At 64.9% G+C, this 55,712-nt stretch carries 57 protein-coding genes and 1 tRNA gene (2 of these 58 running past the window's edge); 24 read left to right on the top strand and 34 right to left on the bottom strand.

Features of this window, described 5'->3' with window-relative positions:
• The 6 genes from I6F36_RS18005 to I6F36_RS17980 form a co-directional block, all read right to left on the bottom strand.
• On the bottom strand, positions 1-566 hold the beginning of the coding sequence (locus I6F36_RS18005) for an MFS transporter (protein ID WP_225171887.1). The gene continues 1,105 nt to the left of window position 1, outside the view; the window shows 566 of its 1,671 coding nt (coding positions 1-566); the start codon lies at positions 564-566; its stop codon lies beyond the left edge, outside the window.
• A gap of 200 nt (positions 567-766) precedes the next feature.
• On the bottom strand, positions 767-1,135 hold the full coding sequence (locus I6F36_RS18000) for an integrator complex subunit 1 (RefSeq protein WP_157785154.1): 369 nt from the start codon (positions 1,133-1,135) through the stop codon (positions 767-769).
• Between the two features lie 91 nt (positions 1,136-1,226).
• Complete coding sequence (locus I6F36_RS17995) at positions 1,227-1,550, bottom strand: hypothetical protein (protein WP_225171886.1); 324 nt, start codon at positions 1,548-1,550, stop codon at positions 1,227-1,229.
• Entirely contained in the window at positions 1,547-1,867 is a 321-nt protein-coding gene (locus I6F36_RS17990) for a YggT family protein (protein WP_035996633.1), read from the bottom strand. The genes I6F36_RS17995 and I6F36_RS17990 overlap by 4 nt, the downstream gene beginning before the upstream one ends.
• Positions 1,868-2,068: 201 nt before the next feature.
• The gene (locus I6F36_RS17985; RefSeq protein ID WP_036040224.1) at positions 2,069-4,048 is read right to left on the bottom strand and encodes a sodium:solute symporter family protein; all 1,980 of its coding nucleotides are present in this window, start codon (positions 4,046-4,048) and stop codon (positions 2,069-2,071) included.
• Between the two features lie 11 nt (positions 4,049-4,059).
• Positions 4,060-4,338: a DUF4212 domain-containing protein gene (locus I6F36_RS17980; protein WP_035996678.1), complete on the bottom strand. Its 279-nt coding sequence runs from the start codon at positions 4,336-4,338 to the stop codon at positions 4,060-4,062.
• 269 nt (positions 4,339-4,607) lie between these two features.
• Between I6F36_RS17980 and I6F36_RS17975 the strand changes: the two genes are divergently transcribed.
• From I6F36_RS17975 to I6F36_RS17965, 3 genes are all read left to right on the top strand, one after another.
• The gene (locus tag I6F36_RS17975; RefSeq protein WP_057028414.1) at positions 4,608-5,216 is read left to right on the top strand and encodes a hypothetical protein; all 609 of its coding nucleotides are present in this window, start codon (positions 4,608-4,610) and stop codon (positions 5,214-5,216) included.
• A gap of 72 nt (positions 5,217-5,288) precedes the next feature.
• Positions 5,289-7,424, top strand: a complete 2,136-nt coding sequence (locus tag I6F36_RS17970) for a DUF294 nucleotidyltransferase-like domain-containing protein (RefSeq protein WP_225171885.1) — start codon at positions 5,289-5,291, stop codon at positions 7,422-7,424.
• 184 nt (positions 7,425-7,608) lie between these two features.
• Positions 7,609-8,289, top strand: coding sequence for a response regulator transcription factor (locus tag I6F36_RS17965; protein WP_035996645.1), 681 nt, complete (start codon positions 7,609-7,611; stop codon positions 8,287-8,289).
• Between the two features lie 5 nt (positions 8,290-8,294).
• Here I6F36_RS17965 and I6F36_RS17960 read toward each other — a convergent pair whose 3' ends face one another.
• On the bottom strand, positions 8,295-11,126 hold the full coding sequence (locus I6F36_RS17960; protein ID WP_225147424.1) for a winged helix-turn-helix domain-containing protein: 2,832 nt from the start codon (positions 11,124-11,126) through the stop codon (positions 8,295-8,297).
• Between the two features lie 195 nt (positions 11,127-11,321).
• Between I6F36_RS17960 and I6F36_RS17955 the strand changes: the two genes are divergently transcribed.
• The 4 genes from I6F36_RS17955 to I6F36_RS17940 are packed head-to-tail and all read left to right on the top strand — an operon-like array spanning position 11,322 to position 14,260.
• Positions 11,322-11,741: an organic hydroperoxide resistance protein gene (locus tag I6F36_RS17955; protein ID WP_035996651.1), complete on the top strand. Its 420-nt coding sequence runs from the start codon at positions 11,322-11,324 to the stop codon at positions 11,739-11,741.
• A gap of 35 nt (positions 11,742-11,776) precedes the next feature.
• Positions 11,777-12,805 carry an alpha/beta fold hydrolase gene (locus tag I6F36_RS17950; protein WP_225171884.1) on the top strand — a complete coding sequence of 343 codons (1,029 nt, stop codon included), beginning with the start codon at positions 11,777-11,779 and terminating at the stop codon, positions 12,803-12,805.
• A gap of 52 nt (positions 12,806-12,857) precedes the next feature.
• The gene (locus I6F36_RS17945; RefSeq protein ID WP_225147422.1) at positions 12,858-13,421 is read left to right on the top strand and encodes a cytochrome P460 family protein; all 564 of its coding nucleotides are present in this window, start codon (positions 12,858-12,860) and stop codon (positions 13,419-13,421) included.
• Between the two features lie 17 nt (positions 13,422-13,438).
• Positions 13,439-14,260 (top strand): SDR family NAD(P)-dependent oxidoreductase, encoded by an 822-nt coding sequence (locus I6F36_RS17940; RefSeq protein WP_035996659.1) that lies wholly within the window; start codon positions 13,439-13,441, stop codon positions 14,258-14,260.
• Between the two features lie 11 nt (positions 14,261-14,271).
• Here the strand turns inward: I6F36_RS17940 and I6F36_RS17935 are convergent, their stop codons facing one another.
• Both I6F36_RS17935 and hemA read right to left on the bottom strand, forming a co-directional pair.
• Complete coding sequence (locus I6F36_RS17935) at positions 14,272-17,781, bottom strand: PAS domain-containing hybrid sensor histidine kinase/response regulator (RefSeq protein ID WP_225147421.1); 3,510 nt, start codon at positions 17,779-17,781, stop codon at positions 14,272-14,274.
• Between the two features lie 182 nt (positions 17,782-17,963).
• Positions 17,964-19,193 carry a 5-aminolevulinate synthase gene (gene hemA, locus I6F36_RS17930; RefSeq protein ID WP_035996665.1) on the bottom strand — a complete coding sequence of 410 codons (1,230 nt, stop codon included), beginning with the start codon at positions 19,191-19,193 and terminating at the stop codon, positions 17,964-17,966.
• A gap of 267 nt (positions 19,194-19,460) precedes the next feature.
• Between hemA and aroQ the strand changes: the two genes are divergently transcribed.
• Positions 19,461-19,892, top strand: a complete 432-nt coding sequence (aroQ, locus tag I6F36_RS17925; RefSeq protein WP_035996668.1) for a type II 3-dehydroquinate dehydratase — start codon at positions 19,461-19,463, stop codon at positions 19,890-19,892.
• 169 nt (positions 19,893-20,061) lie between these two features.
• On the opposite strand, the gene I6F36_RS17920 is transcribed toward aroQ, so the two are convergent.
• The 4 genes from I6F36_RS17920 to I6F36_RS17905 all read right to left on the bottom strand — a co-directional run bounded on the left by I6F36_RS17920 (position 20,062) and on the right by I6F36_RS17905 (position 24,850).
• Entirely contained in the window at positions 20,062-21,123 is a 1,062-nt protein-coding gene (locus I6F36_RS17920; RefSeq protein WP_035996672.1) for an MBL fold metallo-hydrolase, read from the bottom strand.
• A 137-nt stretch (positions 21,124-21,260) separates the two neighbouring features.
• Positions 21,261-23,417, bottom strand: coding sequence for a methyl-accepting chemotaxis protein (locus tag I6F36_RS17915; RefSeq protein WP_225128532.1), 2,157 nt, complete (start codon positions 23,415-23,417; stop codon positions 21,261-21,263).
• 161 nt (positions 23,418-23,578) lie between these two features.
• Positions 23,579-24,304: an outer membrane protein gene (locus tag I6F36_RS17910; protein WP_035996788.1), complete on the bottom strand. Its 726-nt coding sequence runs from the start codon at positions 24,302-24,304 to the stop codon at positions 23,579-23,581.
• A gap of 225 nt (positions 24,305-24,529) precedes the next feature.
• Positions 24,530-24,850, bottom strand: a complete 321-nt coding sequence (locus I6F36_RS17905) for a hypothetical protein (protein ID WP_035996689.1) — start codon at positions 24,848-24,850, stop codon at positions 24,530-24,532.
• Between the two features lie 189 nt (positions 24,851-25,039).
• Here I6F36_RS17905 and I6F36_RS17900 point away from each other — a divergent pair, with 189 nt between their 5' ends.
• Positions 25,040-25,324 (top strand): hypothetical protein, encoded by a 285-nt coding sequence (locus tag I6F36_RS17900; protein WP_035996692.1) that lies wholly within the window; start codon positions 25,040-25,042, stop codon positions 25,322-25,324.
• A gap of 32 nt (positions 25,325-25,356) precedes the next feature.
• Here the strand turns inward: I6F36_RS17900 and I6F36_RS17895 are convergent, their stop codons facing one another.
• The 8 genes from I6F36_RS17895 to I6F36_RS17860 all read right to left on the bottom strand — a co-directional run bounded on the left by I6F36_RS17895 (position 25,357) and on the right by I6F36_RS17860 (position 32,978).
• The gene (locus I6F36_RS17895; RefSeq protein ID WP_035996694.1) at positions 25,357-26,298 is read right to left on the bottom strand and encodes an AEC family transporter; all 942 of its coding nucleotides are present in this window, start codon (positions 26,296-26,298) and stop codon (positions 25,357-25,359) included.
• Positions 26,299-26,403: 105 nt separating this feature from the next.
• Positions 26,404-26,613 (bottom strand): hypothetical protein, encoded by a 210-nt coding sequence (locus I6F36_RS17890; RefSeq protein ID WP_225134300.1) that lies wholly within the window; start codon positions 26,611-26,613, stop codon positions 26,404-26,406.
• Positions 26,610-26,786 (bottom strand): hypothetical protein, encoded by a 177-nt coding sequence (locus tag I6F36_RS17885; RefSeq protein WP_197424428.1) that lies wholly within the window; start codon positions 26,784-26,786, stop codon positions 26,610-26,612. Before I6F36_RS17885 ends, I6F36_RS17890 begins: the two co-directional genes overlap by 4 nt.
• A 369-nt stretch (positions 26,787-27,155) precedes the next feature.
• Positions 27,156-28,775 carry an ABC transporter ATP-binding protein gene (locus I6F36_RS17880; protein ID WP_225171883.1) on the bottom strand — a complete coding sequence of 540 codons (1,620 nt, stop codon included), beginning with the start codon at positions 28,773-28,775 and terminating at the stop codon, positions 27,156-27,158.
• Between the two features lie 2 nt (positions 28,776-28,777).
• On the bottom strand, positions 28,778-29,617 hold the full coding sequence (locus tag I6F36_RS17875) for an ABC transporter permease (protein ID WP_035996700.1): 840 nt from the start codon (positions 29,615-29,617) through the stop codon (positions 28,778-28,780).
• Entirely contained in the window at positions 29,614-30,585 is a 972-nt protein-coding gene (locus I6F36_RS17870; protein ID WP_225171882.1) for an ABC transporter permease, read from the bottom strand. Before I6F36_RS17870 ends, I6F36_RS17875 begins: the two co-directional genes overlap by 4 nt.
• Before the next feature lie 229 nt (positions 30,586-30,814).
• Positions 30,815-32,365 carry an ABC transporter substrate-binding protein gene (locus tag I6F36_RS17865; protein ID WP_035996790.1) on the bottom strand — a complete coding sequence of 517 codons (1,551 nt, stop codon included), beginning with the start codon at positions 32,363-32,365 and terminating at the stop codon, positions 30,815-30,817.
• A 301-nt stretch (positions 32,366-32,666) separates the two neighbouring features.
• A complete protein-coding gene (locus I6F36_RS17860) occupies positions 32,667-32,978 on the bottom strand; it encodes a hypothetical protein (RefSeq protein WP_035996705.1) in 312 nt (103 codons plus the stop codon).
• Between the two features lie 180 nt (positions 32,979-33,158).
• Between I6F36_RS17860 and irr the strand changes: the two genes are divergently transcribed.
• On the top strand, positions 33,159-33,644 hold the full coding sequence (irr, locus tag I6F36_RS17855) for a Fur family transcriptional regulator Irr (RefSeq protein WP_035996708.1): 486 nt from the start codon (positions 33,159-33,161) through the stop codon (positions 33,642-33,644).
• Between the two features lie 29 nt (positions 33,645-33,673).
• On the opposite strand, the gene I6F36_RS17850 is transcribed toward irr, so the two are convergent.
• Positions 33,674-35,221 (bottom strand): winged helix-turn-helix domain-containing tetratricopeptide repeat protein, encoded by a 1,548-nt coding sequence (locus tag I6F36_RS17850; RefSeq protein ID WP_225171881.1) that lies wholly within the window; start codon positions 35,219-35,221, stop codon positions 33,674-33,676.
• 133 nt (positions 35,222-35,354) lie between these two features.
• On the opposite strand from I6F36_RS17850, the gene mddA reads away from it, so the two are divergent.
• A complete protein-coding gene (gene mddA / locus I6F36_RS17845; protein ID WP_035996713.1) occupies positions 35,355-36,143 on the top strand; it encodes a methanethiol S-methyltransferase in 789 nt (262 codons plus the stop codon).
• Between the two features lie 88 nt (positions 36,144-36,231).
• On the top strand, positions 36,232-36,654 hold the full coding sequence (locus I6F36_RS17840) for a GFA family protein (protein ID WP_225171880.1): 423 nt from the start codon (positions 36,232-36,234) through the stop codon (positions 36,652-36,654).
• Positions 36,655-36,734: 80 nt separating this feature from the next.
• Here I6F36_RS17840 and I6F36_RS17835 read toward each other — a convergent pair whose 3' ends face one another.
• Positions 36,735-36,959: a hypothetical protein gene (locus tag I6F36_RS17835; protein WP_036020653.1), complete on the bottom strand. Its 225-nt coding sequence runs from the start codon at positions 36,957-36,959 to the stop codon at positions 36,735-36,737.
• A 234-nt stretch (positions 36,960-37,193) separates the two neighbouring features.
• Here I6F36_RS17835 and I6F36_RS17830 point away from each other — a divergent pair, with 234 nt between their 5' ends.
• The gene (locus tag I6F36_RS17830; RefSeq protein ID WP_225171879.1) at positions 37,194-37,478 is read left to right on the top strand and encodes a hypothetical protein; all 285 of its coding nucleotides are present in this window, start codon (positions 37,194-37,196) and stop codon (positions 37,476-37,478) included.
• 135 nt (positions 37,479-37,613) lie between these two features.
• Here I6F36_RS17830 and I6F36_RS17825 read toward each other — a convergent pair whose 3' ends face one another.
• From I6F36_RS17825 to I6F36_RS17810, 4 genes are all read right to left on the bottom strand, one after another.
• Positions 37,614-39,548 (bottom strand): sensor histidine kinase, encoded by a 1,935-nt coding sequence (locus I6F36_RS17825; RefSeq protein WP_035996724.1) that lies wholly within the window; start codon positions 39,546-39,548, stop codon positions 37,614-37,616.
• Entirely contained in the window at positions 39,545-40,228 is a 684-nt protein-coding gene (locus tag I6F36_RS17820; protein ID WP_035996793.1) for a response regulator transcription factor, read from the bottom strand. Before I6F36_RS17820 ends, I6F36_RS17825 begins: the two co-directional genes overlap by 4 nt.
• A 159-nt stretch (positions 40,229-40,387) precedes the next feature.
• Positions 40,388-40,615, bottom strand: a complete 228-nt coding sequence (locus tag I6F36_RS17815; RefSeq protein ID WP_036020661.1) for a hypothetical protein — start codon at positions 40,613-40,615, stop codon at positions 40,388-40,390.
• A gap of 137 nt (positions 40,616-40,752) precedes the next feature.
• Positions 40,753-41,619, bottom strand: a complete 867-nt coding sequence (locus tag I6F36_RS17810) for an alpha/beta fold hydrolase (protein ID WP_225128540.1) — start codon at positions 41,617-41,619, stop codon at positions 40,753-40,755.
• A 142-nt stretch (positions 41,620-41,761) separates the two neighbouring features.
• Here I6F36_RS17810 and I6F36_RS17805 point away from each other — a divergent pair, with 142 nt between their 5' ends.
• Both I6F36_RS17805 and I6F36_RS17800 read left to right on the top strand, forming a co-directional pair.
• Complete coding sequence (locus I6F36_RS17805; RefSeq protein WP_225171878.1) at positions 41,762-42,139, top strand: VOC family protein; 378 nt, start codon at positions 41,762-41,764, stop codon at positions 42,137-42,139.
• Between the two features lie 19 nt (positions 42,140-42,158).
• Complete coding sequence (locus I6F36_RS17800; protein WP_225171877.1) at positions 42,159-43,043, top strand: arginase family protein; 885 nt, start codon at positions 42,159-42,161, stop codon at positions 43,041-43,043.
• 96 nt (positions 43,044-43,139) lie between these two features.
• Here I6F36_RS17800 and I6F36_RS17795 read toward each other — a convergent pair.
• Positions 43,140-43,224: transfer RNA gene (locus tag I6F36_RS17795), tRNA-Leu, on the bottom strand.
• A gap of 155 nt (positions 43,225-43,379) precedes the next feature.
• Here I6F36_RS17795 and I6F36_RS17790 point away from each other — a divergent pair.
• Entirely contained in the window at positions 43,380-43,919 is a 540-nt protein-coding gene (locus tag I6F36_RS17790) for a disulfide bond formation protein B (protein ID WP_225171876.1), read from the top strand.
• A gap of 3 nt (positions 43,920-43,922) precedes the next feature.
• Here the strand turns inward: I6F36_RS17790 and I6F36_RS17785 are convergent, their stop codons facing one another.
• Positions 43,923-45,008: an AbrB family transcriptional regulator gene (locus tag I6F36_RS17785; RefSeq protein WP_225171875.1), complete on the bottom strand. Its 1,086-nt coding sequence runs from the start codon at positions 45,006-45,008 to the stop codon at positions 43,923-43,925.
• 100 nt (positions 45,009-45,108) lie between these two features.
• Positions 45,109-45,390: a PsiF family protein gene (locus tag I6F36_RS17780; protein ID WP_035996742.1), complete on the bottom strand. Its 282-nt coding sequence runs from the start codon at positions 45,388-45,390 to the stop codon at positions 45,109-45,111.
• Between the two features lie 201 nt (positions 45,391-45,591).
• Here I6F36_RS17780 and I6F36_RS17775 point away from each other — a divergent pair, with 201 nt between their 5' ends.
• Positions 45,592-46,074 (top strand): hypothetical protein, encoded by a 483-nt coding sequence (locus tag I6F36_RS17775; RefSeq protein ID WP_035996745.1) that lies wholly within the window; start codon positions 45,592-45,594, stop codon positions 46,072-46,074.
• Between the two features lie 113 nt (positions 46,075-46,187).
• Here I6F36_RS17775 and I6F36_RS17770 read toward each other — a convergent pair whose 3' ends face one another.
• On the bottom strand, positions 46,188-46,736 hold the full coding sequence (locus I6F36_RS17770; protein WP_035996748.1) for a TetR/AcrR family transcriptional regulator: 549 nt from the start codon (positions 46,734-46,736) through the stop codon (positions 46,188-46,190).
• Between the two features lie 107 nt (positions 46,737-46,843).
• Here I6F36_RS17770 and I6F36_RS17765 point away from each other — a divergent pair, with 107 nt between their 5' ends.
• The 3 genes from I6F36_RS17765 (at position 46,844) to I6F36_RS17755 (ending at position 48,490) form a co-directional block, all read left to right on the top strand.
• Entirely contained in the window at positions 46,844-47,272 is a 429-nt protein-coding gene (locus tag I6F36_RS17765; RefSeq protein ID WP_035996751.1) for a thioesterase family protein, read from the top strand.
• A 3-nt stretch (positions 47,273-47,275) separates the two neighbouring features.
• Positions 47,276-47,719 carry a PaaI family thioesterase gene (locus I6F36_RS17760; RefSeq protein ID WP_036020678.1) on the top strand — a complete coding sequence of 148 codons (444 nt, stop codon included), beginning with the start codon at positions 47,276-47,278 and terminating at the stop codon, positions 47,717-47,719.
• A 111-nt stretch (positions 47,720-47,830) separates the two neighbouring features.
• Complete coding sequence (locus I6F36_RS17755; protein WP_225142871.1) at positions 47,831-48,490, top strand: DsbA family protein; 660 nt, start codon at positions 47,831-47,833, stop codon at positions 48,488-48,490.
• Positions 48,491-48,570: 80 nt separating this feature from the next.
• Here I6F36_RS17755 and I6F36_RS17750 read toward each other — a convergent pair whose 3' ends face one another.
• From I6F36_RS17750 to I6F36_RS17740, 3 genes are all read right to left on the bottom strand, one after another.
• Complete coding sequence (locus I6F36_RS17750; RefSeq protein WP_035996755.1) at positions 48,571-48,777, bottom strand: hypothetical protein; 207 nt, start codon at positions 48,775-48,777, stop codon at positions 48,571-48,573.
• Positions 48,778-48,858: 81 nt separating this feature from the next.
• Positions 48,859-49,929: a phospholipase gene (locus tag I6F36_RS17745; RefSeq protein ID WP_225171874.1), complete on the bottom strand. Its 1,071-nt coding sequence runs from the start codon at positions 49,927-49,929 to the stop codon at positions 48,859-48,861.
• 28 nt (positions 49,930-49,957) lie between these two features.
• Positions 49,958-50,929 (bottom strand): S1C family serine protease, encoded by a 972-nt coding sequence (locus I6F36_RS17740; protein ID WP_036040309.1) that lies wholly within the window; start codon positions 50,927-50,929, stop codon positions 49,958-49,960.
• A 264-nt stretch (positions 50,930-51,193) separates the two neighbouring features.
• On the opposite strand from I6F36_RS17740, the gene I6F36_RS17735 reads away from it, so the two are divergent.
• The 4 genes from I6F36_RS17735 to I6F36_RS17720 all read left to right on the top strand — a co-directional run.
• The gene (locus I6F36_RS17735; protein ID WP_109142236.1) at positions 51,194-52,612 is read left to right on the top strand and encodes a M20 family metallopeptidase; all 1,419 of its coding nucleotides are present in this window, start codon (positions 51,194-51,196) and stop codon (positions 52,610-52,612) included.
• Positions 52,613-52,871: 259 nt separating this feature from the next.
• Positions 52,872-54,662 carry a peptide ABC transporter substrate-binding protein gene (locus tag I6F36_RS17730; RefSeq protein ID WP_035996767.1) on the top strand — a complete coding sequence of 597 codons (1,791 nt, stop codon included), beginning with the start codon at positions 52,872-52,874 and terminating at the stop codon, positions 54,660-54,662.
• A 26-nt stretch (positions 54,663-54,688) separates the two neighbouring features.
• On the top strand, positions 54,689-55,648 hold the full coding sequence (locus I6F36_RS17725) for an ABC transporter permease (RefSeq protein ID WP_025033623.1): 960 nt from the start codon (positions 54,689-54,691) through the stop codon (positions 55,646-55,648).
• Positions 55,614-55,712, top strand: the beginning of a protein-coding gene (locus tag I6F36_RS17720; protein ID WP_035996800.1) for an ABC transporter permease. Its footprint extends 819 nt past the window's final position; the window shows 99 of its 918 coding nt (coding positions 1-99); it begins with the start codon at positions 55,614-55,616; its stop codon lies beyond the right edge, outside the window. The genes I6F36_RS17725 and I6F36_RS17720 overlap by 35 nt, the downstream gene beginning before the upstream one ends.

The raw sequence follows: 55,712 nt of genomic DNA, 5'->3' as shown, positions 1-55,712 counted from the left end.
TCGCCGAGCGCGGTGCGGGTGAACAGAATCACCAGCAGCGACAGGAACAGGCCGAGGGTCGCCGTGGTCTGGATGAAGGAGGTGTAGTAGCCGCGCTTGCCGTTCGGCGCATGCTCCGCGACGTAGGTCGCCGCACCGCCATATTCGCCGCCGAGCGCCAGACCCTGGGCGAGGCGCAGCACGATCAGGATGATCGGGGCCGCGATGCCGATGGTCGCCGCGTTGGGCAACAGGCCGACGATGAAGGTCGACAGACCCATGATCAGGATGGTGACGAGGAAGGTGTATTTGCGGCCGACGATGTCGCCGACACGGCCGAACACGACCGCGCCGAACGGACGCACCAGGAAGCCCGCGGCAAACGCCAGCAGCGCGAAGATATCGCGGGTTGCCGGCGGATAGGCCGAGAAGAACTGCGCGCCGATGATGCCGGCCAGCGAGCCGTAGAGATAGAAGTCGTACCACTCGAAGACGGTACCGAGCGAGGAGGCGAGAATGACGAACCGTTCGTCCTTCGTCATCCCGGCGCCGGCAGATGGTGCCGATGTTGCAGTTACTGTCGTCATTCAGATTCGCTCCCGCTTGTTTTCTTTTCAAGAACCGATTCGCGCCACGCGGGCGCGCCACCAATCGGGGGCGAGCAATTACATGCCTATCGCGTCCGGCCCAATAGTACTTTCGACGCGAATCGGAAGGATCGCGGAGATGTCGGACGGGAAATCACGGAGCCGCGGGAACGAAATACCGTGGGGTCTGCAGCCTCAAACTAAAGTCCAAGGACGGAAAAGCCCATCGCGACAATCCACATCACGACTGACACCAGGGCAGACCAGTATGCGAACACCAGATAGGTTTCTCGCATCACCGCCGAGACTGTTTTTTGTGCATGCGGCTGAGGCGGGCGTCTGTCTTTTGGAAGATACAGCCACATCTCGGTGCGGCGGTGGTCTTTGGTCCGCGCCTCCTGCGCTTTCAGGAGAAGCACCAGTGTCATGATCAGGCTCAGAAAGCCTCCCGCCTGAAACGCGGAGCGCGGCAGAAACGAAAGGCCGATCATGACGCAGAATATGGCGAGGGAGGCAAATCCGCACGCGCGCAGGACCGTTTCAAAGGCGATGCGGCGCATTTCTTCCATGAGGAGGAACTCCGTCGCCTGGCTCATTGGGATCGAGATGCGTCTAGGGTAGTCCCTGCGGGGCCTGCCTTCAATGGTTCCCGCCCGCCGTTCAGAGGCCGACGCTGATGAAATTGCCGGCGGCGGGGCGCGCCAGGATAGCCGTGCCGGCCAGCCAGATCCAAAGCGAGACGCCGTTCGACTCCTGTGCGCCGGTGACGCGTTCGTAGATGGCGGCGGGAATGCCGCCCAGGATCACGGTGGCGGTCGAGACCATCAGCGAGGCGAACATCAGCGTCAGCGACATGTTTCCGAACAGAAGAGGGCCTGCGAGCGGTTGGACGTAGAGCAGGGCGAAGATCAGCCAAAGCTGGTTGAAGAGGCCGTTGATCATTCCGAAGAAGGCAATACCGATCAGGAAGAAGTTGCGGTTCATGATCCTCCTCCCGCAAGCCGCGGCGCGAGGTTGAGCACGAGCAATGTGTAGTGGAGCACGATCCGCAACCAGAACATCCAGACAAAACCGAACAGCCACACGATGGCTGGAGGAACTGCCTTCGGCGTGACGGTTGCAATGGCGGTGAGCACCGGATCGGTGAGGCGGCAGAAGAAGCGCCAGATATAGTTCGGCGAGTCGGCGTCGACGAAGAGGCCGAGCAGGAAGCGGCCGAGCATGGTGTACATCAGAGCCGCCAGAACGAAGTTCGGCAGGTGGAAATACCAGTATCTGGCGAACGAGTCGGCAATGTCCAAAATCTGTCCTCCTCCGGACCTCGCTCTGGCGCAGTATGGTCTTGCGAGGGCTGCCTGCTCGGCCCGGGCCGTCGGGCATTCTGCACCGGCCGCCGCACCCAACAATGTCAAGGCAGACGGTTCTGGGCAAGCGAGCGCCGGCGGTCGCAAACAAGAACGGGGCCTCGCAAGGCCCCGTTCGTCGCAATCGATCCGATCCGCTCAGGTCGTTTTCTCTTCGAGCACCGTGCGGCCTCGCGGCTTGCGAATCTCGTCAACATAGGCCTGCATTTCCCGCGACGGCGCCCTTCCCAGCAGGCTCACGATGATGATCACCGCGAAGCCGAATGGCGTCCCCAGCAAACCGCATGCGATGTTGTTGAGGTTGAACCAACCCACCTTGTTGGCGAGCGGGTGGGCCAGCGTCGGCCAACTCTCCATGGCGTTGGGCAATGCCATGGCCTTGGCGATGTCGACCAGCGGTGCGCCGGTGACCGGATTGAGCAGCGACGTCATGCCGAAATACTTGACGCCCGCGCCAGGGAAATAGCGCGTGACGAGCAGGTAGAACATGCACAGCCCAAATCCGGCGATGATGCCGCAGATCGCGCCCGTGGACGTCGTGCGCTTCCACCACACGCCCATCACGAGCGCCGGGAAGTTGCCCGCCATCGCCAGGGAGAACGCCCAGCCGACCATGGCCAGGATATCCCCGGGCTTGGTGGCAGCCGTCGCCGCGGCAATGACTGCGACCGCCAGCAGCAGCACGCGCGCGATGATCAGCCGGCGTGCCGTCGGCGCGTTCGGATCGATCATCTTGTAGTAGACGTCATGCGACAATGCATTGGCGATCGCGAGCAGCAGCCCGTCGGCGGTGGACAGGGCCGCGGCCAGGCCGCCGGCCGCGACGAGGCCCGAGATCACGTAGGGAAGCCCCGCGATCTCCGGTGTCGAGAGCACGATCACGTCCGTGTTGATCACGAAGTCCTGCAGCCGGACCACTCCGGGGTGACCGGCAACGGCCTTGCAGGCGGCAATGACGGCGTCGATGTTGACGGCGTTCTTGCCGCAGATCTGGATCAGCCCGAGCTCGCCCCAGCTGAACAGCCAGGGCCTGATCGCGGACAGATCGCGCCCGATGATGTTCGTGTACACCTCCAGCTTCGAGAACGCCGCATAGGCAGGCGCGGAGAAGTACAGGAGGAAGATGAACAGCAGCGACCATGCCACGGATTGCCGCGCCTCACGCACCGACGGTGTCGTGAAGTAGCGCATCAGGATGTGCGGCAGCGAGGCCGTCCCGACCATCATGCACAGGATGATCGCAAAGAAGTTCAGCGGGCTATAGCTGAAGAACGGCTGAATGTGCGGCTTGAGGCTTGCCGCCGCCGCCAGTCCGTTCGCGAGCATGTCCTGTTCGCGCGCCGTGATGTCCGCGATCGCGTGCCCATAGGTCAGCTGCGGAAGCGGTATCCCGTAGATCTTGGTCGACAGGATCACGATCGGTGTCAGGTAGGCTATGATCAGCACGATGTACTGGGCCACCTGCGTCCAGGTCACCGCGCGCATGCCGCCCAGCATCGAGCAGACCAGGATGCCGACCAGTCCCGCGAAAACCGCGAGCTCGAACTGCATTCCGAGGAAGCGCGAGGCAATGATGCCCGTGCCGTAGATCTGCGCCGTGACATAGGTGAACGAGCAGGCGACGAGCACGACGACGCCCAGCGCACGGGCGAAATTGCCGCCATAACGGAAGGACAAGAAGTCGGGCACCGTATAGGCGCCGAATTTGCGCAGATAAGGCCCGATCAGGATGGAGACCAGCACGAAGCCGCCGGTCCATCCGAGCACCCAGGCAAGTCCGTCATAGCCGAGCAGGAACAGCGTGCCCGCCATGCCGACGAAGGACGCTGCCGACATCCAGTCGGCACCGGTGGCCATGCCGTTGTAGAACGCCGGTACGCTGCGACCGGCCACATAGTATTCCGAGACTTGCGCCGTTCGCGACAGAATGCCGATGATGGCGTAGACCGCGAGCGTGAAGAACACGAACAGGTAGCCGAGAACCTTGTTCGGCACCCCGATCACTTCGAGGGCGGCGAGCAGAAGGACGAATGCGACGAATCCACCGGTGTAGAAGCCGTAGATCCGCCCGAGGTTGCTGAGAAAGTCGGAGCCGCCGGTTGAGGCCTGCGTAGCCATGTTCAATCCCCCTAATCGTCTTCTGCGAAGCCGAATTCTCGGTCGATCTTGTCCTGCTGTCTGGCGAAGACGAACAGGATGACCACGAAGGCGATCAGCGAACCCTGCGCGGCCATATAGAAGCCGAGCGGGAAGCCAAGGATCGGCAGCTTGATGGCGTTGAGCGGAACCACGAACATGTGGATGACGTATCCGAAGAAGAACCAGATGCCGAGGTTGATCAGCATCAGGCGCGAGGTCTTGCGCCAGTGGGCTTCTTCTCGTTCTTTGAGATTTTGGGAGTCAGGCATGGGCTGCATTTCCTCTGTCAGCACTCCGGCATGCGAGCCGGAGGAATCGAGGGGTTGCATACCCGTCGCTGCGGCCCCCCCGTGCCGCCTTCCAACCGGTCTTTCGCCAATTTGGAATGTCGGAGGCTAACACTGGGAGTGCCGAGGTCTTTCTAATACTTTCGGAGGGAACCGATGTTGCGGATGCGAACGGCGCTGCGGCCGTTGACAATTCGGGCGCGGCGAGCGCGGGATAGCACGGCGATTCCGTTTGGCAGGATCGGATTGCGATGAAGCTGCTGCAGAAATTCTTTCGTCCCCGGCCGCCGATTGGCGATCGCAAGGCGCTTGCCGACTTCATAGACGCGCAGTCGGCATTCATCGTGCAAAAGGGTATTTACGAGTATTCGCGTGCCCGCGCGGGCCATTACGCCAAGGTGCTGTTTGCCGAGGAAGGCTTTGCACAAGCCGTCGAACGGTCGCGCTGGCAGGCTTATCCGCTCGGGCTTGCGATGGTCGGCGAGATGGTCGAGGGGGTATTGCGCCCACATGCCGGCATGCACCGCCGGGCGGTTCTCGACCAGATGATCCTCGTCGTCCTCTCGGTTTTCGACCGTTACCCCGTGCCGCCGTCGCTCGGCGAGGACGCCTGGCTTGAGGCCCGGCGCGAGCTGGAGCAGAGGCTCGACCTTGTTGGCGGGCATGCGCCCAAGCGCGTGATGGACATTCCCGAGCCGCTGGCGGAAACCTATTTTGCGATGATGCCGATCCACGAAAAGCTGCGCGGACGGGATTTCGAGACGATCCGCAATTACCTGCGCGTCAGCCTGTGTAACATCCATGACGAATTGGTCGATCGCATCGATGCGGCTGCCGTGACCAACAGGCTGCTGGCGTAGGATCGCCCGGCCTCTGCCAATGCCCGGTTTGCCGGCCAGCATCGCACGGTCCGGGCCTTCCGAGGGAGGACAATGGATACGACGAGTGGTGCTGCCCCGCTTTTGTCGCTCGACGCCGTTGTCATCGATGCCGAAACGACTGGGCTCGATCCGCGCAAGGCGCGGGTGATCGAGCTTGCCGGCGTGCGTCTGTCGGCCGGAAAGCTGGTCGACGGCGGTTCGTTCGTTCAATTGCTGCGGCCGGCCGATCAACCGATCCCCGCCGAAACGACGCGCATTCACGGCATCGATGATGCCATGGTCGCTGAATCGCCGCTATTCGTGGATGTGTGGCCGCGTTTCGAGGCATTCCTCGGCCGGACGGTCGTCATCGGGCACATGATCGGTTTCGATCTGGCCGTCCTGAAGCGCGAATGTGATCTGGCGGGATTGCCATGGTCCCGGCCTCGAACGCTCGATACCAGACTGCTTGCGGAGATCGTTGCGCCGGACCTCGGCGGATACCAGCTGGAGAATCTTGCGGCCTGGCTTGGCATTGACGTAGCCGGCCGGCACTCCGCTCTCGGCGATGCGATCACGACGGCACGGATCTTCCTTGCACTGCTGCCGAGGCTGCGCGAGCACGGCATCCGGACCGTCGCTCAAGCCGAGCGGGTCTGTCGCGCGCTCACCACGGTGCTCGACGATCAGGTGCGGATGGGTTGGGTCGAGCCGGTCGAAGCGACGGCTCGTATCGATGCAGAGCAAACGCTGAAGCGATTCGACGCCTATGCCTATCGCCACCGCAACCGCGACATCATGCGGTATCCCGTCATTTTCGTCGGTCCGGACGTTTCGGTGAGCGAAGCCCTGGCGCGAATGACCAGCGAGAGAATATCGGCTGTGTACGTCGGTGCGGCGGATGCGGCCGCCGACGATATCAAGGCCGTCGAGGCCGGGATCGTTACCGAGCGTGACGTGCTGCGGGCGATCGCCCGGCTCGGTGCCCCCGCGCTGGAGCTGCCGGTGCACCGCATCATGAGCAGGCCGCTGGCGGCGATTCCCGAGGACGCGCTTGTCTATCGCGCGATTGGCCGGATGAATCGCCTCAAGACCCGCCATCTCGGCGTCGTCGATGAGGCCGGCCGGGTGGTCGGTGCGTTGTCCGCGCGGGACCTGCTGCGTCTGCGGGCAGGGGAGGCCATATCGCTCGGCGACGAGATCGAGGATGCTGCGGATACGCAGGCATTGGCGCTGGCCTGGGCGAAGCTGCCGCGGGTTGCGGAGGTGCTCCTGGCGGAAGGATTGTCCGGGCGTCAGATTGCGGAGGTGATCTCCAGCGAGCTCTGCGCCCTCACCCGTCAGGCCGCTGTGATCGCCGAGCGGATCATGCGGGATCGCGGTCGGGGCGCGGCCCCCACGCCCTACACGCTGATCGTGCTCGGGTCTGCCGGGCGCGGCGAAAGCCTGCTGGCGATGGATCAGGACAATGCCGTGATCTTCGCGCAAGGCGAGCCGGGAGGCGACGAGGATCGCTGGTTTGAGACGTTCGCAGCGCACGTTGCAGATATTCTGCACGAGGCCGGTGTGCCTTATTGCAAGGGGGGCGTCATGGCGAAAAACCCACCCTGGCGCGGCTCTGTCGCAACGTGGCGGGACCGCATCGAGCACTGGGTCTGCCGCTCCAGTCCAAAGGATCTGCTGTCGGTCGATATCTTTTTCGATCTCCGGGCCGTTCATGGCGACGGCAGCCTTGCCGTCGCGGTCAGGCAGGCGGCTTTCGCGGCAGCCGAGGGGCAGGTCGCGTTCGCCAAGCTTCTGGTCGAGGGGATCAGCGTCCCTGCGAGCCTGAAATTCTTCGGCGGCATTCGCACTGACGGCGGTCGCATCGACCTCAAGGCGGCAGGGCTGTTCGGCCTGGTCGCTGCAGCGCGTGCGATGGCGATCCGTTACCATGTGATGGGCCGGTCGACATCGCAGCGCCTCGCGGGCGTGAAGGCCCTGGTTGGCCGTGGCCAGACCGATCTCGATGCGCTCGACGAGGCCCATGGTATCTTTCTGGAGCTGATCGTGTCGCAACAGATTGCGGATGTGGCGCAGGGGACGCCGCCCTCCAATGCGGTGTTGGTCAAGCCGTTGTCGGCCCGTGATCGCGAGCGATTGAGGGCAGCGCTTCAAGCGGTCGCCGTGATCGATGAGTTGACCCGGGACCTGCTGTTCAGGGATTGATGAGACTCGTCAGCGGCTTTTTGCGCTGCAACATCAGTTAGTTGACGCCTGTGATTAACCGCCTTGCGACTACGGGCGGAAGGTTGCCTTGCAAGACGGCTCCAGTCAGTAAACAATCGCAATTGCTGCTTGATCAGCAACGAGTTGAACTTCTTTCCCGATCTTTCGTCGGCCTGCGGAACAGATGACTGCAACAGCCAATGCAAACACCCATCTCGTCATCGCCGATGATCATCCCCTGTTCCGCGATGCGCTGCGGCAGGCGGTGGCGGGCGTTCTCCCCGCGGCTCGGATCGACGAGGCCGGATCCTTCGAGGATCTGACCAAGCTTCTTGAGCAGGCCTCCGAGGTCGACCTGGTCCTGCTCGACCTCTCCATGCCTGGGATCTCCGGCTTTTCCGGCCTGATCTATCTGCGTGCGCAATACCCGGCGATCCCGGTCGTGATCGTCTCGGCCTCCGACGACAGCGCCACGATCCGCCGTTCGCTCGATTTCGGCGCGTCCGGCTTCATCCCGAAGCGGTTCGGGGTCGAGACCTTGCGCGACGCCATCCTCAAGGTGATGGAGGGCGACGTCTGGGTCCCCGCCGATACCGACCTCTCCGCCGCCGCCGATCCCGACATGACCCGCCTGCGCGACCGCCTGGTGACGCTGACGCCTCAGCAGGTTCGCGTCCTGATGATGCTGTCGGAGGGCCTTCTCAACAAGCAGATCGCCTACGAGCTCGGTGTCTCAGAGGCCACCATCAAGGCGCATGTCTCGGCGATCCTGCAGAAGCTCGGCGTCGAGAGCCGGACGCAAGCGGTGATTGCCGCCGCCAAGATCGCCGGCGGCCAGTGGAAGCAGGGTACGCCGACGGAATAGGGCTGCTACAGCGTGGTCAGAAGCACGCTGGCCGCTTTGATATCCGCCGTATCGGCGCCCTCGGCAAAGCCCTCGAGCGCCGATTGGAGCCATCGCTTCGCCTCGTCGCGCTGCCCGCGTCCGGCAAACAGCCCGGCGAGATCGATCGCAGCGCGCAGCTCCCAGGCCGCGGCGCCTTGCCGGCGGCTGAGATCCAGGGATTGCATGAAGTGGGCTTCTGCCTGCTCGGCGTCGGGCTCCGGCAGCGACAACAGAACTCTGCCTTTCATCCGCAGCAACTCGGGCATGTAGAGATGATCGCCGCTCTGATCGACGAGGCGGATCGCATCGTCGATCAGGCGCGCACTCTGCTCGACCTGTCCAAGCGCCAACAAGCCTTGAACCAGTGCGATGTTGAAGGTCGTGGTGAGCAGTTCGTAGCCGGCCTCGTGGAGCTCGCGTAGGCAAGCCATGATCGTATCGACGCCTTGCGCGGCGTCTCCCCGACGGATCGCCAGTTCGCCCTTCACGCCGCGGCCCACCACGAGATAGGGACCCATCGATCGAGATTCGGCATGCGCGATGAATTGGTCGATGCTCTGCTCCGCGCCGTCGAGATCGCCGTCCCAGAGCGAGATCGAGACCGCCCAGATCAGGGCGATGCAGAGCGTGATCGGATGCTCCATCTGCGCGGCTTCAGTCACCGTCTGTTGCGCCAGCTGCCGCGCGTCCGCGGGCCGGCCCTGTAACCAGAGTTCGCGCGCCAGCGTGATGCCGGCCCGGTTGCGATGATCGAAGCCATGGATGGTGCTGATTCGTTCGGCGCCCGGCCCTTGCCATGCGACCTCCAGCATCTTCAGCGCGTCGCGGTGCTCGCCGGCCAGATGCAGCGAGACCCCGAGCAACGAATGGGCGAGGACGATCGAGCCGGGATCGCCGAGCGGCTGCGCGACCGCAAGGCTCTGCTGCGCATAGCCAAGCGCGGCATGGAACTGCCCCATCCGTTCGTGAAAGATATGCATGCGGCCGAGCAGCTGCAGCTGGTTCGGCGCGTCGCCGCGCGCCTCCGCGATCGCAAGGCTCCTGCTCAAGGCCACGCGCGCCGCCTCGCTGCCGCCGCGCGTGAACATCAGGGTCAGCCCGAGGGCAGCCTGGATGTGCATTTCATCGGCGCTGCCGCGCGCGGACGGGGTCATCGCAAGCAGTGCCCGTTCCGACCAGCGCCGGCATTCGATCAAGAGGGACATCGCGAGGAAGATCGGCGCTGCCGCGGCGGCGAGCGCAATGCCGGCGGTGGCGTCGCCGCCCGCGCCAAAGCACCAGTCCAGCGCGGCACGCACATTGTGGAGCGCGGAGAAGTGGATCGCCCGTTCGTCGGCGTTCGGCGTTGCCGCCCATGTGCTGCCGGCCTGCTCCAGCCATCGCCGGTAGTAGGTCGCGTGGCGGGCGGCGAGCGCGGCGTCGTTCGGCTCGATCTCGAGCAGATAGGCGCGCGTGGTATCGAGCAGACGGTAGCGCATCATGGCGCCGACCGGCCGCGGCGCGACCATCGATTTGGTGACGAGACTGTCGATGGCATCGAACAAATGGGAGCGGTCGGCACGTTCATCCGGGACGACCTCGAGGGCGGCGTCGATGGTGAAGTGACCTGCGAAGACCGCCAGCCTGCGGAGGACGAGGCGCTCGATGTCGGACAGCAGCCCGTAGCTCCAGTCCAGCGTCGCCCGCAACGTCTTCTGTCGCGGGGGCGCGGTGCGCTGGCCCTGCCAGAGCAGATTGAGACGCTCATCGAGCAGCGCGGCCGTCTGCTCCAGGCCGTAAGCTTCGACCCGGCCGGCGGCGAGCTCGATCGCCAGGGCCATGCCGTCGAGCTTGCGGCAGATCCTCGCGATAGTCGCGGCGTTGGTATCGTCGAGCGCGATCTGCGCGCCGCCAGCGGTCGCCCGTTCGATGAAGAGCTGAAGCGCGGGATAGGTTTGTGCAGCCGCCGCACTCAGCCCGGCACTATCAGGCGGTACGGCGAGCGGCGCCAGTCGATAGACCTGCTCGCCCTCGACGCGCAGGGCTTCGCGGCTGGTGGCGAGGATGTGGACATCAGGCGCAGCGTGGAAGATCGCCGAAGCCAGCGGTGCCGCCGCGGCGATGACATGCTCGCAATTGTCGAGGATGAGCAGCAACCGCTTGTCCCTGACATGCGCGAGCAGCGCGGGCAGGGGATCGTCGGTCTCGGCCGGCAAGCCGAGCATCAACAGGATCGAGGTGATCACGAGATCGGGATCGCTGAGCGCGGCAAGGTCGACGAAATGCGCGGCGTCGGAGAACGTCGCGAGCAGGTCGTGGGCGATCGCCACCGCGACGGCAGTCTTGCCCACGCCGCCCGGACCGACGATCGTGACGAAGCGCGAGGTGAGAAGCTTGTCGGAGATGGTGGCGACCGCCTGGTCGCGTCCGACCATCCGTTGCAGCCGATTCGGCAGCTTGACCGGCGGCAATTCCATCGGCGGGGACGAGCGCCGCGCCGCCGGAGGCTCCGTGTGCGAGATCGGCGCCACGAAGCAATAGCCGCGCCCGGAAAGCGTCGTGATGTAGCGTGCGCCGTCATTGCCGTCGCCGAGCGCCTTGCGGAGAGCGGCGATGTGAAAGCGCAGATTGGCCTCTTCGACGGTGATGCCGGGCCACACCAGCGCCATCAGATCCCATTTGCTGACGACCTCGTTCGGCCGCGACATCAGTGCGATCAGCGCGTCGAAGGCCTTCGCACCCAGCGGCACTGTGACGCCGTCGCGCGTCACGAGCCTTTCATGTGGCGCCACGGTGAATGGTCCGAACGAGAGTCTTGGCCCGGTCGGCGTGGTCATCGCGAAATCTTGCTCATTTGCGAACCGGATAGCCAGAGGGCAGCCATCCCGCAAGGCCTGCGTTGCATCGGCCTCAGACCTTGTTTGCAGGCCTCGCAACAGCTTCTGCGCCGGCCTCACAACTTCTCACAAGTCCAAACGGGTCTCCGGAGCGCGTCGCTGCTAGTCAGTTTGCGCGACTGCAAGGAGCTCTTCATGACGCAAACGGCAAAACTGCTCTACACGGCCCGGACCCACACCAGCGGCGGCCGGCACGACGGCATATCGCGCAGTTCCGACGGTCGCCTCGACGTCAAGCTGTCGCCGCCGGGCGGGGCCGGCATCGGCACAAATCCCGAGCAATTGTTTGCGGCCGGCTGGTCGGCCTGCTTCGAAGGCGCCATGGAACTCGCCGCGCGCAAGCAGAAGGTGACCCTTCCCAGGAAAAGCGCGATCGACGCGGAGATCGATCTGGTGCTCGACGAGGGCGCCTACGCGCTGAGGGCGCGCCTCAATGTCAGCCTGCCGGGACTCGACCCCGAGATCGCACGCGGCATCATCGATGAAGCGCATCAAACCTGCCCCTACTCCAAGGCCGTCCGCGGCAACATCGACGTCACGGTCGCGCTGATCTGACGCACCATCATAAATCACGACAAGGTCACATCATCATGAAGCAGCTCATCGATCAGCACCGCCGCCAGTTTCTCGGCATCGCCACCGGAGCCGCCGCCGCCGGCATCGGCGTGATCGCGTTCGCTCGTGCCGAGACCGAACCGCAGCGATCCCAAGCATCGAATGCGTCCTTCGGCGCGATCAAGCAGATCGATGCCGGCGTTCTCAACGTCGGCTATGCCGAGGCGGGTCCCTCGAACGGTCCGGTGGCGATCCTGCTGCATGGCTGGCCCTACGACATTCACGCCTTCGTCGAGGTCGCGCCGCTCCTGGCCAAGGCCGGCTATCGCGTGATCATCCCATACCTGCGTGGCTACGGCACGACGCACTTCCTCTCCAGCGAGACGCCGCGCAACGGCGAGCCTGTGGCCATGGCCGCGGACATCATCGCGCTGATGGACAAGCTCGAGATCAAGAAAGCCGTCGTCGCCGGCTTCGACTGGGGTGCACGCACCGCCGACATCATCGCCGCGCTGTGGCCGGACCGTTGTCGCGCGTTGGTAGCGGTCAGCGGCTATCTGATCTCGAGCCAGGCTGCCGGCAACGCGCCGTTGCCGCCGCAGGCGGAGCTGCAATGGTGGTACCAGTTCTACTTCGCGACCGAACGCGGCCGGGCCGGATACGAGAAGTACACGCACGATTTCGCCAAGCTGATCTGGAAGCTGGCCTCGCCGCAGTGGAAGTTCGACGACGCCACCTTCAACAGGAGCGCGGCGGCGCTCGACAACAGGGATCACGTCGCGATCACGATCCACAATTACCGCTGGCGGCTCGGGCTTGCCCAGGGCGAGGCGAAATACGAGCCTCTCGAAAAGAAGCTGGCCGCAGCTCCGCAGATCGAGGTGCCGACGATCACGATGGAGGGCGATGCCAACGGCGCGCCCCATCCCGAGCCGAGCGCCTATGCCAAGAAGTTCTCAGGCCGATACGAGTTTCGCCTGATCACCGGCGGCGTCGGCCACAATCTGCCGCAGGAAGCGCCACAAGCCTTCGCCAAGGCCGTCATCGACGCCGACGGCGCCTAGGCATTCGTCGGCACCTCCGTCCAGCCTCATTGATCGAGCCCGATGAAACATCATGACGATAGCCGAACCCGAAAAGAAGAAATCTCTCTACACCACGATGATCGCGCTGACCGTGGTCGTCCTCGTCGTGCTCCTGACCTGCATGCCCTACCTCGTCACGATCGCCTTCGCGGAAGGGCCAGCGGAACAGAGCGCGGCGGACGCCTCGCCGATCTTCGGCGTCACAATTCCAGCCGGCTATAAGCGGTGGGAGCTGATCGCGCCGGCCGAAGAGGCCGCGCCGCTCGACGAGCTGCGCGCTGTTGTCGGCAACCAGACCGCCATCGATGCCTATCAGGCCGGAAAACTGCCGTTCCCGGACGGCACCATCCTGGTCAAGCGCGCCTGGAAGCGGAAACAGTCACCCGAGTTTGCGTCCGCGACGATTCCCGGCGCCGCCACCACGGTCCAGGTGATGGTGAAGGATTCCAGGAAATACGCGGCTACCGGCGGCTGGGGCTTTGGCCGCTTCATCAACGGCAAGCCGGTGGACGAGGCGCAGCACCGCACCTGCTTCGCCTGCCACGAAGCCCGCGCCAAGAGCCGCGACTATGTCTTCACGCGGCTTGCGCCTTGAGACATACGGTGACTGGCTTGAAGACTTGGTTCATCAGCGGCAGCTCTCGCGGGCTTGGCCGTGCCATCACGGAAGCGGCACTCGCCGCGGGCGACCAGGTGGTTGCCACTGCGCGGACGCTCCAACCGCTTGAACCGTTGCGGGAACGTTTCGCTGAAAGACTGTGCCTTGCAACGCTCGACGTCACGGATGAAGCTGCCGCGCCGGCAGCCATCGCGCTTGCTGCGGAGACGTTCGGCGGACTCGACGTGGTCGTCAACAATGCCGGCTACGGCGACCTCGGATCGGTCGAGGATACTGGCCTGGACTCGTTCCGGCGGCAGATCGAGGCCAATTTGATAGGCACCATTATCGTCACCAAGGCGGCGATTCCGGTGCTGCGCCGGCAGCGCCGTGGCCACATCGTGCAAGTCTCGTCCGTAGGCGGCCGGATCGGCGCCCCAGCCCGCGCCGCCTATTCGGCCGCGAAATGGGGTATCGAGGGCTTTTCGGAATCGCTGGCGCGCGAGATGGCGCTGATCGGCGTGAACGTCACGATCGTCGAGCCCGGCGGCTTTCGCACCGGCTTTGCGCGAGCCGCACATGGGACCGGCGAAGGACGCCCGGAATACGATGCGCTCGTCGGCGCTGCCGTCAGGATGCAGCGCGATTACGACGGCCGGCAGCCCGGCGATCCAGCCAAAGCCGCGGCCGTGGTTCTGAAGCTTGCCGATATGGAGCGCCCGCCTCTGCGCATTGCGCTCGGAAGCGATGCCGTCGACGCCATCGCTGCGATCGATAAGCTCCGCCTCGAAGAGCTGGAGAGGTGGCGAGCGCTCAGCGTATCGACTGACTATTGACCCCGGGGGCCTCACTCCGCCGCCACCATTTGTTGCGTGCGCCACTGGCCCAGCAGGGCACGCAGCGAAGCCGGCTTCACCGGCTTGTTGAGCACCGCGATCTTCTCGTCACGCGCGGCGACCTGCACGGCGGGACTGCGATCGGCGGTGATCAGGATCGCAGGGATGCCATCGCCGAAACGGCGGCGGATCTCGCGGATGGCGGCGATGCCGTTGCCGCGATCGAGGTGATAATCGACCAGAAGGCCGGTGACGCGGCGGCCGGCGGTTTCGATCGCAGCGATCGCGCCTTCGGGATCGGCGACCGCGATCACCTCGGCGTCCCAAGCCTTGAGCAGCGTGCGCATGCCGTCGAGGATCGCCGCATCGTTCTCGATGCAGACGATCAGCGCGCCCGAGATCGGTGTGCGCGCCAGCGGCGTCGCGCTGGTCACGGCCGCGGTGTGGGTGACCGCCTTCGCCGTCGGCACCGTCACCGAGAAGACCGAGCCGCCGCTTCGATTGCCGTCGATGGCGATGCCGTGCTTGAGCACGCGGGCCAGGCGTTCCACGATCGAGAGGCCGAGGCCCAGACCGCGCGCGATCCGCGCCCCCTGCTCCAGGCGATGGAATTCCTTGAAGATCTCGCCTCGCTTGACCGCGGGGATACCGACGCCGGTGTCGTAGACGCAGATCTTGAGCGAGGCGCCGCGGCGGCGGCAGCCGACCAGCACGCGGCCGCGCGGGGTATACTTGATCGCGTTCGAGATCAGGTTCTGGAGCAGGCGCCGCAGCAGGAGCCGGTCCGACTCGACCGGCAACGAGCAGGGCACGAAGGCGAGCTCCAGGCCCTTGGCGCGCGCGATCGGCGCGAACTCGATTTCCAGCGACCGCATCAGATCGGCCATCTTGAAGCTCGAGATCGAGGTCGCCATCGCGCCAGCGTCGAGCCTGGAAATGTCGAGCAGCGCGCCGAGGATTTCCTCGATCGCCTGCAAGGATTCGTCGATGTTCTCGACCAGCCGCGTCTCCTCGCCATTGTGCTGGCGCTCGACGAGGCTGGTGACGTAGAGCCGCGCCGCGTTCAGCGGCTGCAGGATGTCGTGGCTGGCGGCGGCGAGGAAACGCGTCTTGGAGATGCTGGCGTCCTCCGCCGCGCTCTTGGCGATGGCCAGCTCGGAGTTCAGCCGCGTCAGCTCCTCGGTGCGGTCGCGCACGCGCTTTTCCAGCGTCGCATTGGCGCGCTCCAGCGCTTCGGCGGCTTCGAAGCTCGGCGTGACGTCGGTGAAAGTGATGACGAAGCCCCCGCCGGGCATGCGGTTGGTGAGCACTTCGATCACCATGTGGCGTTCCGGCAGCCGCTCGAGATAAGGCTCGCTGTCGGTGGTGTAGGCCGCAAGGCGCCGTTCCAGCAGGGCCTTGCGCTCGAGCGGATCGTTCGGATCGCCGAGGCCGATGAACTCCAGGATCTCGCGCAAGGGCGTGCCGAACTGGATCAGATGCAGCGGCACATTGAGGAGGTCGCCGAACTGCCGGTTGGAGCAGATCAGTTGCAGATCGGCGTCGAACACGGCGATGCCCTGGCGCACATGGTTGAGCGCGGTCTGCAGGATCTCGCGGTTGAAATGCAGCGCGGCGTGCGAATCGTCGAGCAGCTTCAGCGCGGCCTTGGCGGAGACCGTCCGCTTGCGCAGCAGCAGCGACATCACGAGGCGGGAGGAGGCCGCGCCGATCGAGGAGGCAATCAGATGCTCGGCGTGCTGCAGCAGCTCGAAATCGGCGGGCGCACCGGGCTCCAGCCGCACGTTGCGCCGCGCCGAGAAGGCCTCGAAGGAATGTCGCGCGCGGTCGGGCCCGAGATATTGCGCCACCGTGGTCTGGATGTCCTGCACGGTGACGGTGCTGCGCCAGCGGCGGAAGCTCGGGGAGATCGGTGCGAGCGTATTGGGCACGAACAGATCGGCTTGCAGCAGCTCGATGGAGGATGGCCGGCGTGCCAGCGACAGCAGCACATAGGTCAGGATGTTGAGGGACAGCGACCAGATCACGCCGTGCATCAGGGGCGGCAGGTCGGCGCCGAACAGTGCCTGCGGCCGCAGCGCCTCGATGCCGAACGGGCCGTGCTGCAGCAGCAGGATGCCTGACGTCGAGGAATCCATGAAGCTCGGCATGAACAGCGTGTAGAGCCACACCGCAAACCCGACCAGCATGCCGCCGATCGCCCCGCGCGCGGTCGCGCGCCGCCAGAGCAGGCCGCCGAAGAAGCTCGGGGCGAGCTGGGCGATGGCGGCAAAGGAGAGCAGGCCGATCGCCGCGAGCTGGGTGCTGCCGAGCGCGCGATAGTAGAAATAGGCCATCACCATGATGGCGAAGATCGCGAGCCGGCGCGAGCGCAGCAGGAAGTTGCTGAAATCGGCCCCGCCGGCGCGCCCCTCCGGCCGACGTTTCAGCACCAGCGGCACCACGAGGTCGTTCGAGACCATGATGGAGAGCGCGACGCATTCGACGATCACCATGGCGGTTGCCGCCGAAAGCCCGCCGACGAAGACGGCGACGCTGAGCAGGTTCGCGCCGCTCTCGATCGGCAGGGCCAGCACGTACATATCAGGGTCGGCCGTGCCGAACGGGAAGGTCACGAGGCCGGCGAGCGCGATCGGGATCACGAACAGGTTGATGGCGACGAGGTAGAGCGGAAACAGCCAGCGCGCGCGGCCGACCTCGGCATCCGAGGAATTCTCCACCACGCTGACGTGAAACTGGCGCGGCAGCAGCATGATCGCGCACAGCGACAGCAATGTCATGGTCAGGAAGTTGCCGATCGACGGCGAATAATTGATGGCGCGCACCGCTTCCGGCGTCCTCATCGCGCGCTCGATCAATTCATGCGGCGAGAACATCCAGAAGGTGACGAAGATGCCGGCGGCGAGGAAGGCGACCAGCTTGATGATGGACTCGGTCGCGATCGCCAGCATCAGGCCGTGCTGGTGCTCGGTCGCGTCGGTCTGTCGCGTGCCGAACAGCACAGCGAAGGCCGCCATCGTCAGCGTCACCATCAGCGCCATGTCGCCGAGGATCGGGATGTGCGAGAAGGCCTGGTCTTCGCTCAGGATTGTGCCCAGCGAGGAAGCCACCGCCTTGAGCTGGAGCGCGATATAGGGCACCGAGCCGATGATCGCGATTGCGGCGACGGTCGCCGCCACCGCTTGGCTCTTGCCGTAGCGGGCCCCGATGAAGTCGGCGATAGAGGTGATGTTGTGGGCTTTCGCCAGCTGGATCACGCGTCGGAGCACCCCGGCCCCCAACCCGATCATCAGGATCGGGCCGACATAGATCGCGAGGAAATCGGTCGAGGTGCGGGTCGCGAAGCCGACCGACCCGAAGAAGGTCCAGGACGTGCAGTAGATCGCCAGCGACAGCGGATAGATCAGCCCGGAGGCGCGGCCGCGACCGGCCGGCGAGCGGCGGTCGCCGTGGCTCGCCACCAGGAACAGGAAGCCGATATAGCCGAAGGCGGCGGCGATCACGCCCCAATCGTGCAGCATGGGTCGGGGGCTCTCTCCCTGGGCGCCGGCGGCGCCCGAGCTCATTTTCCTTGCAAACCTAGCGCGTTGAGCGGACGCAAGCGACAGCGAAATGCCGTGCGGCGGTAGGAACTGCCGGCGTCGTTAAGCGGTGGGGCGAGCTGTCCGCCCGCTCTTACCCTCCAGGGGAGGGTAAAAGAGGCCTATTCCGCGGCCAGCGACTTCGCGCGCAGCGGCAGGCCGAGGCGGTCCCACACTTGCAGCAGCGCTTCGGCGAGCTGATCGATCAGGCCGTCGTCGTGATAGGGCGAGGGCGTGATGCGCAGGCGCTCGGTGCCCTTGGCGACGGTCGGATAGTTGATCGGCTGGATGTAGATCCCGTGCTGTTCGAGCAGCAGGTCGGAAGCCTGCTTGCACTTCTCGGGATCGCCGACGAACAGCGGTACGATGTGTGTGTCGCTCGACATCACCGGCAGGCCGGCGGCATTGAGGATCGCCTTGACCCGGGCGGCACGGTCCTGGTGGCGCTCGCGCTCCCAGCTCGACGTCTTCAGGTGCCTGATCGCGGCGGTCGCGGCCGAGCAGACCGCCGGCGGCAGCGCGGTGGTGAAGATGAAGCCCGGCGCATAGGAGCGCACGGCGTCGATGATCTGGCCGTTGGCGGCGATGTAGCCGCCGAGACAGCCGAACGCTTTGGCCAGCGTGCCCTCGAGAATGTCGATGCGATGCATCACGCCGTCGCGCTCGGCGATGCCGCCGCCGCGCGGGCCGTACATGCCGACGGCGTGGACTTCGTCGACATAGGTCATCGCGCCATATTTCTCGGCGAGATCGCAGATCCTGGCGAGCGGCGCGACATCGCCGTCCATGGAATAGAGACTCTCGCAGACGATCAGCTTCGGCCGATCGGGACCGGCCGCTTTCAACAGCTCTTCGAGATGCGCAACGTCGTTGTGGCGGAACACGATCCGCTCGCAGCCGGACTGGCGGATGCCCTCGATCATCGAATTGTGGTTGAGCTCGTCCGACAGGATCAGGCAGTTCGGAATGAGCTTTGCGATGGTCGGGATGCCGGTCTGGTTCGAGACATAGCCCGAGGTGAACAGCAGCGCGGCTTCCTTGCCGTGGAGATCGGCGAGCTCGGCTTCGAGCTGCACCAGCGGATGATGCGTGCCGGCGATGTTGCGGGTGCCGCCGGCGCCGGTGCCGACGCGCGTGGCAGTCTCGACCATGGCGCCGACCACCTTCGGATGCTGGCCCATGCCGAGATAGTCGTTGGAGCACCAGATCACGACGTCGCGCTTGCCCTTGGGCGAGTGCCAGACCGCATGCGGGAACCGGCCGGCCGTGCGTTCGAGGTCGGCGAACACGCGATAACGCCGCTCGGTGTGGAGACGATCGAGGGCGGAATCGAAGAATTGGGCGTAATCCATCGGCAAACCTGCAACGGAACCTGACCAAGGGGACGGGTCTACTTAGAGCTTTTCCAGCTCCAATGTCTATGCGCTATCCCACATTTGGATCTGTGGGGCATTTGGGCAAAATGCCCTATCCGGCGCGTCTCAGTTTGATCCCGATCAATCCTGCGCGACATATAATGCTGCTCTGCACCATCTGCCGGGGCGACCCAGCCTATGGTCTTCCGTCGCGGCCCGGCGCGCGCTTTCCTTGCTCAACCAAGCTCTCGAAAGGACCCTTCCATGAAGCGCGTGATGATCCTCAACGGTCCCAACCTCAACATGCTCGGCATCCGCGAGCCGCACATCTACGGCACGACGACGCTGGCGGAGGTCAACGCGAGCTGCGAGGACGCAGCCGCCAGGCTCGGCCTCAAGCTCGCCTTCCACCAGTCCAACCACGAGGGCGTGCTGGTTGATCTGATCCAGTCGGCGCGGCAGGACGCCGAGGCCATCGTCATCAATCCGGCCGGCCTCTCCTTCACCTCGGTCTCGATCATGGACGCGATCAAGACGTTCGAGGGCCCGGTGCTGGAGGTGCACATCTCCAACATCCACGCCCGTGACGAATATCACCGGCATTCCAAGATCTCGTTCGTGGCGACCGGCGTGATCTGCGGGCTCGGGCCGTTCGGCTACATCGCGGCGCTGCACGCGATCGCGAATATGAAGTGAGGCGCCAGCCGCGCCGGAGGTCTGCTCCCTCGCCCCGTTCTTACGGGGAGAGGGTTGGGGTGAGGGGCTGTTTCGGCAATGATGGTGAGAGTTGGACTCGCGGAGACTCCCCTCACCCGCCACGCTTCGCGTGTCGGCCTCTCCCCGCAGGCGGGGAGAGGCGAATAACTCACGTCGTCCGAAACTGCAGCACGCCGTCCTGCATCTCGGGCGTGAGGCGGCCCTCGACGATCATGTAGTTGACGTGGGCGACGAGCTCGCCGGCGGCAAAGCCCATCTGGTGCTCGTCCAGCACGTGCTTGTTGAACACCACGGGCACCAGAGCGCGCGAGGTTTGCGGCACCTCACGGCAGGCTTCCGCGATCAATCGGCAGCGCTCTTCATGGTGGTCGGCGAGCTGCTTGATGCGGGTCTTCAATCCGTAGAACGGCACGCCATGGCCAGGCAGCACCAGCACGTCATAGGGCAGCGTCGTGGTGAGGCTGGCGAGCGAGGCCAGATATTCGCCGAGCGAATTCTGGTCGGGCTCGACCGCCCAGACGCTGACATTCGGCGAGATCTTGCTCAGCACCTGGTCGGCGGAGAGGAACAGCTTGTCGTCGGCGCAATACAGCATCACCTGGTCGAGGGCGTGGCCGCCGCCGGTGATGACCTTGAAGCGGCGCGTGCCGATCACGACGTCGTCGCCATGCGAGATGCGGCGGTAGGACGGCGGCAGCACCGAGACGCGCTTCAGATAGTCCTGGCCGCGGCCGAGCAGCTTTTCGGTGAGCGACTCGTCCATGCCATGGCGGCGGAAGAACAGCCGCTGCGCCTCGCGCCGCTCCTCGGTGCCGCGGTTCTGGTGATAGACCGATTGCAGATATTCGACCTGCGACATCACCAGCGGGCAGCCGAACCGCTCGACGATCCAACCGGCGAGACCGACATGATCCGGGTGGGAGTGGGTGACGATCAGGCGCGTGATGTTGACGCCTTTCAGCGGTCCGTCGAACAGCTTCGTCCAGGCCTCGATCGTCTCCTCGTTGCCGAAGCCGGCATCGATCATCGCATAGCCGTCGCCATCGGCGAGCAGGTAGATGTTCACGTGGTTGAGGCGGAACGGCAGCTTCAGCCGCGCCCACAACACGCCGGGCCGCACCTCGACCACCTGTTCGGGGCCGGGATGCTGTTCCCAGGGGTAGCGCAGGGCCTCGGCCGAGGACTGCGGGGTGTCGGTTTTCGAGCTCATGCTATCGGCTTAAACCCAGCGCGCGCGGGGCGCCAGCCGAAAAAGGATGCTGGGCGGCGACAGCATGGCGGTCATACCGAGGCAGTTTTCCGTAGCCCGGATTGCGCTACGCTCCATCCAGGCTACAGGACAGGGCCTTACGCCGCCCGCATATCGTTGAGGAAGGCGTCGATCTCCCCGCGCAGCATATCGGCCTCGCGGCGCAGCGCGTCCGAAGCGCCCAGCACCTCGGTGGCCGCAGCGCCGGCTTCGGCGGACGCGGTGGAGACGCCGACGATGTTGCTGGAGACCTCGCTGGTGCCGCCGGCGGCATGCTGGATGTTGCGGGCGATTTCGCGCGTCGCGGCGCCCTGTTCCTCGACCGCCGCTGCGATCGTGGTGGTGACGTCGTTGATCTCGCCGATGATCCGGCCGATGCCCTGGATGGCGCCGACCGCGGAGGTCGTGACTGACTGCATGCTGGCGATCTGGGTGCGGATCTCGTCGGTCGCCTTGGCGGTCTGGCTCGCCAGGCTCTTCACCTCGGAGGCAACCACCGCGAAGCCGCGGCCGGCCTCGCCGGCGCGCGCCGCCTCGATGGTGGCGTTGAGCGCGAGCAGATTGGTCTGCGAGGCAATGGTCTGGATCAGGTCGACGACGACGCTGATGCGGCTCGCGCTGTCGGCAAGGCTCTGCACCGTGGCGTCGGTCGCTCCCGCTTCGTCGACCGCCTTTTTGGCGATCTCGGCGGAGGTCACGACCTGGCGGCTGATCTCCTGGATCGAGGAGGACAGCTGCTCGGTGCCGGCCGAGACGGTCTGCACGTTGACCGACGTCTCTTCCGCCGCGGAGGCGACCGCGTTGACCAGCGCGTTGGACTGGTCGGCGGTGTTCGACATGCTCTGCGCGGTCGATTGCATCGAATTGGCCGATTGGGCCAGATTATCGAGCGCGGAGCGCACCGTGCTTTCGAACTGGGCGATCTTCGCCTCCATGCGCGCGGCGCGCTCGGCCTTGGCGATACGGTCCTTGTCCTGCTCGCTCGTCAGCGCGCGGGTCTCGATCATGCTCTCCCGGAACACCTGCAGCGTGTTCGCCATCACCGAGATTTCGTCGTTGTGATTCTTCGAGCGGTAGATCTCGGTTTCGAGATCCCCGTTCGCGAGCAGCTGCATCGACTGCTGCAAGGCGCCGATCCGGCGCAGGATGTTACGGCCGACATAGAGCCAGACGAACAGCGCCGAGCCGACCAGCATCAGCGCGCCCAAGCCCAGCATGACCGACGTCGCGAGCGAAATCTCCTGCCGCGCCTGGAGGGTCGAGGCGTTGGTCTCTTTCTGCACGCCGTCGACGAGCTGCTGCACGCTGATGCCGAGCCCGACATTGAGCTTGCGGGTCTCGTCCAGGATGGTCTGGCCGTAGTCGATGGAGTCGAGCTCTTTCTCGCGCAGATTGAACACGCCGGTCTTGCCGGTGCCGAGCGCGAGCAGCTTTTCCGCGGTGTCGCGCAGCATCTTGTTGCCCTGATTGTCCGGCAACAGATCGAGGTTCGACCGCAGGCGCCCCTGCGCCGTCTTGAATTCCTTCTGGATGTCATCGAGCTTGTCGCTGGTGTTCGCCGACAGCGCCGCGCTCATGTTGGCGGCGGCGAGATTACCGCTGGCGACGACGTTGCCGAGCTGACCGACGGTCTGCGCGGCGTCGGTCGCGTCTGCGGCTGACAAGTCGGCTGAACCGAGAATGGCATTGACGCGGGTCTGCGCGTCCAGCATCGCCGGACTCGCTGCGCCGACGAAGGCGCCCTGCGCGGCGCGAAGCGCGTCATATTGCTTGTCGTGCAGCGCCGCGATGTCGAGCCGTTCGCGGGCGGCTTTCGTCAGGCTCTGAGCCGCCTCGTTGATGCTCTTCATCGTCTCGCTGAGCCCGGAGACGACGCTCTTGTCGCCGCCGAGCTCGATGATCTCGTTGAGCTTCTGCTGCGTCTGCTCCTGTAATTCCCTGAGTTTCTTGGTGCGCTCGTTCAGAGCGTCCTCGCTCTGCGCCGCAAGCAGGGCCGGTCCCTGCGCCGCGAGGCTCGCACTCAGCGCCGACAATTGCAGGCTGGCGGAAAGGCGCGGAATGTCCCGTCCGCTCAGTTCAGTCATGCGTCCGCCGAGATTCTGCAGCGCAAGGCCGGCGCCGGCCGCGATCACGAGGCCCATGCCCGCGATGACCGCAAACGCCGCGAACAGGCTGCCGCGCACGCCCCATTTGGGCATTTTGAAACGCGGACGGAAACTGCCAAGGAAGCGGCCAAGGCCCAAACGGATCGGCATCGAAAATTCCCCCAATGTTCTTCTATTTGTGGCTGCAGTATCGGCAGCACCGGTTAAGGAATCGCAATGAGCCCAATCGGTTGACGTTGTTCCGCAGAGCGAAAAAAGAGGGGCCGGCAACGAGGCCGGCCCCTTCATCTTGATAAGGTCCTGGTAACCGATCAGTAGCGCGCCATGGCCGGGCTCGCCCAGTTGAAGCGGTAGTTGACGCCCGCCTTGAAGGTATGGTCGTCGGTGGTGAAGGCGCCGGTGCCGGCGAGCGGACCGGCGGTGAAGCTGGCGTCGCCGAAATTGTAGTACTGGTACTCGGCCTTGGCCGACCAGTTCGGGGCGAACATGTATTCGAGGCCGGCGCCGACGGTGTAGCCGTTGCGGTGATCGCCGGTGATGACGAAGGCGGCCGGCACGCCGCCGACGGTGACCCTCTCGTTGTTGTCCGAATAGGCGTAGCCGCCCTTCACATAGACCAGGCCGGGACCCCAGGTGTAGCCGACGCGGCCCGTGATCGAGCCGAGGCCGCGCTGGTCGTTGGTGTAGGCGATGCCGCCCGGGAACACGGCGCCGACGCTGCCGGAGAGCCAGGAATACTGGCCTTCGACGCCGACCACGAAGTTCGGGTGGAACTGCCAGTCCGCACCGACCTGCACGCCGCCGAGGAAGCGGCCGTTGCCGTTGTTGCCGGTGGAGAGGCCATTGAAATTGTTGTCGCTGGAGAACGCGCCGCCGACATGGGCGCCGAGATAGAAGCCCGTCCAATTGTAGATCGGCGCGGCGTAGGCCGGCGCGGGCGTCTTGTAATAATTGCGGTTGCCGAGATCGGCACCGACGGCCGGCGCAGCCGCGCCCAACACGAGCAGCGCCACGGTCGCAAACAGAATCTTCTTCATCGTCTTGAACTCCAACACGTAAGGTCCCCGGCAGGCGCGTTTGCTGCGCCGCATTGGTTTTGCAGATAGCTCGCTTTTGACGAAAATGCTGTCACATCCGTGGCACAGCGACGGCCAACGTAACTTGTTGGGCCGCAAATGATTTTCGTGCTTAATGGCAACTTAAGAAGTGGTGAAGGAAGGCTTAACCTGGGCGCCTCTCGGGTAACTTGCGCGGGCATCCTGTTAACCAAGACGCCGCCGTGCCTCATCGCGCATCTGCGCGCGAAAGGCGGCGCGCTTTGCCGGCCTGTCTTCCTCACGCACGTCGTGTCGATCGAAGATGTCGAACTTCTCCAGGATCGGATAGCGCTCGCTCGCCATCGCGAGCACGCGCAGTATCCTGGTCCCCTCCGGCGTCGGGCCGCTGACCTCCCAGCGCCGGATGGTGTCGGCGCCGCCTCTTTCCGGCAGTCCGCAAAGCTTGGCCATGTCGGCCGCGCTGAGCTTGCGCTCGAGGGCATCGGAGAGGTCGTTGCGAAGCTGCTTCAGTTCGGCGCCGGTCATGCTTGCGTCCAGGGAAGTCACTGAAAGCAATGCACTAGCGCTGATTCGGGTCCATCCGAAGACGGTGTGAGTCCGCCGCGCTCCGGCACCTTCGTCCGCACACGGAGTTATGAAGGGAGAACCCATGGAAATTTGCCGATGCATGAACACTTGGCATATCGGGGCGCGCAACGGGTGAAGGGATCAGCCATGAAAACCATCAGACTCGCCATTTCCGCGCTGATCACGACGGGACTGCTTGCCGCACCATTCGCAGCTGAGGCGAAAAAGGTCCGGTCCAGCCGGCAATACAGCACTGGTGTGGTGGCTCCGACCTATGGCGGAGCCGGAGCGCCGGCCGCGCAACCGAGGGCGGCCTACGGATCGTCGGGACAGACGGTTGGCACTGTCACCGCGCCGTCGATCGGATCATACAATTGGCCCTCGGTCGGCGTGACCAACTCGGCTCCCACCTGGAGCAACACCACGAGATAGAGGGCTCCGGCAAGGTGGAGGCCACTGGCGGATCAACGCATGCCGCTCGCCGATCCCGAGAGCAGATAAAGCGCGATGAGCAATGTCGCGACCGACAGCATCGTCGTGATCGAGACCGTGGCCGCAACCAGCTTCTCCTCGACCTTGTGTTCATGTGCGAGGACGTAGACGGTTTTCGCCGTCGGCACGGCCGCGCAGATGACCGCCGCAACCGTGTAGAGAGGGGTGAGGCCGATCACGACGCAAAGCCCGTAGACGATGAGCGGCATGACCACCAGTTTCACCGCGGCGAGCGCAAACGACGCTTTCAGGTTGGACCGCAAGCCCTCGATGGACAGGCCGAGCCCGATGGCGAATAGCGCGCACGGCGTGAGCGCGGCAGCGATCATGTTGAGATAGGCCGCGACCGGTGCCGCAATCGGCAGTCCCGTCACCGCCCAGGTGAGGCCGATGAACGTCGACAGCACCATGGGATTGAGCAGGATCTGCTTTGCCAGTCCCATAGAGCGCACGGAGGCCCCGCGTGCATCGCGCTTTTCCAGCAGGATCACCGTGATCGGAAACATCACCGCGGCCACGAACACCGTTGCGACGGCCGCGGGCAGGACGGCGGGTTGGCCGTAGATCGCATGCAGGATCGGCAGCGCAACGAACCCGGTGTTGGTCATCGCCGCCGCCATCCCGTGAATGGTGCTGCTGGCGAGGTCGTGTTTGCCGCCTGCGCGGACCGGCACGAACACGAGCGCGAAGCAGATCAGCGAGCCGCCGCCGAAGGCGAGCAGAAAACGCCATTCCAGGAGATTGCGCGCCGGCTCCTGGGCGATCGTGACAATCAACAGCGCCGGCATCGCCACGTTGTAGGCGAAATGCACCAGGGCATCGGCCAGCGCCCGCGAGAGATAGCCGAGTTCGCCGGCGAGCCAGCCGGTGACGATGATCGCGAATACGGGAAGAACGAGGCTGGCGACCTCCATCCGGCTTCCCCCTCATTTTCGAACAGGGAGGGTAGACCGGCAATGGACTGGCGTCACTCCGTGATTTGTGGGTCGCCTTGATTTGTCGGAGGAGAATCCGCCTCGCTAGATTCCCCGGCGCCCCTGGTCTCCGATCACGCAGCGCCAGGCCGCCAGGCGCTCGGCCGGATGCTGGTTCATCCATTCGGCAAGCTGCGGCGCGCCCATCAGGCAGGCCTGCACCGAAATTTGCGCAAAGTCCGACGTGGTGACGATCTGCTCGTGACAATTGGAGGGAGTGGTGAGGCTGCAAAGCACGGCGATGATCTTGATCACGATACGTTACCTCCGTCGCGGCCGATGAACGGGCGACCGATCGCCGGCTTTCCCTGGCCCTCGTCCGTCGGATCGACCGGCGGGAAGATGCTGTCGTAGATCGCCCGCGCTTCCTGGATGAGACGCGTTCGCTCGCGCTCGGACTTCGAGACAAATCGAATAACTTCGCCCATGTTGGCTCCGAATAACAGTGTGAGTCCGTCATGAGATGACGTCGATCATTCAAACGTCATCTATGGTCATGCCCTTAAGCTTTGAAGCGGCCGGTCCGGTCACGACCGGATAAAAAGCGCGTGACCAGGCTGCGCAGTTCCCAGCATCCCGGTGCGTCTTGCTTGCTGGGTTGTTGAGCTGCCCATCACACCACGTTCGTTGTACGGCGCCAGCCGCGACGAGCGACTATGGCGTCAAGTCACCCCTTGCCGACATGAGCAAGGATGATCTCACGAAAGCAAATGCCGCTGAATCGAATATGTTTCGCCTCGCTCGGCGTGCAAGTTTTTGGAACCATCACGGAAATCAATGAACGAGGACGAGCCGCCTCAGGCCGCCGGCGCGTGCTCCTTCCGTCCGGGCACGGCTGCGAGCAATTCGCGCGTATAGGCGTGCTCGGGCGCGGCGAACAGTTGCGCCGTCGGCTTCAGCTCGACGATGGCGCCGCGCTGCATCACCGCGATACGGTCGCAGATCTGGGCCGCGACGCGCAGATCGTGGGTGATGAACAGCATCGACAGGCCGAGGCGCGCCTTGAGATCTTCCAGCAACTTCAACACCTGCGCCTGCACCGAGACATCGAGCGCGGAGACGGCCTCGTCCGCGACGATGATCTCCGGATCGAGCGCGAGCGCGCGGGCAATGCCGATACGCTGGCGCTGGCCGCCGGAGAATTCATGCGGATAGCGCTCGAGCGCGCCGGCATCCAGCCCGACCATCCTGAGGAGATCGCGGGCGCGGTCGAACGCCACCTTCGGATCGGTCCCGGCTGCGATCGGCCCGTCGGCGATGATGTGGCCGATCTTGCGGCGCGGATTGAGCGAGGCGAACGGATCCTGGAAGATCATCTGGATGCGATGGCGCTCGCCGCGCAGCGCCTTGCCGGAAAGCGAGGTCAGGTCGGTCTCGCCGATCCGCACCGTGCCGCGGTCGGCTTCGATCAGTCGCATCACCAGGCGCGCTACCGACGACTTGCCCGAGCCGGATTCACCGACGAGGCCGAGCGTCTCGCCCTTGAGGATGTTGAAGTTGACCGCGCGCGCCGCATCGACGCGGCGGGCCTGGCGGAACCAGCCGCCCGACGTGACGTAGGTCTTGTCCAGCCCGATCACCTCGACGGCCTTGGCCCGATCGTCCAATGGCTCTCGCGGCGGCGGATCCATCGAGGGCACGGCGGCAAGCAATGCCTTGGTGTAGTCGTGCTGCGGCTCGTTGAAGATGGCCGCGGCCGGACCTTCCTCCACGACCTTGCCGTGGCGGAGCACCACGACCTGGTCGGCGATGTCGGCGACCACGCCGAAATCATGGGTGATGAACATCACCGCCATGTTGCGGCTCCGCTGGAGGTTGCGGATCAGCTTCAGGATCTGGGCCTGCGTGGTGACGTCGAGCGCGGTGGTCGGCTCGTCCGCGACCAGCACCGCGGGCTCGAGCGCGAGCGCCATCGCGATCATGGCGCGCTGGCGTTGGCCGCCGGAGAGCTGGTGCGGATAGGCGCGCACGATACGCTCAGGGTCGGGCAGGCCGACTTCGCTTGCCAGCGCCAGCGCCTTGGCCCGCCGCTCCTTCGGCGTGAGCAGGCCGTGCGCCTCGAACATCTCCGCCATCTGGTCGCCGATCCGCATCAACGGATTGAGCGCGGTCATCGGCTCCTGGAAGATCATCGCCAGCCGACGGCCGCGCAGATCGCGCCAGCCGTCGTCAGCGAGCTTGAGCAGGTCCCGGCCCTCGAACTGGATTTCACCGGAGGTGACCGAGACCGTATCCGGCAAGAGGCCCATCAGCGCATGCGCGCACATCGACTTGCCGGAGCCGGACTCGCCGACGACGCAGACGATCTTGCCGGGCTGCAGATCGAGCGAGACACCGTCGACCGCGAAGGGGCGCTCGGCGCCCTTGGGCAGCGCGATCCGCAAGTTCCTGATGGAGACGGCGGGCGAGGCGGTCATCGTCAGCGGCCCTCCCGCGACAGGCGCGGATTGAGCGCATCGTTGAGGCCTTCGCCGATCAGGTTCAGCCCGAGCACCGAGATCAGGATGGCGATGCCGGGAAACACGGTGATCCACCAGGCCTGCCGGATCACGGTGCGGCCGGCGCCGACCATGTAGCCCCAGGAGATCAGATTGGGATCGCCGAGGCCGAGGAAGGACAGCGAGGATTCAAGCAGGATCGCGGTGGCTACCATCAACGAGGCCAGCACGATCACGGGCGACAACGCGTTGGGCAGGATCTCGCGCAGGATGATCCAGCTGTTGCTCTGGCCGGTGACGACGGCGGCCTGGACATATTCGCGCGTGCGCAGCGACAGCACCTCGCCGCGCACGAGGCGAGCGACCGGCGGCCAGCTCACCACCGCGATCGAGGCGACGATCGAATAGATCGAGGGCTGCAGGATGGCGACCAGCACGATCGCGAGCGCGAAGCTCGGAATGGTCTGGAAGAACTCGGTGAAGCGCATCAGGGCGTCGTCGACCTTGCCGCCGAAATAACCGGCCATGGCCCCGATCGGCACGCCCACGATCAGCGCCGCCAGCGTGGAGACGAGACCGACCAGAAGCGAGACGCGGGCGCCGAAGATCATGCCGGCGAAGATGTCGCGGCCGAGCGCGTCGGTGCCGAGCGGCACGGCCCCGAGCGTGAACGGCGGCAGGAACGGCCGCTGCACCATGCGCCAGGGCGAGTTCGGGAACAACATCGGTCCGAACACCGCGACAGAGATTGCAACCAGGAGGATGACGAGCCCGATGACGCCGCTCGGGCTCTTCAGCATCGATTTCCAGAACTGTTTCATGCGGCGTATTCGATCCGCGGATCGACCAGGCGATAGACGAGGTCGGTGATGAGGTTGAAGGTGAGGACCATGGCGGAGCAGATCACGAACACGCCGAGCAGCAGATTGTAGTCCCGCTGCAGCAGCGCGTCGTACATCAGCCGCCCGATGCCGGGCCAGGCGAACACGGTCTCGGTGATGACGGCGCCGCCGATCAGCGTGCCGGAATGCACGCCGGCGAGCGTCACCACCGGCAGCAGCGCGTTGCGAAGCACGTGGCGGCGCTGGATCGCGGCGTCGGAGAGCCCCTTGGCGCGCGCCGTCTTGACGAAGTCGAGGCGTTTCACCTCCAGCATCGAGGCGCGCGTCATGCGGGTGTAGGTCGCCATGAAGAACAGTCCCAGCGTCATCGCCGGCATGATCAGGTGCTTTGCGACGTCGAACGCGTGGGCAAGGCCGGTGAGATTGGCGCCGACCGTCTCGTAACCGAAGCTCGGCAGCCAATCCATCGTGACCGAGAACAGGAGGATGCCCATCAGCGCCACCCAGAAGATCGGCATGGCGTAGAAGATCAGAGCGAACACGGTGATGGCGGTGTCGAGGAAGGTTCCGGCAAAGCGCGCGGCGAAGGTGCCGAACAGGATGCCGAGCGTGAGCGAGATCGCGAAGGCGGTCAGCGTCAACAACAGCGTCGCCGGCAGCCGCTCGCCGATCAGTTTTGCGACCGGAGCCTGCTGGCGGAAGGAAAAGCCGAGGTCGAGGCTGACGACGCCCTTGACGTAGATGAAGAGCTGCTCGGGCAGCGGCTTGTCGAGCCCGAACTTCTCCCGGAGCTGCTTGACGAAGACCTGATCGCTGGCCCCGGCCTCGCCCGCCATCACGATCGCGGGATCGCCGGGCGCCAGGCGGATCAGGAAGAAATTGAGAACGACGATCGCGAGCAGGACGATCACGCCCTTCAGGACGCGCTGAGCAACGAAGGAGAGCATCTAGTGAGTCATATTGGTGATGTGACCTGGCGCCACGGAGACGGAGTGACTCCCTCGCCCCGCTCTTGTCCGCCGAAGCCTCGGCGAAGGCGGATGCGGGGAGAGGGTTGGGGTGAGGGGGACTTCCCGCGAGCGTATCAGCAGTTGGACTCGTGGAGACTCCCCCTCACCCGAATGTGCGCTATGCGCACATTCGACCTCTCCCCGCAGGGGAGAGAGGTAAGAGGCTTCACTTGTCGAGCCATGCGTCCTTGAAGCCGTCATTGACCCCGATCCCCGTGGTGATCAGGTTCTTGACCTTGCAGCGCATGATGGTCGGAAATTGCAGCTCGAGCATCCAGGCAACCGGCACGTCCTCGACCAGGATCTTCTGCGCCTTCTCGTAGATCTCCTTGCGCTTGGAATCCGGCGTTGCAACCGCGCCCTCGGCGAACAGCTTGTCGATATCCGGGTTGGAGTAACCCTCGACGTTGTTGAACATCTGGCCCTTGGCGATGTTGCTGGAGATGTAGTTGCGTCCCACTCCGAGCGCGGGGTCGCCGTACTGGTAGAGATAGGTAAAGGCGATGTCGTAATCCCACTCGGCGATCTTCTGGTTGCCGCCGGCGACGTCGGTGGCGATCGTCTCGATGGTCATGCCAACATCCTGGAGGTTCTGCTTGACGGCTTCGCCCCAGCGCTGCCAGGTCTCGCCATAGGCGAGCGGCAGCAGGCGGATCTTTTCGCCCTTGTAGCCGGCTTCCTTCAGCAGTGCCTTGGCCTTGGCCGGATCGTAGGGGTATTTCTTCACGTCATCGGTATAGAACTTGATGGTCGAGGCCGACGGGCCGGTGGCGACCTTGCCGAGCCCGTTCCAGATCACGTCCTTGGCGAAGTCGCGGTCGACCGCATACATGATCGCCTGCCGCACCCGCTTGTCGGCGAGCGGACCCTGGCGGTTGTTCAGCCACAGCCAGGCCAGCGGCGAGAAGAATTCCCAGCCGGCGCCGGTGACGCAGGTGTCCTTCAGCTTGGACAGCCGCGGCACGTCGAAATTCTCGACCGAGCCGCCGGGCAGCACGTCGACCTTGCCGGTCTCGTAAGCCACCGAGCGCGCGGCGGCGTCCGGGATGATCTGCCAGTAGATCTCGTCGAGATGGGGCTTGCCCTTCTCGTGGTAGTTCGGATTCTTGACCAGGCGGATGAACGAGCCCTTCTGCCATTCCTTGAACATGAATGGGCCGGTGCCGATGGGTGCGTTGTTGTAGGGGTTGGTCTTCCAGTCGGTGCCTGCATAGAGATGCTTCGGCACCATCGGCATCGAGCCGACCTCGAAGATGCCGAGGAACGGGCCGAACGGCTGCTTCAGCGTGAAGACCACCGTATGATCGTCCGGCGTCTCGACCTTGTCGACCTGCGCCAAATTGGTGCGGGCGCGCGCATGGGTCTGCTTCAGCATCTCGATCGAGAACAGCACGTCGGCGGCGGTGAAGGGCTTGCCGTCGTGCCAGGTCACGCCCTTCTTCAGCTTGAAGATGTAGGTCTTGGCGTCCTCGCTGACGCTCCAGCTCTCGGCGAGCTCCGGCAGGGGATCGAGCTTGGGGCTGTAGCGCAAGAGGCCTTCGAAGATGTTGCCCGAGACCATCTGGGTCGGGCCGTTCTGGACCTGCGCAAGCATCAGGCCGGGCGGCTCGGGCTGAATCACGGCATTGATCACACCCCCCGTCTTCGGCTCTTGCGCCAGCGCAGGGGCCGCAAGGCCGCAAGCCAGGAGGAGACCAAGCAACACTCGTTTTGGCATGTCGTAATCTTTCTCAAGCGAGACCAGCCGGAAACGCTTCGCACGCGCCCTCGCGCGCAAAGCGACGGTCGGTCCATCCCAGTCCCCATCCGCCATCGAGGCTCACACAGTCCCGTTCGGCGCGGCAAGATGAAAGTCGCGACAGTGCTCGCACAAAAAATGTACAGCTCGTCCTGTTTCTCCGCCTGTGCGACGGCACGGCAGATCGGCCAGCTCCGAGGGATCAGGCGGCCTTCAGAAGTGAAGAGAGCATGCAGGGGCAGTGCACAAGTCCGCGCCTGCGACCAAAAGCATCAGCCCCTCATTTTGCGCCGAGCGCCCGCCGCAATTCGTCGAGCGCCTCTGCAAGCTGCTCGCGGTGCGCGATGTCGTCCTTGGGCAGCGCGGCGACGCTGCCGGCGAGCTCCCGCAGGATGCCGGCCAGCAGGCCGAAGTTGACGTGCAGATGCACCGATTTGCGTTCATCGGCCGCACCAGGATGTTGCAGCACCAGCGCAATGCCGCTGCCGTCGAGCTTCGCCTCGAAGCGGGACGAATGCTCGAAGGTGCCGACATAGAATTTGTCGGGATATTCGAGTGCGACCTCTGCCTTGTCGGGAACCGGCTTGGACATGCGAACCTCATCTATGCCCGCGCATTCTGGCCGGGAATGAGCCGGCCCGCCTTGCGCCAGGTCAGAGGCGGTCGACGCCAAATTTGATCCGGATCAAAGCCGGCCCGCCGCTTTTGCGATCGAATGGCAAGTAGCGGGAGGCGGCTGCGCATCCCGTTTGCTTGAGCCGTGAGACGATGGATGGACATTCAGGCCACGACTATCCCTGCGGATGACGACGGCGGACCCGATATCGCCGGTCTTGAGCCGTCGCCGGATGCGGGCGTGCAGCACTGCCTGCAATTGCTCGGCAATGCCGGCTTGCGCCCGACACGCCAGCGCGTGGCGCTGGGCCGACTGCTGTTCCTGGGCGGCCATCGTCACGTCACCGCAGAAAGTCTCTACGCAGAAGCGATGGCTGCGAACGCATACCTGTCGCTCGCCACCGTCTACAACACGCTGAACCAGTTCACCGAAGCGGGCCTCCTGCGCCGGATCGCGGCCGACGGCATCAAGTCGTTCTTCGACACCGACACGTCCCTGCATCCGCATTTCTATCTCGAAGGCGAGGACGTGCTGGTCGACGTGGCCGAGGGCCTCGCCTTCACCAAGATGCCCGAGGCGCTTCCCGGCCACGAGATCGCGCGGCTCGATGTCGTCGTCCATTTACGCCGGAAGCGAACCTAGCGCTTGCGCTGCAGGGAGGCTAAGACGCCTCACTGCAACCCGGCGCGGCGGAATCCCTCCAGATAGTGTTCGCGATCTCGCTCATTGGCCCACGGTAGCTGCGTCGCGATCCAGTGTAGCGAGATGCCCGGCTGGGTGCGGCGGAGCTCTCCGAGTGCCATTTCCGCAAGCGTGCCATCGCCGGTCATGCCGGCGGAGACGGCGAGCACGCGGTATGCGCCGGTAAGATCGCCGCGGTGGCGGATCGCCTCGCGCGCCAGCGCGATGGCCTCGCCATAGTGCCGTTCGGTGAAGCGCGCATAGGCGGCGATACCGTGATAGATCGCCAATGACGGATCGCGCGGCGACAGCCGGATCGCCTTTTGCGCGGCCTCGAACGAGTCGTTCGAGCGTCCGGCATAGGACAGTGCCAGCGCGTAATAGCCCTGCGCCAGTGAGAAGTTCGGATTGAGCGCGAGCGCCTGCTCGAACTCGGACAGCGCGTCTGGGAGCCTGCGGGTCGAGAAGCAGACGCTGCCGAGCGCGGCATGTGCCCAGGCGTCCTCATGGTCGCAGCGCACCGCTTTGAGCGCGGCGGCTTCCGCGGACGGCGCAACCGCGGCCAGCTCGGTCCAGCCGAGATGCACGCCGAACATGTCGTTCACGGCCAGCACCGACAACGCCTGGCCGTAATCCGGATCGATCGCGATCGCGCGCGCGAGCAGCGCCTTCGCGGCCGCATGGTCCTGCCGGGTCACGCGCCAATAATGCGACAGCGCGCGCATCAACAGGTCCCAGGCGTCGAGGCTCGCCGGCGGCTTACGACGGCTGCGGAAATTCTCGGCGGCGTGGATCTGCGGCTCGATCGCGGCGGCGATCGCGTTGGTGATCTCGTCCTGCACGGCGAAGACGTCGACGAGCTCGCGGTCATAGCGCTCGGCCCAGAGATGACCGCCCGACACGGCGTCGTTGAGCTGCGCGGTGATGCGCACCCGGTTGTCCGTCTTGCGCACGCTGCCTTCGACGATGTAGCGGACGCCGAGCTCCTCGGCGATCTGCCTGATATGGACCGCGCGTCCCTTGTAGGTGAAGGAGGAGTTACGGGCGATCACCATGAACCAGCGCTGCTTCGACAGCGCGGTGAGGATGTCCTCGCTGATCCCGTCGCCGAAATAGTCCTGCTCGGGATCCCCGCTCTTGTTCTCGAAGGCGAGCACCGCGACCGCCGGGCGGTCCGCCATGCGCGGGGGAGCGAGCCTGGCTTCGGTCCGCGCGGGCGATGCCGCCACCTCTTCCCGGACCTCGCCGACGAACCGAAAGCCCTTGCGCGGAATGGTCTTGATCAGGCGCTGGCTCGCGCCGTCGTCGCCGAGCGCCTTGCGCGCGGCGTTGATCCGGCTGTTGAGGGCGGAATCCGAGACGATGCGGTCGTTCCAGACCTGGCTGATCAGGTCATCCTTACTGACCACACGCGCCCGTTGCGTGACCAGATAAAGCAAGAGATCGAACACTTGCGGCTGCAACGGAACGGTTTCCCCGTCGCAAGTGAGCTCCCGAAGGTCACCGTCCAGCACGTTGTTTTCAAAGCGAAATCGCACGTTCTCGTCGTCTCAAGCAAAAATCAAAGTCGTCTCAGGCGAAAATCAATCGTCCGCGAAAGCCGCGGGACGTCCGATCCGGCATGGTGCGAAGACCAAACCGTGTCGATGCCTCGGCACAACGGAGTGTTTCATGACCCAAATTGATCATCAGGTTCATTCTCTCGGCCCGGAGGTTACGGGCTCTCGTATTTTCAGGTTCATCGCCTTTCTGTACGGAATTGCGGCATATCTCGTGTTTTTCGTCACCATTCTCTACGCGATCGGCTTCGTCATGGGGGTGATGGTGCCCAAGACCATCGATACCGGTGCCGAAGCGCCCGTCGTTCGCGCGGTCGTCATCAATCTGCTGCTGATGTCGCTGTTCGCGGTTCAACATAGCGTGATGGCGCGCCAACAATTCAAGGCATGGTGGACGCAGTTCGTCCCCAAGCCGGTCGAGCGCTCGACCTACGTGTTGTTCGCGAGCCTGTCATTGCTGCTCCTGTTCTGGCAGTGGCGTCCGCTACCCGCGGTCATATGGGAAGTCGAGAACCCCGATCTTGCCGTGACACTGGTCACGTTGTCCTTCGCTGGCTGGGTGCTGGTGTTCACCTCGACTTTCATCATCAACCATTTCGAACTGTTCGGACTGCATCAGGTGACGAATCATCTCGTCGGCAAGGAGATGCAGCCGCCGCGTTTCAAGACGCCGCTGCTCTACAAGTTCGTCCGCCATCCGATCTATCTCGGTTTCATCATCGCGTTCTGGGCGGCGCCGGTCATGACCGCGGGTCATCTGCTGTTCGCGGCCGTGACCACGCTCTACATCTTCGTCGGCATCGCGCTTGAGGAGAGCGATCTCGTCGATCTCTTCGGCGACGAGTACCGGCAGTACAAGCAACGCGTCTCCATGCTTATTCCCTGGCGCCGGTCAGTATAGTCTAGGCCAAGCCCCGCGCATCCAATCGAAACAGCGCGCGGGGCGCCGACGCGCGATAGCGATCCATCGGAAAAAGGGAGACGTCCAAATGAAATATGTCGGAAACTGCTTCTGCGGCGCGGTCACGGTCGAGGTCACGGGCGCGCCGGAGGCGATGGGCTATTGCCATTGCCGCTCCTGCCGCTCGTGGTCGGGCGGCCCGGTCAACGCCTTCAGCCTGTGGAAGCCGGAAGCCGTGCGCATCACCGAAGGCGCTCAGAATGTCGAGACCTTCGTCAAGACGCCGCTCAGCCAGCGCAAATATTGCAGGAAGTGCGGTGGCCATCTCATGACCAACCATCCGCCGCTCGGTCTGGTCGACGTTTTCGCCGCCACCATCCCCACCCTCGCGTTCACGCCCGGCGTCCACGTCAACTATGCCGAGACCGTGCTGCCGATGCGCGATGGCCTGCCCAAGCTGAAGGATTTTCCCGCCGAGTTCGGCGGAAGCGGCGAAATGATGCAGGAATAGCGGCGCGCCTTTGGCATTTTTTCGAGAGGGCGGCAGAGCGCCGCCCTCTCTGGCTTCTTCCAAGAGAGAAGGATGAAGGACTAGCCTCCGCGCGATTCGACCACCTTGCGGCAGGAATCGGACAGCTTCGACTTGTTCTCGCGCAGGCAGGCGTTCATCTGCGGCGGCTTGCCGATATGCTCGGCGCAGAATTTGCTGGCGTCGCCGCGGCAGGCCATTTGCTCCTGCACAGATGGACCGGACTGTGCGGCAGCAGGCAGGGCGGCAGCTGCGAGCAGCAGCGCGGCAAGAACCGAAATCTTCATAGAGCACCTCTTTGGAATTCTCGTTGGTCCCGACCGGGATCAATCGGGCCGGACCATTCCGCAAAGGCCGGGCGCCGGTCCATGCCATGTTCATGGCAGCGGCCAGTCCTCCCGCCCGCGGTACCCCCATCTTCATGGCATGTATCCGCGCGCCGACTTTTGTCATTCAGGCTGCACCTCGGCTGCGAGACCCGGTGATTGCGTCGGGACGCCGAACGGAACCAGGAGAGCAAGATGTCGAAGAGAGCTGGAGCGCTGGGCGCAGGGCTGACGGTCATGGCGCTGGCGGGCGCGGCGACGGTGTCGCTGGGCACGAGCCCGGCGCAGGCCGTGGTCTATTGCAAGACCGTTGGCGTGCCCAAGGGCTGCGTGGTGCGGCCGACTGGCGCCGTGGTGGTGGGAGCGCCGGTCGCGCGGGGTGCCGTCGCGACCCCCGGTGTCGGCGCGCCCGGTGTCGGTGTGCGTGCCGGCACGCCGATGAATCGCGGCGGCCCGGTCAATCGCGTCGGCGTGCGCTGATATTTCCGCTTCATTGAATTGATGCATCGCTTCGGGCCAAGGGGCCTGCGGACGAACCCCCCGTCCTCCGCAGGCAATTTTACCCGGCCCGTCCCCTCTCTCCGTGCGCCCCACACGTTCGGGGAGGGGGCCCTTTCAGCCCGCGGCCATGTCGCTGTCGGGAAAACGTTGCGGCAATTTCAGCCGCACGCGCGTGCCGGAGGAATCAGACGTCAGGTCGAGCACCGCGCCGCAGCGCGCGGCGCGGCTTTTCATGTTGCGCAGGCCGCGCGCGGTCTGGCCGGCCCCCGCGGCCTCGCCATTGCCGGCCAGCGCAAAGCCGCCTCCGTCGTCAGTCACGCTGATCACGCCGTACGGCCCCTGGCCCGCGTCGAACGTATCGATGGTTACCGCGATGCGGCGGGCCTGCGCGTGCTTGACCGCATTGGTCACGGCTTCGTCGAGGATGCGCACGATCTGGACGACGTGCCATGGCCTGAGCTCGGGATGCAGCGGCAGGCCCTGCGGCGTCGCCACGCGCCAGTCGAGCGTGATGTCGTGCGGCCGCAACTGGGCCGTGGCGCGCTCGCGCCAGGAGCCGAGCGCCAGCATCAGGTCGCCGCCGATGTCGTCCATGGAATCGATCACGAGACGGAGATCCTTCAGCGCCGCGCGGGCGGCGTCCGTGATGCTCGCGCTCGCGCTGCCGCGCTCGGACAGCGCGACGATGCTTACGAGCTGGCCGCCAAGGCCGTCGTGCAGGTCTCGCATCAGGCGCGTGCGCTCGTTGGCGAGCGCCGCCGCGCGGGCGCGCTCCTCCTCGCGGGCAAAGCTCGCCTTCAGCCGCTCCTCGGCCTCCCGCACCCGCGTCACCAACTGGCCGGCAAAGCTGTCGACCTGGTTCAAGGCGCGGGCAAAGCGCCAGGTCAGCCCGGCGCCGATCGCGACCAGCATCGCCGAATAGGACAGGCGCGAGACGAAGATGCGATCGTTGCTCACGATGTCGAGCACTGTGAGCATGTCCTGGACCCAGCAGACCAACACGATGGTCACCGCGCAGCCGATCGTGAAGCTCGCCGCGTCCTGCCGCCGCACCACCGCGGTTGCGGTGACGCAGGCCATCAGGAACAGGCAGAGCCCGACGGTGGGAATGCCGAGCACCAGGAACAGGATGCGCGGCAGCGGCGGGCCCCCGATCAGCCCGACCACGAACACGAGGACGCCGGGCACGAACAGCAGCGTGCCGTAGCGCGGCCAGCGCCAGCCGAAGAACAGCACGCCGAACACGACGATCAGCGCGCTCTCGATCGGTGCAGAGGCCAGCAGCACCGCGGCCAGGTGCGATACCGTGGCCGGCGGCACCGGCGGCGGCGCGAATGCCTGCACCACGCCGAGCACCATCGCCGTCGCCAGTACGCCATAGACCGGCTCGTGACGCCGCATCAGCCACATGATCGCGAGGATGACGGCAAGGATCGCCTGCCAGGCGGAAAACACCACAGGCAGCGTGACGAACAGCAGCGTGCGTGTCTCATAGGCCGGGCGCAAGGCGGCATCCGGCCCGACATAGACGGTGTCGAGGAAGCCCTTGAGCGGGCCCCATACGAACAGCCGCACCGTGATCTCGTTTCCGCCCTCGCGCAGCAGCGACGCGGGGATGGCTGCGATCTGCGGCGTGTTGCGGTCGGGCCGGTTGGCGTTGGTGTCGCGTCGGGAGTCGAGCACGACGACGCCGTTGACGGCGACCTCCACCGCGTTGCTGAAGCGCGGCAGGAACACCGACCAGCCCGAGGCCGCATCGCCGCTCCGGAATGTGAAGGTGCCGGCGTAGATCGGCGGGTCGGCCAGCGAATAGCGCGACGAGGTGAAATGCGGCAGCGTCACCGGGCGCGTCAGACCGTCCTCCCGCGCCGAGAAATCGTCCACCGCGTAGTCGTCGGGATCGCTCGGCTGCAGCAACCGAATCCCCAGGATCGTGACGATCACGATCAGCGCCTGAAGCAGCAGATAGGGCACGAGGCGCGAGGCGATTAGCCGGCGCCGCGGGCGTGTCGGTGCCTTCGTAGGTGCTTTGGCCGCGATCTCGCTCACAGCTTGATCAGGCCCTGCTGCACCGCCTCGAACACCGCCTCGCTGCGCGTATGCACCTCGAGCTTGCGATAGATGTTCTTGATATGCCCAGGCACGGTCTGCTTGGACAGGCCGAGATGGCTCGCGATCTCGGCATAGCTGAAGCCTTTGGCGATGCCCCACAGGATGTCGATCTCGCGCGGGGTGAGCCTTGCCGTGTTGAGCGCGGGGCCGGGCGGCGGCTCCGCCGAATTCTGCGCGGCACCTTGCGTCCTGCGCACGATGAAGCGGGCGATCGAGGCCGAGATCGGCGAATGTCCCGCGACCAGATCGCGCACAGTGGTGGCGATGTCGGTGGGGAAGGCGTCCTTGAGCAGGTAGCCGGTGGCGCCGACCGTGATCGCGGAGATAACGCTCTCCTCGTCGCCGAGCGCGGAAATCACCATGATCTCGGTGTCGGGGAAGCGCTGCCGCATCTCGCGGATCAGCTCGACGCCGTGGCCGTCGGGCAGTCGCAGGTCGGTCAGCAGCACGCGCGGCGCGCCGGCGGCGAGGGCTTGCCGCGCCTCTGCGAGCGTCCCTGCGCTGCGCACCTCGTAACCGGCCTTGACCAGCGCATCCTGGAGCCGCCAGCAGGTCGGCGCATCGTCCTCGACGAGGAGGATGGTGATGGCTTCACCCGTCTCGCCTTGTTCGGTCATGATCATGGTCCCGCGATCCGCGTGTCCCCCGCGGCGCGAGGCAAGTCTAACCGTAGCCCGAAGGCCGTGACACCCATAATCATGGGGGCGGGAAAGTCACGGGACTGCCATGTGCCGACCCAACGTTGCCGCGCGACGGAGTGCCGCCGCCAATCCAGCTTACGAAAGATCAACCCGCGGCGGCGGATATCGCCGCGCCAGGACCGATAGCGACAGCGGCCGTTCGTCTTCCGGCAGCTCCAGATAGGCCAGCACGAGCGGCCGCTTCCAATCGCCGACGCCGAAATCCATCGCCGTCCATTTCTGCGGCTCGGGCCCTTCGAGCCCCCGGACCCAGACGAAATAGCGGGGAAGGTCGTCCGTGTCCGTCGTGCGTCTCCTGGCCATCGAAGCGGTCCGCTGCGTCAAGATCGTTGCCGCACGATATAGGGAATATCTGGGGGAAGTCGAACGCCCCGGGACGATCGGGGAAGCTTGCCGCCCGCGCCGGTGCCGGTTGGCGACAAAAGCGCTGTCGTTGCCCGTTAAGGTTCGATCCGTTCGAGAAATGATCGCGTCAGCGCGACAACCTCATCGAGGTTGGTTTCGAGCAGCCAATGGCCGCCATCCAGGAGATGCAGTTCGGCATCCGGCAGGTCGCGGAGATAGGCCCGCCCTGACTCCTCAGGCATGTAATGGTCCTGCGGCCCCCACAGGATCAATGTTGGCGGCTTGTGCTGCTGAAGATATCGGCGGTGCTCGGGAAACCATTGGCGGTTCGCCTTGAGGCCAAACAGAACGTCTGCGGCGGCGTCTTTCCGCCGCTCGGTCATCAGCGACCAGTGCAATCGCCAAAGGTCCGGCGCGATCAGTCCAGCCATGTCCGCACGCACATCATTCAGGAACTCGTCCCGGAAATTCTCTTCAGTGATAGCTTCCCTCATCGCCGCACGCATCTCCTGATCGGGCAGTGACCAGGACTTCTCGATGTCAGCGTATGCCGGGCCAAGCGCATCTTCGTAAGGTATGTCGCCGTTTTGAATGATCTGGGCCACCACCCTCTCAGGCCGCATGATCGCCAGCCTCGCTCCGATCGGTGAGCCAAAATCATGAAGGTAGATCACGAAGCGTTCGATCTTCAGCTGCTTCACGAACTGGTCGAGCCACGCGGCATAGCCGTCGAAGCTGTAGTCGAAGTCATCAGGTGTCCCGCTATAGCCGAACCCGGGATAGTCGGGAGCAATCAGCCGCCAATTATCGGCCAGTCGCGGCATCAGATTGCGGAATTCGTAGGATGAACAGGGATAGCCGTGCGGCAGCAGAACGACGGGCGCGCGTTCAGGACCGGCTTCTCGGTAGAAGGTATCCACGGATCCGATCCGGACCCTGCAATGTCTGACGCGTGTGTCCATGTCTTGCTTCCTTTGTAGATAAAGCAACTTCGGGGGCGGGGTTCCCGGCATCTGCTTCGTGGTGGGTAGAACCGCAGGCGGCTCTGCGGAACAACGACCGGAAGCTCACCGTTACGAAGCAACACCGGAACGGGAGGTCGTTGTGATCCATCATGTCTCCGTCGGTACGAATGATGTTCAGCGTGCGAAGCGCTTCTACGATGCGGTCTTGCCGGTCGTCGGGATCACGCCGATGGCCGAGGACGAGGGTGGACTGGGCTACGGAAGCGGGACGTTTCACTTCAGCGTTCAAGTTCCGATCGATGGAAAACCCGCGACCGTGGGTAACGGCAGTCATATCGCCTTTGCCGTCGAGAACCGCGCGATGGTCGATCGCTTCTACGCAGCAGCATTAGGGCATGGTGGCAGCGACGCTGGCGCTCCCGGGCTGCGGCCGAGTTACGACCTCAACTATTATGGGGCGTTTGTCCGCGATCCAGACGGTCACAAGATCGAGGCCGTGACCTACTCGGCACAATAGTCGCGAGCGGGAAGGCGCCATGCCGACCATGCCCTATGCAATTATCGAAGCTCCTTCGACGCTCGGCCTTGCGACCGACGGCGTGGAGCGCTTGCCCGAACAGCTGCTGAAGCTTGGACTTGCGGAGCGCATCGGCGCACGCCGCGCCGGGCGGCTGGTGGTGCCTTCGAAAGATCCGGCGCCGGATCCCGAGACCGGCATCTTGAACGCCGGCGCAATAGCGGCGTGGTCGCCCCAGCTCGCCGACGCGGTGGAAGCGGTGCTTGTCGCGGGCGAGTTTCCGCTTGTGCTGGGCGGCGATTGCACGATCTTGCTGGGCTCGATGCTCGCGCTTCGACGGCGCGGCCGCTACGGCCTGTTGTTCATCGACGGCCACGCCGATTTCTTCCAGCCCGAGGCGGAGCCCAATGGTGAGGGCGCCTCGATGGACCTTGCCCTCGTTTCCGGCTACGGCCCGTCCCTCCTGGCCGACATCGAAGGTCGCGGTCCTTTGGTCCGCCCTGAGGACATTGTGGCGTTTGGATATCGCGATCACCAGGATCAGGCGGAATATGGAAGCCAGCCGCTTCCCGAAGAGCTCAAGGTGCTTGATCTTCCTGCTGTGCGGGCGCGGGGCATCGAGGCCGCTGCACGCGAAGCCGTCGATTACCTCACGCGAGCCGAGCTGGACGGCTTCTTCATCCATCTCGACGCCGATTGTCTCGACGATGCCATCATGCCGGCTGTCGATTTTCGCGTGCCGGGTGGGTTGTCGTGGGACGAGCTATCGACCGTGCTCCGGGTTGGCTTGGCGAGTGGCAAGGCGGTCGGCCTGGAGATCACCATTTACAATCCGGGCCTGGATGAAGACGGCAGCGTCGGGCGTGGCCTGGCCGATGTGCTCGCAGCAACGCGCGGGTCGTAGCTCGAGTTTGCTGAACCAGTTCGACTTCGCCAAGAGGCTTCGCCGGACACGCTTCGCCCTTCGAGCCCCGCCACGCGAAGCCCGAAGGGCGAAGCGTGGTGCCCCTGGCCGGAATCGAACCAGCACTCCTTGCGGAACTCGATTTTGAGTCGAGCGCGTCTACCAGTTCCGCCACAGGGGCCCTCGGTCGGCCCCATAGGCGGCGTCGCGAAGCCGGCGGACTATAGCCATGGACGGGACGGGGTCAACCCGCGCCAAAGTGATCCCGGCCGTTCTCGACAGCCGCATGGGCCGGGGCTAGAGGCTTAGGGCGCGCGAGATACGAAAGAGGCTGCCGTGACCACCCAGAGTGCCGCCATACCTGCGTTCAAGCCGGGCGCCACGAGCCCCGCGCTGACCGCCGCGGCCTTGGTCACGCTGATCGGCGCAGCCACGATTGCGGGCGCCTGGTTCTTCCAACTCGTCCTGGAGATCCTGCCCTGCCCATTGTGCCTGGAGCAGCGCTACGCCTATTACCTTGCGATACCGCTCGGTGTGCTGACGGCGCTGGCGGCGCGAAGCGGCGCGCCGCGGCCGCTGCTGCTGGCTGGGCTGGCGATCCTCACCCTGGCCACGCTCGCCAATGCCGGCCTCGGCGCCTACCATTCCGGGGTCGAATGGGGGTTCTGGAAGGGGCCGAGCGATTGCTCCGGTCCGGTCGTCAACCTCGGCAGCGCCGCCGATCTCTTGTCGAAGCTCGACACCGTGAAGGTGGTGCGCTGCGACGAGGTGCAATGGCGCTTCCTCGGCCTCTCGCTCGCCGGCTACAACGTGCTGATCTCGCTCGTGATGGCCGCGATCGCCGCGTGGGGATTCGTGCGGACCGCGAAGCGCTAAAGCTCAATCATCCACGTCGTCCTGCGTGCGCCCGAACAGGTGCACGATGCCCGGCGTTGCGATCGTCACGAAGACGAAACGCGACAGGTGGTGGGCGCCGACGAAGATCGGGTCGATGTGCAGCGTCAAGGCCAGCGCCAGCATCGCGTCCATCGCGCCCGGCGCGAAGGCGACGACGACGTCGGAGAATTTCACCGGGGTGGTCAGCGCCACGATGCCAACGAAGATGGCGGAGACGGCGATGGCCACCGCAAACGAGCCCAGCGCAGCGCGGAGGTGGCCGGCGAGCGTCTTGATCCGCATCCGCGCGAAACGGCTGCCGATCAGTGCGCCGATCCCGATCAGCGCAACGCCACGCACCCAGTCCGGCAGGCCGCCCTCGACCCATCCGGCACCATGCAGCACGCTGGAGGCGATCATCGCGCCGAACATCCAGCTCGCGGGAAACCTGATCAGCCGCAACACGAGCGCCGCGGCCAGCGACGCGGCGGCCAGCTCGAGCAGGTCGAGCGGCGAGGCGATGGTCGTTGTCAGCGACTGTGCAGCGGAGGGCGTGACGCCTGCAATCGCCAGCACCATCGGCAGCGCGGCGGTCAGGATCATGACGCGCATGGTCTGCACCACCGCAATGCCCGGCAGGTCGGCGCCGCGCTCGACCGCCAGGATCGTGATCTGCGACAGCGCGCCGGGACTGCCGGCCAGGAAAGCGGAGGTGCGGTCCCAGCCATGCATGCGCTGGAGGTAATAGCTCGACCCGAACGTGGAGCAGAACGTGGCGAGCGCAAGCAGGCCGATGGTGACGGGGTAGGCGCTGACCTGCTGAAGCAAATGGCGCGAGACGACCGAGCCCAGCGAGATGCCGAGCAGCACCAGCACGGTCTGGGTCAAAAACGGCGGCAAGGTCAGCTGGCGGCCGGCGATCGCGGCGATCCCGACCGCGATCATCGAGCCGGAGATCAGCCCGCCGGGAAGGCCGGCGAGCAGAAACACAAGGCCGCCGGCGGTGCCGATGACGAGCGTCTCCACCGTGCTCAGGATCGTGGCACGGCTCGGCCATTCGAACGACAGGGAGGCGGTGATGTGCTTCACGCCACCTTATCGCAAATCAGCGCGAGGCGCACAATTGCAGGCTCGTCATGCCGCAATGCGCGAGGCCTTCCGCGGAGGCTCGGAAGGAATCGTGACGGGGTTATTTCTTGTCGGCTGCGGGAGCGGCGGCTGCGCTGCCGGCCTTCGCCTCCTTTTTGCATTCGCGACGGAATTTCTTGCGCTCCTTCCCCTTCAATCCCTTGGCGTCTGCCTGCCTGGAGCATTCCAGCGATTCCGCCGATCGCTCCTTCGTTGCCCTCTTGTCGTCAACAGTGGCGGCAGTGTCGGTCTTGGCGGCCGGCGCGGCGGTCTGCGCGAAAGCGGTGCCGGTGACGAGCAGGGAGGCGAGAGCAACGGCGGCGAGGCGGGACGTGAAGGTCATGTGGTGCACTCTGCTTGCGAGAATTGCGAAGGGCTGGAACGTTGGCTCGCGTTGCTGAACGCGACATGAATGAAGTCGAGCGGCAGGATCACTATATTTTGCCGGCGCAACCCATCGCATCCTTGTCGCAAGCGGCCGGCACGCTAGGATAGCAATCCTCAATTCACTTCCGTCGGGGAAGATCAAGCAGGAGACCCAGGGATGACCATTCAGACGAAATTGTTGTATGCGATCGCAGCGTCCGGTGTCGCGGCATTGCTGACGAGCGCGCCGGCACAGGCACTGACAGCGCAGGAGTGCAGCGCGAAGTACCAGGCCGCCAAGAAGGACGGCTCGCTCGGCACCATGAAGTGGAATGACTTCCGCAAGGCCCAATGCGGTGCCGATGCGACGCCCGCCGCTGCGCCGACAGCGGCTGCGCCCACAGCTCCCGCGGAGCCGAAGCAGGCCAAGAAGGAAGAGGCACCCGCCGCCGCGCCGGCCCTGCCGGCCGGTCCTGCGGTCTACCCAAACGCGGTCGATCCGAAATATGCCAAGGAGACGCCCGGCAAGGCGCGCCTGCACACCTGCGTCGACCAGTACAATGCCAACAAGTCCACCAACGGCAACGGCGGCTTGAAATGGATTCAGAAAGGCGGCGGCTATTACAGCGAATGCACCAAGAAGCTGAAGGGCGCCGCCTGAGCTTCGCATTGCTGCGAAGGCCGGAGCGACGCTCCGGCCGATTCGCCTGAAGTGTCGCGCATGATCTTGTCAGAACACCTGCGCTCACCCGGCCCTTGGGGTCCGGATCATGCTCAGTCGAGCAGCTTCTCGGCAGATTTCGCCACGAGCTGCGACCGCTTGCGCGGACCGCTCTCGACGAACAACAGGCTCTGGCCGAAGATGAAGCAGTAGAACAGAAAGGCCTGCGCGTCGGCCTCCTCGGCCGCAAGGCCGGTTGCGCGATAGAGGTCGCCGACGTGCCTGAGCCGCGCCGCGTCGACGCTCGCCACCGCCGCCGCGGCGTTGTCCTCCGATCGGGCCCATTGCCGGATCGCGAGCTCGATCGCCATCCCTTCTGGATTGAGCCGCTCGGAATAAAGCTGGATCACCGCCTTCAGTCGCTCGCGGGGCGCTTGTCCGTCGAGGCTCGTCTGCTGCGCGATCGCGGCGATGCGGCCCTTGCGCCAGGCTTCGAGCATGGCCTCGAGCAGTGCGGCGCGGTCGGCGAAGCGCCGGTAGAAGCCGCCCTTGGTGACGCCGAGATTCTTGGCGAGCACCTCGACCCGCACGCCCTCCACCCCCGCGCGGGCGAGCTCGGCAAACCCAGCCTCGACCCAGACGTCGCCCTTGCCGTCGCTCATGAAGAAAGCCTCACCCGGTCTTGATACGGTGCCGTATTGCTAACGTGACACGGGTTTGATACGCTACCGTATCAACGAGCAAGGACGAAATTGCGGGAGGAAATGCGATGGAGCAGGAGGCGACCTATCGCGGCACGGTCTATCCGTGGCAATGCGACCATGTCGGGCACATGAACATCATGTGGTATGTCGGCAAGTTCGACGAGGCCAATTGGAATCTGTTCGCTCGTCTCGGCCTGACGCCGAGCTATTTGCGCATCTCCGGCCGCGGCATGGCCGCGGTACAGCAGAACATCGCCTACAAGCGCGAGCTGCTCGCCGGCGACATCGTCGAGATCCGCAGCCATCTGCTCGAGATCAGGGACAAGTCGATCCGCTTCCGGCACGACATGACGAATGCGGAGACCGGCGAGCTCGCGGCGACGTGCGAGATCACCGGCGTGCACATGGACCGTCAGCTCCGCAAGTCCGCCCCGTTCGCCGATTGCATTCGCGAAGCTGCCTTGAAGCATCTTGCCGAACCAGCCGAGGTGTGAGCCATGACTGCCTTCGAGCCGAAAAACCCGGGCTATCGCGCGGCGGCCATCGCGATGTTCGATGCCCAACCGGCCATGCGCACGCTCGGTATCGTGATCGTCCGGCTCGCGCCGGGCGAGGTCGAGCTGGCGATGCTGCATGCGCCGGCCCTCACGCAGCAGAACGGTTTCATCCATGCCGGCATCATCACGGCCGGGCTCGACAACGCCTGCGGCGTTGCGGCCTTCAGCTTGATGCCAGCGGAGGCCGGTATCCTCACGGTCGAATTCAAGACCACGCTGCTCGCGCCCGCCCGCGGCGAGCGTTTCGTCTTTAAGGCCGAAGTGGTCAAGCCCGGCCGCACGCTGACCTTCTGCGAGGCAAAGGCCTACGCCGAGCATGACGGCAAGACCACGCTGATCGCCATGATGAGCGGGACCTTGATGGCGATGCTGCCGGCGGCTTAGTCGAGCCGGACGCGATTCGCGTGGCAATCGCGCCCGCGGCATTCTATATGACCCGTAACAATGACCGGTGCGCGGGCGTATATCCGCAAGACGGGACCGGAACGGGACGATATGACAGGATTTGGGAATAATGGCCTTGGGCCGAGCCGGCGCGCAGCCTTGACGCTGATCGGAGCGGGCGCTCTCGCCGTGGGTGGGATCGTTTCGGCGCGCGCCGCCACCGGCGATGACGAGGTGCTGACCGAAGCCAAGGTGCTGCGCGATCCCGACACGCCGGTCGCAGGCAATCCCGACGGCAACATCACCATCGTCGAATGGTCCGACTACAATTGTCCCTATTGCCGCAAGCTCGAGCCCGAGCTGCGCCAGGTGGTCCAGGACGACGGCAAGGTGCGGCTGGTCATGAAGGACTGGCCGATCCTCGGGCCGGTTTCGGTCACCGCGGCGCGGAGCGCGCTGGCGGCCAAGTTCCAGGGCAAGTATCACCAGGCCCATGACGCCCTGATCGGCGTCAGCTCGCGCCTGACCGAGCCGCGCATCAACGAGCTGCTCGCGGCTGCCGGGGTCGACATGGACCGCTTGAAGCGCGATCTCACCGGCCACGCCAAGGACATCGACGCCATCCTCAAGCGCAACAACGAGCAGGCTGAAGCTTTCGGCTTCCAGGGCACCCCGTCCTTCATCGTCGGCAAGTATCGCGTGCCCGGCGCGCTCAGCATGACCGAGTTCGAGCAGGTCATCGCCGACGCCCGCAAGGCCAAGATGAACTGAGCCGGCGATATTTCAGGACGCAATACAAAGGCGCCGTCGCGGGTCTGCGACGGCGCCTCGTTCATGTCGATCGGACGAAATTACTTCGACGAGATCCGGACCCAGTCCTTGTGCGCGCGATCGCGCAGCGCATCCCAATCGGCCTTGGCGACGTCCCAGTTCACGATCGTTCGGTTGGTGGTCGCGATGTCGCCTTTGGCGACTGACGACGTCTGCATGGAATCATAGACGTAGACGCCGCCCGCAAGCAGCAACGCGCCCAGAATCATTCCGAAAAAAGTCTGCATGGCGAACCTCCGGTGACGGGCGATAACGTCGGCCCGGAGTGATGGTTCCGCGACTATGCGGCGCATCCAAGGAGAGGTTGTTCATTTTCCATTCAGCCACTCCATCAGCTCCGAATTGATCTCGCGCGGATAGGTGTGGCTGAGGTCGTCGATCTCGCGATAGGTAACTTGGGCACCGGCGGCGGACAGCGCCGCCTGCGTCTGCCGTGCGGTCTGCACCGGAAACATCCAGTCGAGCTTGCCGTGAGTGATGAAGACCGGCAAGCCTTGCAGGCGCGTTGCGTCGGCCATCTCCGCCATCAGCGGATGGAAGGTCGCCGCAACCGGGGCGAGATGCGTGAAGGGCGAGGCGCCGTCGAGGCCGGTGACGTAGCAGAAGGTGCCGCCGTCGCTCATGCCGGTCAGCAGCATGTGCGAGGGGTCGATGCGCCAGCGGCCGCGCACCTCCTCGAGAATGCGCATGAGGTTCGGCGTGTCGGTGTCCTCGCCCATCAGCGCCCAAGTCGGGCCGGTCGCGGTCGGCGCCACCAGGATCGACCCGAGAGTGCGGGCGTCGCGGAGCCAGCTCCACAGAAAGCCGCGTCCGTTGCCGCTGCCGCCATGCAGCGCCATCACCAGCGGCATGGCACGCTCGGGCGCATAATATTCGGGGACATAGACCGAGAAGCCGCCGCGGCTGCCAGGCTCGTTGTGGTCGTGGAAGATGCCGGTATCTTCGCCCGCGCTGGCTTGGAGCCGCGACAACAAATCCGCATTGTCGCGATTGGCGGCGTTGAGGAAGAAGCCGCTCACCGGCGGAAATTGCGCTGCCAGCGGATAGAGCGCCTCCTGCGCGCGCGGGACATGGCGCAGCGCGCGGAACACCGCGACGAGATCGCCATGGCCACGCTCGACCTCACGAATGCCGGCAAAGGCAGCGAGCGTCTCGCCGCAGGCGCGATCGAGCCGGTCGCGCAAGCCTCCGAACTGCTCCGGCCATTCCCCGATTGCGCCGTGCGCCGTCTGCAGCGCCTCGTCCGGCGTGCCGATCGCATCCATCACCGAGGCGAAGGCCGGTGGATGCAGATGCCGCTGGAAGAAGCCGAGCGCTTCCAGCGCATTGAGCAGCGGCGGCAGCACGGCCACGATGTCGTCCACCACGGCCTCGGTCATCGCCTGCTTTCCTCAAAGCCTTTTTGGATCAGTGCAGCTTCGGCGCCTTCAGGAGCTTGAAGCGATCGGTCGACGTCACGGTGACGTCGAAGGTGACGCCTTCATGATGAACGGTGAGCGGCACGTCGACGCCGGCGGCGCCGAGCGCCCACATTTTCTTGTAGAAGGCAGTCTGGCTCGTCACCCTGTCACCGTTCACGGCGAGAATGACGTCGCCGGTCTTGAGCTCGGCGCGGGCGGCCGGGCCATTGGCGGAGATCCCGATCACCACCACGCGGTTGTCGATCTCGGTCGAATAGAGTCCGAGCCAGGGTCGTGCCGGCTTGTTGACACGGCCGAACTTGCGCAAGTCCTCCAGGACCGGCTTCAGGAGGTCGATCGGCACGATCATGTTGACGTGCTCGGCCTCGCCGTCACGTTCGCGATCGAGCTGGAGCGAGCCGATGCCGATCAGCTCGCCGCGTTCGTTGAGCAATGCCGTGCCGCCCCAGTTCGGATGCGCGGGAGCGGTGAAGATGGCCTCGTCCAGCAGATATTCCCAGTAACCGGCGAATTCCTGCTTGGCCACGATCTGGCTCGCGACCGAACGCGTGCGTCCGCCGGCGCCGCCGACCACGACGCGGTCGCCGATTCGTGTCGCCGCCGACGAACCGAGCGGCAGCGGCGCAATGTCGAGCTGGCCGAGCGCCTGCACCAGCCCGAACCCGGTCTCGGAATCGAAGCCGAGCGCATGGCCCTCCACCACGCGTCCGTCGGCGCGGTGCAGCCAGACCGACTCTGCCTCGGTGATGAGATAGCCTATCGTGAGCACCAGGCCGTCATCGATCACGACGCCGTTGCCGGCGCGTTCGGTGCCCAGCGTCTCGGCACTGAAGGCGTCCGGAGGGATGATGGCGTGCAGGCCGACGACGGAGCCGAGCGCGCGGTCGAGATCGAAACCATAGTCGCTCGCCCGCGGCTGGTTCGCCGGCGGCACTCTCCATTCGGTCAGAGCGCTCATGGAGTTCTCCTGGCTGAGAGCATCGCTCCGGCAAGGCTGGCGGAGCGACGCGCGAAGCACGCCTAATTTAGGCCGGAGCAGGCCGTCTTGAAAGCCTCGTTCCCAACTATTCGGGAGAACGCCGCGTGAAATCTTGGAAAGGCCCGGAAACACATCGTCATCTGATCCGGCGCATGGCTGCTGTCCGGCGCAGTGCTAGGCGCCGTGCAGTGAAGCTGCTAACCATTGCAGCCTCGTTTGACCAAGGGATCACGGACGACAAGCATGGACAACCGCAGCGACATCTGGCGTGGCATCGACACGATCAAGGCACGCTTCATCGACCTCAGCGACAGGGTCTGGGGCATGCCTGAGGTCTGCTACACCGAGGCGCGGTCCGCCGCCGAGCATCTCGCCGAGCTGCGTCATCAGGGCTTCCGCATTACTGAGAACGTCGCCGGCATCCCGACTGCGCTGATCGGCGAGTGGGGCGAGGGCGGTCCGGTCATTGCCTTCATGGGCGAGTACGATGCGCTGCCGGGCCTCAGCCAGGAGGCGGGTGTCGCCGAGCATCGCCCGATCGAGACCGGCGGCCATGGCCATGGCTGCGGTCACAACCTGCTCGGTTCCGCAGCGCTGCTCGCCGCGACCGCGGTGAAGGACTGGCTGGCCGAGAACAAGGTGCCCGGCCGCGTGCGCTATTACGGCTGTCCGGCGGAGGAAGGCGGCGCGGCCAAGGCCTTCATGGTGCGCTCCGGCGCGTTCGAGGACGCCGACATCGCCATCACCTGGCACCCGCACAGCTTCTGGGAGGTGGCGGTAACGCCCTCGCTTGCGAATACGCGCGCGGATTTCATCTTCACCGGCCGCACTTCGCATGCGGCGGCCTCGCCGCATCTCGGCCGTTCGGCGCTCGATGCGGTGGAATTGATGAATGTCGGCGTGAACTACATGCGCGAGCACATGCCGAGCGACGCGCGCGTGCACTATGCCCTGCTCGACACCGGCGGCATCGCGCCGAACGTGGTGCAGGCCCATGCCCGCGTGCGCTATTCGATCCGCGCGCGCGATCTTCCCGGCATGAACGAGTTGGTCGAGCGTGTGTCCAAGATCGCGCAAGGCGCGGCGTTGATGACCGAGACCAAGGTCGAGATGAAGATCATCTCCGCGGTCTCCAACATCCTGCCGAACACGCCGCTGGAGCAGGCGCTGCATCAGGTCATGGAAGAGCTCGGACCGCCGCATTTCGACGATGCGGACAAGAGCTTTGCCGGCCAGATCCGTGCGACCTTGAGCGACAAGGATATCGCCTCGGTCTATTACGCGATCGGCATGGAGCCGACCGATCGGCCGCTGGCCGACTTCCTGGTGCCGCTCGATGCCAAGCGCAATCCGCTGGTCGGCTCCACCGATGTCGGCGACGTGAGCTGGGTGGTGCCGACCGTGCAGGTGCACGCACCGACGGTTGCAATCGGCACGCCCTTCCACACCTGGCAGGTGGTGGCGCAGGGCAAGAGCCCGCACGCGCACAAGGCCATGGTGCAGGCCGCCAAGGCGATGGCAGGCCTCGGCATCAAGGCGTTGACGGAACCGGAGCTGATCAAGGTTGCTAAGGCGGATCTCCAGACGCGGACGGCCCGCACTCCTTACGTCTGTCCGTTGCCGGATCACGTCGCGCCGCCGCTCGACATGTCCGTGGCGTAGGAATTCGCCTCGATACTTCGTCTGATCCAGCGAACAAATTTTCCGCAGTGCAGCGCGCAATCCAGCAGATTTTGATGCTGGATTGCCGAACGGATGGGCTGCGGAGCGCAATTTTGCCCAACGGACAGCCAATAGACCGTTTGCATACACACGGTCCCAGTTGACGTGCACGCCATTCGGTGTGCCATCTACCGCCAGCCAAACCCGGCGGTCGCGAGCGACCGCCTGCATCCATGTCGGAACCAGACGGGGGACAACCATGCTGGACAAAGAGCTGCGTTCGATGATCGGTCAGGTGAAGGACGGGCGGATGGACCGCCGCGCCTTCGTCAAGCGCCTCGCCGCGGTCGGTCTCACCGCTCCCCTCGCCAACCAGCTCCTCGCGCTCGGCGGCGTTGCCATGGCGCAGAGCCCCGCGGTCTACAAGCCGACCAAGCGCGGGGGTGGCGGTCCTCTCAAGGTGCTGTGGTGGCAGGGGCCGACGCTGCTCAATCCTCATTTCGCCACCGGCACCAAGGACCAGGACGGATCGCGGCTTTTCTACGAACCGCTCGCCAGCTGGGACGCCGACGGCAATCTCAACCCGATCCTCGCGGCAGAGATTCCCTCGCTTGCAAACGGCGGTCTCGCCGCCGATGCCAAATCGGTGGTCTGGAAAATCAAGCCGGGAGTCAAATGGCACGATGGCAAGCCGCTGACTGCCGACGACTTCGTGTTCACCTGGCAATACGCCAGCGATCCCGCCACGGCTGCCGTCAGCATCAGCACCTATGGTGACATCACGGTCGAGAAGGTCAGCGATCTTTCAATTCGCATCCTGTTCAAGACCCCGACGCCGTTCTGGGCCAACGCGTTCGTCGGCGCTTATGGATGCGTTCTCCCCAAGCATCTGTTTGCCGACTACAAAGGCTCGAAGTCCCGCGAGGCGCCGAACAATCTGGCCCCGGTGGGCACCGGTCCCTACAAGTTCGTCGAGTTCAAGCCGGGCGATGTGGTCCGCGGCGAGCTCAATCCCGACTATCACATGCCCAACCGTCCGCATTTCGACACGATCGAGATGAAGGGCGGCGGCGATGCCGTCTCGGCGGCGCGCGCGGTGATCCAGACCGGCGAATTCGATTTCGCCTGGAACATGCAGGTCGAAGACGACGTGCTGCTGCGTCTGGAGAAGGGCGGCAAGGGCAAGACCGTCTATGCCACCGGCGGCGACATCGAGTTCATCGCGATCAACTTCACCGATCCGAACACTGAGATCGACGGCGAACGGTCCTCGATGAAGACCAAGCACCCGATCTTCTCCGATCCGAACGTGCGCAAGGCGCTCGCCCTGCTCGTCGACCGCGACTCCGTCAAGAAGGCGATCTATGGTCGGGCCGGCCGCACCACGGCCAACTACCTCAACGGCCCCGAGAAGTTCGTCTCCAAGAACACCTCGTGGGAGTTCAACATCGAGAAGGCGTCGAAGATGCTCGATGACGCCGGCTGGAAGGTCGGCGCCGACGGCATCCGCGAGAAGGACGGCAAGAAATTCAAGCTTCTGTACCAGACCTCGACCAACGGTCCGCGCCAGAAGACCCAGGCCATCGTCAAGCAGGCCTGTCAGAAGGCCGGCATCGACGTGGAGCTGAAATCGGTCGTCGCCTCGGTCTTCTTCTCGTCTGACGTCGCCAACCCGGACACCTATCCGAAGTTCTATGCCGACATCGAGGAGTTCCAGATCCCGATGACGCAGCCCGATCCGGCCCTGCACATGCGGCGCTACATCTCCGCCAATGTGGCCACCAAGGAGAACAAATGGCAGGGGCAGAACTTCCCGCGCTACGTCAACAAGGAGTATGATGACGCCATTGCTGCGGCTGAGACCGAGACCGATCCAGTCAAGCGCGCCGCGCTCTACATCAAGTGCAACGACCTGTTGTGGCAGGACACCGTGTTCATTCCGGTGATGCATCGCCTGCTGGTGGATGCCTGCTCCAACACGTTGCGGCCGGCGCTCTCGGGCTGGGCCAATCGGACCGATAACCTTCAGGACTGGTACCGGGAGGCATGAGCGCAGGCTAGACGGGATTCTTCCCTATGAGTCAGTATGTCCTGCGTCGCCTCCTGATCGCCGTTCCGAGCCTGCTGGCGATTTCGCTGGTGCTGTTCGTCGTGCTTGCGCTCGCGCCCGGCGATCCGTTCTCCGAACTGGCCACCAATCCGAACGTGCCGCCCGAAGTGCAGGCGGCACTCCGGGCCAAGTTCGGTCTCGACGACCCGATCTACCTCCGCTACCTGCACTGGCTCAACGCCATGCTGCACGGCGACTGGGGCTTCTCCTTCGTCAGCCGGATGAACGTCGACACGCTGATCCTCCAGCGCCTGCCCGCCACGCTCTACGTGATCGGCTCGGCGCAGATCCTGGCGCTGCTGATCGCGATTCCGGTCGGCGTCTATGCCGCGACCAGGCCGTATTCGCTGTTCGACCAGATCGCGAATACGCTCGCCTTCGTCGGCTTCTCGCTGCCGACCTTCTTCACCGGCATCCTGTTCATCCTGATCTTCTCGGTCACGCTGGACTGGCTGCCTTTCGTCTACACCACCGACATCAAGGCCACCGGCATCCGCTGGGTGCTGGAGATGATCCGTCAGGCGATCATGCCGGTGGCGGTGCTCGGCCTGTTCCAAGCGGCGTCGATGACGCGCTTCGTGCGCTCGGCGATGCTCGACGTCATCCGGCTCGACTACGTCACCACGGCGCGGGCCAAGGGCCTCGGCCAGACCACGGTGATCATCAAGCACGTGATGCGCAACGCCATGATTCCCGTGGTCACGCTGATCGCGTTGCAGATGCCCGCGGTGTTCGGCGGCGCCATCGTCACCGAGCAGATCTTCCGCATTCCCGGCATCGGCTCGCTGCTGATCTCCTCCATCCTTTCCAACGACACGCCGGTGGTGATGGCCGTCACCTTCGTCTTCGCGTGCCTCGTGGTGCTGTTCAATCTCATCGCGGACGTGCTTTATGGCTGGCTTGACCCTCGCATCTCCCTCCGCTGAGCGGCGCGCCTATTCGCCCTGGCGCGAAGCATGGCGGCGTTACAGCCGCCACCGGCTCGCGGTG

The sequence above is a fragment of the Bradyrhizobium sp. BRP19 genome (assembly GCF_020194195.1).
Taxonomy (GTDB): Bacteria; Pseudomonadota; Alphaproteobacteria; order Rhizobiales; family Xanthobacteraceae; genus Bradyrhizobium; species Bradyrhizobium yuanmingense.
This window is presented reverse-complemented; position numbering and strand designations above follow the sequence as displayed.

Coding starts and splice junctions, on each gene's coding strand:
- I6F36_RS17725 (WP_025033623.1), top strand. CDS start 54,689: ATGAGTCAGTATGTCCTGCGTCGCCTCCTGATCGCCGTTCCGAGCCTG.
- hemA (WP_035996665.1), bottom strand. CDS start 19,193: ATGGATTACGCCCAATTCTTCGATTCCGCCCTCGATCGTCTCCACACC.
- I6F36_RS18000 (WP_157785154.1), bottom strand. CDS start 1,135: ATGGAAGAAATGCGCCGCATCGCCTTTGAAACGGTCCTGCGCGCGTGC.
- I6F36_RS17735 (WP_109142236.1), top strand. CDS start 51,194: ATGGACAACCGCAGCGACATCTGGCGTGGCATCGACACGATCAAGGCA.
- I6F36_RS17750 (WP_035996755.1), bottom strand. CDS start 48,777: ATGCAGACTTTTTTCGGAATGATTCTGGGCGCGTTGCTGCTTGCGGGC.
- I6F36_RS17920 (WP_035996672.1), bottom strand. CDS start 21,123: ATGAGCTCGAAAACCGACACCCCGCAGTCCTCGGCCGAGGCCCTGCGC.
- I6F36_RS17985 (WP_036040224.1), bottom strand. CDS start 4,048: ATGGCTACGCAGGCCTCAACCGGCGGCTCCGACTTTCTCAGCAACCTC.
- I6F36_RS17760 (WP_036020678.1), top strand. CDS start 47,276: ATGACTGCCTTCGAGCCGAAAAACCCGGGCTATCGCGCGGCGGCCATC.
- I6F36_RS17980 (WP_035996678.1), bottom strand. CDS start 4,338: ATGCCTGACTCCCAAAATCTCAAAGAACGAGAAGAAGCCCACTGGCGC.
- I6F36_RS17945 (WP_225147422.1), top strand. CDS start 12,858: ATGACGATAGCCGAACCCGAAAAGAAGAAATCTCTCTACACCACGATG.
- I6F36_RS17965 (WP_035996645.1), top strand. CDS start 7,609: ATGACTGCAACAGCCAATGCAAACACCCATCTCGTCATCGCCGATGAT.
- aroQ (WP_035996668.1), top strand. CDS start 19,461: ATGAAGCGCGTGATGATCCTCAACGGTCCCAACCTCAACATGCTCGGC.
- I6F36_RS17770 (WP_035996748.1), bottom strand. CDS start 46,736: ATGAGCGACGGCAAGGGCGACGTCTGGGTCGAGGCTGGGTTTGCCGAG.
- I6F36_RS17910 (WP_035996788.1), bottom strand. CDS start 24,304: ATGAAGAAGATTCTGTTTGCGACCGTGGCGCTGCTCGTGTTGGGCGCG.
- I6F36_RS17870 (WP_225171882.1), bottom strand. CDS start 30,585: ATGCTCTCCTTCGTTGCTCAGCGCGTCCTGAAGGGCGTGATCGTCCTG.
- I6F36_RS17875 (WP_035996700.1), bottom strand. CDS start 29,617: ATGAAACAGTTCTGGAAATCGATGCTGAAGAGCCCGAGCGGCGTCATC.
- I6F36_RS17970 (WP_225171885.1), top strand. CDS start 5,289: ATGGATACGACGAGTGGTGCTGCCCCGCTTTTGTCGCTCGACGCCGTT.
- I6F36_RS17960 (WP_225147424.1), bottom strand. CDS start 11,126: ATGACCACGCCGACCGGGCCAAGACTCTCGTTCGGACCATTCACCGTG.
- I6F36_RS17765 (WP_035996751.1), top strand. CDS start 46,844: ATGGAGCAGGAGGCGACCTATCGCGGCACGGTCTATCCGTGGCAATGC.
- I6F36_RS17740 (WP_036040309.1), bottom strand. CDS start 50,929: ATGAGCGCTCTGACCGAATGGAGAGTGCCGCCGGCGAACCAGCCGCGG.
- I6F36_RS17865 (WP_035996790.1), bottom strand. CDS start 32,365: ATGCCAAAACGAGTGTTGCTTGGTCTCCTCCTGGCTTGCGGCCTTGCG.
- I6F36_RS17955 (WP_035996651.1), top strand. CDS start 11,322: ATGACGCAAACGGCAAAACTGCTCTACACGGCCCGGACCCACACCAGC.
- I6F36_RS17935 (WP_225147421.1), bottom strand. CDS start 17,781: ATGCTGCACGATTGGGGCGTGATCGCCGCCGCCTTCGGCTATATCGGC.
- I6F36_RS17860 (WP_035996705.1), bottom strand. CDS start 32,978: ATGTCCAAGCCGGTTCCCGACAAGGCAGAGGTCGCACTCGAATATCCC.
- I6F36_RS17950 (WP_225171884.1), top strand. CDS start 11,777: ATGAAGCAGCTCATCGATCAGCACCGCCGCCAGTTTCTCGGCATCGCC.
- I6F36_RS17915 (WP_225128532.1), bottom strand. CDS start 23,417: ATGCCGATCCGTTTGGGCCTTGGCCGCTTCCTTGGCAGTTTCCGTCCG.
- I6F36_RS17810 (WP_225128540.1), bottom strand. CDS start 41,619: ATGGACACACGCGTCAGACATTGCAGGGTCCGGATCGGATCCGTGGAT.
- I6F36_RS17815 (WP_036020661.1), bottom strand. CDS start 40,615: ATGGCCAGGAGACGCACGACGGACACGGACGACCTTCCCCGCTATTTC.
- I6F36_RS17820 (WP_035996793.1), bottom strand. CDS start 40,228: ATGACCGAACAAGGCGAGACGGGTGAAGCCATCACCATCCTCCTCGTC.
- irr (WP_035996708.1), top strand. CDS start 33,159: ATGGACATTCAGGCCACGACTATCCCTGCGGATGACGACGGCGGACCC.
- I6F36_RS17755 (WP_225142871.1), top strand. CDS start 47,831: ATGACAGGATTTGGGAATAATGGCCTTGGGCCGAGCCGGCGCGCAGCC.
- I6F36_RS17730 (WP_035996767.1), top strand. CDS start 52,872: ATGCTGGACAAAGAGCTGCGTTCGATGATCGGTCAGGTGAAGGACGGG.
- I6F36_RS17905 (WP_035996689.1), bottom strand. CDS start 24,850: ATGACCGGCGCCGAACTGAAGCAGCTTCGCAACGACCTCTCCGATGCC.
- I6F36_RS17830 (WP_225171879.1), top strand. CDS start 37,194: ATGTCGAAGAGAGCTGGAGCGCTGGGCGCAGGGCTGACGGTCATGGCG.
- I6F36_RS17780 (WP_035996742.1), bottom strand. CDS start 45,390: ATGACCTTCACGTCCCGCCTCGCCGCCGTTGCTCTCGCCTCCCTGCTC.
- I6F36_RS17800 (WP_225171877.1), top strand. CDS start 42,159: ATGCCGACCATGCCCTATGCAATTATCGAAGCTCCTTCGACGCTCGGC.
- I6F36_RS17745 (WP_225171874.1), bottom strand. CDS start 49,929: ATGACCGAGGCCGTGGTGGACGACATCGTGGCCGTGCTGCCGCCGCTG.
- I6F36_RS17900 (WP_035996692.1), top strand. CDS start 25,040: ATGAAAACCATCAGACTCGCCATTTCCGCGCTGATCACGACGGGACTG.
- I6F36_RS17775 (WP_035996745.1), top strand. CDS start 45,592: ATGACCATTCAGACGAAATTGTTGTATGCGATCGCAGCGTCCGGTGTC.
- mddA (WP_035996713.1), top strand. CDS start 35,355: ATGACCCAAATTGATCATCAGGTTCATTCTCTCGGCCCGGAGGTTACG.
- I6F36_RS17995 (WP_225171886.1), bottom strand. CDS start 1,550: ATGAACCGCAACTTCTTCCTGATCGGTATTGCCTTCTTCGGAATGATC.
- I6F36_RS17895 (WP_035996694.1), bottom strand. CDS start 26,298: ATGGAGGTCGCCAGCCTCGTTCTTCCCGTATTCGCGATCATCGTCACC.
- I6F36_RS17975 (WP_057028414.1), top strand. CDS start 4,608: ATGAAGCTGCTGCAGAAATTCTTTCGTCCCCGGCCGCCGATTGGCGAT.
- I6F36_RS17885 (WP_197424428.1), bottom strand. CDS start 26,786: ATGGGCGAAGTTATTCGATTTGTCTCGAAGTCCGAGCGCGAGCGAACG.
- I6F36_RS17840 (WP_225171880.1), top strand. CDS start 36,232: ATGAAATATGTCGGAAACTGCTTCTGCGGCGCGGTCACGGTCGAGGTC.
- I6F36_RS17880 (WP_225171883.1), bottom strand. CDS start 28,775: ATGACCGCCTCGCCCGCCGTCTCCATCAGGAACTTGCGGATCGCGCTG.
- I6F36_RS17835 (WP_036020653.1), bottom strand. CDS start 36,959: ATGAAGATTTCGGTTCTTGCCGCGCTGCTGCTCGCAGCTGCCGCCCTG.